The 54,460-nt window shown below is 63.3% G+C and carries 54 protein-coding genes and 8 pseudogenes; 30 read left to right on the top strand and 32 right to left on the bottom strand.

All coding sequences use genetic code 11. From position 1 onward, the window contains the following. Window positions 1–125 (top strand): annotated as a pseudogene (locus ACFSQT_RS32890) (MarR family transcriptional regulator); the annotation flags it as partial. Between the two features lie 54 nt (window positions 126–179). On the opposite strand, the pseudogene tdh reads toward ACFSQT_RS32890, so the two are convergent. The 5 genes and pseudogenes from tdh to ACFSQT_RS32865 form a co-directional block, all read right to left on the bottom strand. After that, window positions 180–1,213, bottom strand: a pseudogene (gene tdh, locus ACFSQT_RS32885) (L-threonine 3-dehydrogenase). A 95-nt stretch (window positions 1,214–1,308) separates the two neighbouring features. Then, window positions 1,309–2,004: pseudogene (locus tag ACFSQT_RS32880) on the bottom strand (hypothetical protein); the annotation flags it as partial. Window positions 2,005–2,035: 31 nt separating this feature from the next. Continuing rightward, entirely contained in the window at window positions 2,036–3,124 is a 1,089-nt protein-coding gene (locus tag ACFSQT_RS32875) for a hypothetical protein (RefSeq protein ID WP_379025909.1), read from the bottom strand. Between the two features lie 277 nt (window positions 3,125–3,401). Continuing rightward, window positions 3,402–3,788, bottom strand: a complete 387-nt coding sequence (locus tag ACFSQT_RS32870; RefSeq protein WP_379025907.1) for a c-type cytochrome — start codon at window positions 3,786–3,788, stop codon at window positions 3,402–3,404. 119 nt (window positions 3,789–3,907) lie between these two features. Then, window positions 3,908–4,519 carry a thymidine kinase gene (locus ACFSQT_RS32865; protein ID WP_379025905.1) on the bottom strand — a complete coding sequence of 204 codons (612 nt, stop codon included), beginning with the start codon at window positions 4,517–4,519 and terminating at the stop codon, window positions 3,908–3,910. Between the two features lie 240 nt (window positions 4,520–4,759). On the opposite strand from ACFSQT_RS32865, the gene ACFSQT_RS32860 reads away from it, so the two are divergent. The 4 genes from ACFSQT_RS32860 to ACFSQT_RS32845 all read left to right on the top strand — a co-directional run bounded on the left by ACFSQT_RS32860 (window position 4,760) and on the right by ACFSQT_RS32845 (window position 8,186). Continuing rightward, on the top strand, window positions 4,760–5,695 hold the full coding sequence (locus ACFSQT_RS32860; protein WP_379025903.1) for a choline ABC transporter substrate-binding protein: 936 nt from the start codon (window positions 4,760–4,762) through the stop codon (window positions 5,693–5,695). A 120-nt stretch (window positions 5,696–5,815) separates the two neighbouring features. After that, window positions 5,816–6,670: a choline ABC transporter permease subunit gene (choW, locus tag ACFSQT_RS32855; RefSeq protein WP_379025901.1), complete on the top strand. Its 855-nt coding sequence runs from the start codon at window positions 5,816–5,818 to the stop codon at window positions 6,668–6,670. Next, window positions 6,667–7,848, top strand: a complete 1,182-nt coding sequence (gene choV, locus ACFSQT_RS32850; protein ID WP_379025899.1) for a choline ABC transporter ATP-binding protein — start codon at window positions 6,667–6,669, stop codon at window positions 7,846–7,848. Before choW ends, choV begins: the two co-directional genes overlap by 4 nt. 47 nt (window positions 7,849–7,895) lie before the next feature. Next, entirely contained in the window at window positions 7,896–8,186 is a 291-nt protein-coding gene (locus ACFSQT_RS32845) for a hypothetical protein (protein ID WP_379025897.1), read from the top strand. 38 nt (window positions 8,187–8,224) lie between these two features. Here the strand turns inward: ACFSQT_RS32845 and ACFSQT_RS32840 are convergent, their stop codons facing one another. Next, on the bottom strand, window positions 8,225–9,631 hold the full coding sequence (locus tag ACFSQT_RS32840; RefSeq protein ID WP_379025895.1) for an ATP-binding protein: 1,407 nt from the start codon (window positions 9,629–9,631) through the stop codon (window positions 8,225–8,227). Then, entirely contained in the window at window positions 9,628–10,344 is a 717-nt protein-coding gene (locus ACFSQT_RS32835) for a response regulator (RefSeq protein ID WP_379025893.1), read from the bottom strand. The genes ACFSQT_RS32840 and ACFSQT_RS32835 overlap by 4 nt, the downstream gene beginning before the upstream one ends. A 233-nt stretch (window positions 10,345–10,577) precedes the next feature. On the opposite strand from ACFSQT_RS32835, the gene ACFSQT_RS32830 reads away from it, so the two are divergent. From ACFSQT_RS32830 to clpS, 4 genes are all read left to right on the top strand, one after another. Continuing rightward, a complete protein-coding gene (locus ACFSQT_RS32830; protein WP_379025915.1) occupies window positions 10,578–10,880 on the top strand; it encodes a hypothetical protein in 303 nt (100 codons plus the stop codon). 38 nt (window positions 10,881–10,918) lie between these two features. Further along, a complete protein-coding gene (locus ACFSQT_RS32825; RefSeq protein WP_379025891.1) occupies window positions 10,919–11,155 on the top strand; it encodes a hypothetical protein in 237 nt (78 codons plus the stop codon). Window positions 11,156–11,377: 222 nt separating this feature from the next. Further along, window positions 11,378–11,743 (top strand): hypothetical protein, encoded by a 366-nt coding sequence (locus ACFSQT_RS32820; RefSeq protein ID WP_379025889.1) that lies wholly within the window; start codon window positions 11,378–11,380, stop codon window positions 11,741–11,743. A 140-nt stretch (window positions 11,744–11,883) separates the two neighbouring features. After that, window positions 11,884–12,189, top strand: coding sequence for an ATP-dependent Clp protease adapter ClpS (clpS, locus tag ACFSQT_RS32815; RefSeq protein ID WP_379025887.1), 306 nt, complete (start codon window positions 11,884–11,886; stop codon window positions 12,187–12,189). Window positions 12,190–12,191: 2 nt separating this feature from the next. Here clpS and ACFSQT_RS32810 read toward each other — a convergent pair whose 3' ends face one another. The 4 genes from ACFSQT_RS32810 to ACFSQT_RS32795 all read right to left on the bottom strand — a co-directional run bounded on the left by ACFSQT_RS32810 (window position 12,192) and on the right by ACFSQT_RS32795 (window position 19,120). Next, on the bottom strand, window positions 12,192–14,270 hold the full coding sequence (locus ACFSQT_RS32810; protein WP_379025885.1) for a hypothetical protein: 2,079 nt from the start codon (window positions 14,268–14,270) through the stop codon (window positions 12,192–12,194). 64 nt (window positions 14,271–14,334) lie between these two features. Further along, entirely contained in the window at window positions 14,335–17,157 is a 2,823-nt protein-coding gene (locus ACFSQT_RS32805) for a DUF4159 domain-containing protein (protein ID WP_379025883.1), read from the bottom strand. After that, window positions 17,154–18,116 carry a DUF58 domain-containing protein gene (locus ACFSQT_RS32800; RefSeq protein ID WP_379025881.1) on the bottom strand — a complete coding sequence of 321 codons (963 nt, stop codon included), beginning with the start codon at window positions 18,114–18,116 and terminating at the stop codon, window positions 17,154–17,156. The genes ACFSQT_RS32805 and ACFSQT_RS32800 overlap by 4 nt, the downstream gene beginning before the upstream one ends. Continuing rightward, window positions 18,116–19,120, bottom strand: a complete 1,005-nt coding sequence (locus ACFSQT_RS32795) for an AAA family ATPase (protein ID WP_379025879.1) — start codon at window positions 19,118–19,120, stop codon at window positions 18,116–18,118. Before ACFSQT_RS32795 ends, ACFSQT_RS32800 begins: the two co-directional genes overlap by 1 nt. A gap of 142 nt (window positions 19,121–19,262) precedes the next feature. Between ACFSQT_RS32795 and ACFSQT_RS32790 the strand changes: the two genes are divergently transcribed. Genes ACFSQT_RS32790 through ACFSQT_RS32780 form a run of 3 tightly spaced genes read left to right on the top strand, consistent with a single transcriptional unit; the run spans window position 19,263 to window position 21,786 of the window. Further along, entirely contained in the window at window positions 19,263–19,892 is a 630-nt protein-coding gene (locus ACFSQT_RS32790; RefSeq protein ID WP_379025913.1) for a DUF1285 domain-containing protein, read from the top strand. Then, on the top strand, window positions 19,892–20,524 hold the full coding sequence (locus ACFSQT_RS32785) for a CoA pyrophosphatase (protein ID WP_379025877.1): 633 nt from the start codon (window positions 19,892–19,894) through the stop codon (window positions 20,522–20,524). The genes ACFSQT_RS32790 and ACFSQT_RS32785 overlap by 1 nt, the downstream gene beginning before the upstream one ends. Next, window positions 20,521–21,786, top strand: a complete 1,266-nt coding sequence (locus ACFSQT_RS32780) for a CCA tRNA nucleotidyltransferase (RefSeq protein ID WP_379025875.1) — start codon at window positions 20,521–20,523, stop codon at window positions 21,784–21,786. The genes ACFSQT_RS32785 and ACFSQT_RS32780 overlap by 4 nt, the downstream gene beginning before the upstream one ends. A 33-nt stretch (window positions 21,787–21,819) precedes the next feature. On the opposite strand, the gene ACFSQT_RS32775 is transcribed toward ACFSQT_RS32780, so the two are convergent. From ACFSQT_RS32775 to hemF, 3 genes are all read right to left on the bottom strand, one after another. Further along, complete coding sequence (locus ACFSQT_RS32775; RefSeq protein WP_136615930.1) at window positions 21,820–22,005, bottom strand: DUF1059 domain-containing protein; 186 nt, start codon at window positions 22,003–22,005, stop codon at window positions 21,820–21,822. A 231-nt stretch (window positions 22,006–22,236) separates the two neighbouring features. Continuing rightward, window positions 22,237–22,497 carry a DUF1344 domain-containing protein gene (locus tag ACFSQT_RS32770; RefSeq protein ID WP_379025873.1) on the bottom strand — a complete coding sequence of 87 codons (261 nt, stop codon included), beginning with the start codon at window positions 22,495–22,497 and terminating at the stop codon, window positions 22,237–22,239. A 268-nt stretch (window positions 22,498–22,765) separates the two neighbouring features. Further along, a complete protein-coding gene (gene hemF, locus ACFSQT_RS32765) occupies window positions 22,766–23,680 on the bottom strand; it encodes an oxygen-dependent coproporphyrinogen oxidase (protein WP_379025871.1) in 915 nt (304 codons plus the stop codon). Between the two features lie 123 nt (window positions 23,681–23,803). Here hemF and ACFSQT_RS32760 point away from each other — a divergent pair, with 123 nt between their 5' ends. Beyond that, window positions 23,804–24,061: a hypothetical protein gene (locus ACFSQT_RS32760; protein ID WP_379025869.1), complete on the top strand. Its 258-nt coding sequence runs from the start codon at window positions 23,804–23,806 to the stop codon at window positions 24,059–24,061. 95 nt (window positions 24,062–24,156) lie between these two features. On the opposite strand, the gene soxR is transcribed toward ACFSQT_RS32760, so the two are convergent. Together soxR and ACFSQT_RS32750 are read right to left on the bottom strand one after the other, a co-directional pair. Beyond that, complete coding sequence (soxR, locus tag ACFSQT_RS32755; protein ID WP_379025867.1) at window positions 24,157–24,630, bottom strand: redox-sensitive transcriptional activator SoxR; 474 nt, start codon at window positions 24,628–24,630, stop codon at window positions 24,157–24,159. A 161-nt stretch (window positions 24,631–24,791) separates the two neighbouring features. Further along, window positions 24,792–25,250 carry a tRNA (cytidine(34)-2'-O)-methyltransferase gene (locus ACFSQT_RS32750; protein WP_379025865.1) on the bottom strand — a complete coding sequence of 153 codons (459 nt, stop codon included), beginning with the start codon at window positions 25,248–25,250 and terminating at the stop codon, window positions 24,792–24,794. A gap of 284 nt (window positions 25,251–25,534) precedes the next feature. Between ACFSQT_RS32750 and ACFSQT_RS32745 the strand changes: the two genes are divergently transcribed. The 5 genes from ACFSQT_RS32745 to ACFSQT_RS32725 are packed head-to-tail and all read left to right on the top strand — an operon-like array spanning window position 25,535 to window position 30,698. Continuing rightward, window positions 25,535–26,113: a hypothetical protein gene (locus tag ACFSQT_RS32745; RefSeq protein WP_379025863.1), complete on the top strand. Its 579-nt coding sequence runs from the start codon at window positions 25,535–25,537 to the stop codon at window positions 26,111–26,113. A gap of 28 nt (window positions 26,114–26,141) precedes the next feature. Beyond that, the gene (locus ACFSQT_RS32740) at window positions 26,142–28,025 is read left to right on the top strand and encodes an ABC transporter ATP-binding protein (protein WP_379025861.1); all 1,884 of its coding nucleotides are present in this window, start codon (window positions 26,142–26,144) and stop codon (window positions 28,023–28,025) included. A gap of 10 nt (window positions 28,026–28,035) precedes the next feature. Then, complete coding sequence (locus ACFSQT_RS32735) at window positions 28,036–29,919, top strand: ABC transporter ATP-binding protein (RefSeq protein WP_379025859.1); 1,884 nt, start codon at window positions 28,036–28,038, stop codon at window positions 29,917–29,919. Window positions 29,920–29,923: 4 nt separating this feature from the next. Further along, entirely contained in the window at window positions 29,924–30,391 is a 468-nt protein-coding gene (locus tag ACFSQT_RS32730) for a GNAT family N-acetyltransferase (protein ID WP_379025857.1), read from the top strand. A gap of 1 nt (window position 30,392) precedes the next feature. After that, a complete protein-coding gene (locus ACFSQT_RS32725) occupies window positions 30,393–30,698 on the top strand; it encodes a DUF6665 family protein (protein WP_379025855.1) in 306 nt (101 codons plus the stop codon). A gap of 57 nt (window positions 30,699–30,755) precedes the next feature. Here the strand turns inward: ACFSQT_RS32725 and ACFSQT_RS32720 are convergent, their stop codons facing one another. Then, the gene (locus ACFSQT_RS32720) at window positions 30,756–31,100 is read right to left on the bottom strand and encodes a cupin domain-containing protein (RefSeq protein WP_379025853.1); all 345 of its coding nucleotides are present in this window, start codon (window positions 31,098–31,100) and stop codon (window positions 30,756–30,758) included. Window positions 31,101–31,414: 314 nt separating this feature from the next. On the opposite strand from ACFSQT_RS32720, the gene petA reads away from it, so the two are divergent. The 6 genes from petA (at window position 31,415) to ACFSQT_RS32690 (ending at window position 36,884) form a co-directional block, all read left to right on the top strand. Then, entirely contained in the window at window positions 31,415–31,975 is a 561-nt protein-coding gene (gene petA, locus ACFSQT_RS32715; protein ID WP_379025851.1) for a ubiquinol-cytochrome c reductase iron-sulfur subunit, read from the top strand. A gap of 16 nt (window positions 31,976–31,991) precedes the next feature. Then, window positions 31,992–33,293, top strand: coding sequence for a cytochrome b (locus ACFSQT_RS32710; protein ID WP_379025849.1), 1,302 nt, complete (start codon window positions 31,992–31,994; stop codon window positions 33,291–33,293). Window positions 33,294–33,320: 27 nt separating this feature from the next. Continuing rightward, window positions 33,321–34,178, top strand: a complete 858-nt coding sequence (locus tag ACFSQT_RS32705) for a cytochrome c1 (RefSeq protein WP_379025847.1) — start codon at window positions 33,321–33,323, stop codon at window positions 34,176–34,178. Between the two features lie 128 nt (window positions 34,179–34,306). Continuing rightward, window positions 34,307–35,002, top strand: coding sequence for an acid phosphatase (locus ACFSQT_RS32700; protein WP_379025845.1), 696 nt, complete (start codon window positions 34,307–34,309; stop codon window positions 35,000–35,002). A 181-nt stretch (window positions 35,003–35,183) separates the two neighbouring features. After that, window positions 35,184–36,329, top strand: coding sequence for an alpha-hydroxy acid oxidase (locus ACFSQT_RS32695; RefSeq protein ID WP_379025843.1), 1,146 nt, complete (start codon window positions 35,184–35,186; stop codon window positions 36,327–36,329). Between the two features lie 9 nt (window positions 36,330–36,338). Further along, complete coding sequence (locus ACFSQT_RS32690; protein WP_379025841.1) at window positions 36,339–36,884, top strand: adenine phosphoribosyltransferase; 546 nt, start codon at window positions 36,339–36,341, stop codon at window positions 36,882–36,884. Between the two features lie 48 nt (window positions 36,885–36,932). Here ACFSQT_RS32690 and ACFSQT_RS32685 read toward each other — a convergent pair whose 3' ends face one another. The 7 genes from ACFSQT_RS32685 to ACFSQT_RS32655 form a co-directional block, all read right to left on the bottom strand. Continuing rightward, the gene (locus ACFSQT_RS32685; protein ID WP_379025839.1) at window positions 36,933–37,403 is read right to left on the bottom strand and encodes a MaoC family dehydratase; all 471 of its coding nucleotides are present in this window, start codon (window positions 37,401–37,403) and stop codon (window positions 36,933–36,935) included. Beyond that, a complete protein-coding gene (locus ACFSQT_RS32680; RefSeq protein WP_379025837.1) occupies window positions 37,400–37,867 on the bottom strand; it encodes a MaoC family dehydratase in 468 nt (155 codons plus the stop codon). The genes ACFSQT_RS32685 and ACFSQT_RS32680 overlap by 4 nt, the downstream gene beginning before the upstream one ends. Before the next feature lie 127 nt (window positions 37,868–37,994). Then, window positions 37,995–38,969 carry a magnesium/cobalt transporter CorA gene (gene corA, locus ACFSQT_RS32675; protein ID WP_379025835.1) on the bottom strand — a complete coding sequence of 325 codons (975 nt, stop codon included), beginning with the start codon at window positions 38,967–38,969 and terminating at the stop codon, window positions 37,995–37,997. Between the two features lie 283 nt (window positions 38,970–39,252). Continuing rightward, window positions 39,253–40,356 (bottom strand): redox-regulated ATPase YchF, encoded by a 1,104-nt coding sequence (gene ychF / locus ACFSQT_RS32670; protein WP_379025833.1) that lies wholly within the window; start codon window positions 40,354–40,356, stop codon window positions 39,253–39,255. Window positions 40,357–40,553: 197 nt separating this feature from the next. Beyond that, window positions 40,554–41,279 (bottom strand): aminoacyl-tRNA hydrolase, encoded by a 726-nt coding sequence (pth, locus tag ACFSQT_RS32665; RefSeq protein WP_379025830.1) that lies wholly within the window; start codon window positions 41,277–41,279, stop codon window positions 40,554–40,556. A gap of 23 nt (window positions 41,280–41,302) precedes the next feature. After that, window positions 41,303–41,944, bottom strand: coding sequence for a 50S ribosomal protein L25/general stress protein Ctc (locus ACFSQT_RS32660; RefSeq protein ID WP_379025828.1), 642 nt, complete (start codon window positions 41,942–41,944; stop codon window positions 41,303–41,305). 258 nt (window positions 41,945–42,202) lie between these two features. Then, a complete protein-coding gene (locus ACFSQT_RS32655) occupies window positions 42,203–43,237 on the bottom strand; it encodes a class I SAM-dependent methyltransferase (protein WP_379025826.1) in 1,035 nt (344 codons plus the stop codon). A gap of 294 nt (window positions 43,238–43,531) precedes the next feature. Here ACFSQT_RS32655 and ACFSQT_RS32650 point away from each other — a divergent pair, with 294 nt between their 5' ends. After that, the gene (locus ACFSQT_RS32650; protein WP_379025824.1) at window positions 43,532–45,538 is read left to right on the top strand and encodes a putative bifunctional diguanylate cyclase/phosphodiesterase; all 2,007 of its coding nucleotides are present in this window, start codon (window positions 43,532–43,534) and stop codon (window positions 45,536–45,538) included. 115 nt (window positions 45,539–45,653) lie between these two features. Here ACFSQT_RS32650 and ACFSQT_RS32645 read toward each other — a convergent pair whose 3' ends face one another. Beyond that, window positions 45,654–46,082: a MarR family winged helix-turn-helix transcriptional regulator gene (locus ACFSQT_RS32645; RefSeq protein WP_379025822.1), complete on the bottom strand. Its 429-nt coding sequence runs from the start codon at window positions 46,080–46,082 to the stop codon at window positions 45,654–45,656. A 152-nt stretch (window positions 46,083–46,234) separates the two neighbouring features. On the opposite strand from ACFSQT_RS32645, the gene ACFSQT_RS32640 reads away from it, so the two are divergent. Then, a complete protein-coding gene (locus ACFSQT_RS32640; RefSeq protein WP_379025820.1) occupies window positions 46,235–47,098 on the top strand; it encodes an alpha/beta fold hydrolase in 864 nt (287 codons plus the stop codon). A gap of 69 nt (window positions 47,099–47,167) precedes the next feature. Here ACFSQT_RS32640 and ACFSQT_RS32635 read toward each other — a convergent pair whose 3' ends face one another. Together ACFSQT_RS32635 and ACFSQT_RS32630 are read right to left on the bottom strand one after the other, a co-directional pair. Next, complete coding sequence (locus ACFSQT_RS32635) at window positions 47,168–47,917, bottom strand: SDR family oxidoreductase (protein ID WP_379025818.1); 750 nt, start codon at window positions 47,915–47,917, stop codon at window positions 47,168–47,170. A gap of 227 nt (window positions 47,918–48,144) precedes the next feature. Then, window positions 48,145–49,389, bottom strand: coding sequence for an MFS transporter (locus ACFSQT_RS32630; RefSeq protein ID WP_379025816.1), 1,245 nt, complete (start codon window positions 49,387–49,389; stop codon window positions 48,145–48,147). A gap of 151 nt (window positions 49,390–49,540) precedes the next feature. Between ACFSQT_RS32630 and ACFSQT_RS32625 the strand changes: the two are divergent. Further along, window positions 49,541–49,744 (top strand): annotated as a pseudogene (locus ACFSQT_RS32625) (cupin domain-containing protein); the annotation flags it as partial. Between the two features lie 20 nt (window positions 49,745–49,764). Here ACFSQT_RS32625 and ACFSQT_RS32620 read toward each other — a convergent pair. The 4 genes and pseudogenes from ACFSQT_RS32620 to ACFSQT_RS32605 form a co-directional block, all read right to left on the bottom strand. Then, window positions 49,765–50,112 (bottom strand): hypothetical protein, encoded by a 348-nt coding sequence (locus ACFSQT_RS32620; protein WP_379025814.1) that lies wholly within the window; start codon window positions 50,110–50,112, stop codon window positions 49,765–49,767. Window positions 50,113–50,232: 120 nt separating this feature from the next. Beyond that, a pseudogene (locus tag ACFSQT_RS32615) lies at window positions 50,233–50,907 on the bottom strand (chloride channel protein). Further along, window positions 50,799–51,134 (bottom strand): chloride channel protein, encoded by a 336-nt coding sequence (locus tag ACFSQT_RS32610; protein ID WP_379025911.1) that lies wholly within the window; start codon window positions 51,132–51,134, stop codon window positions 50,799–50,801. Before ACFSQT_RS32610 ends, ACFSQT_RS32615 begins: the two are co-directional and overlap by 109 nt. A 10-nt stretch (window positions 51,135–51,144) precedes the next feature. Beyond that, window positions 51,145–51,576, bottom strand: a complete 432-nt coding sequence (locus ACFSQT_RS32605; protein ID WP_379025812.1) for a hypothetical protein — start codon at window positions 51,574–51,576, stop codon at window positions 51,145–51,147. A 147-nt stretch (window positions 51,577–51,723) separates the two neighbouring features. Between ACFSQT_RS32605 and ACFSQT_RS32600 the strand changes: the two are divergent. The 3 genes and pseudogenes from ACFSQT_RS32600 to ACFSQT_RS32590 all read left to right on the top strand — a co-directional run bounded on the left by ACFSQT_RS32600 (window position 51,724) and on the right by ACFSQT_RS32590 (window position 53,517). Beyond that, window positions 51,724–52,169, top strand: a pseudogene (locus tag ACFSQT_RS32600) (MarR family winged helix-turn-helix transcriptional regulator). A gap of 124 nt (window positions 52,170–52,293) precedes the next feature. Beyond that, window positions 52,294–52,416 carry a hypothetical protein gene (locus ACFSQT_RS32595; RefSeq protein ID WP_379025810.1) on the top strand — a complete coding sequence of 41 codons (123 nt, stop codon included), beginning with the start codon at window positions 52,294–52,296 and terminating at the stop codon, window positions 52,414–52,416. Window positions 52,417–52,628: 212 nt separating this feature from the next. Then, window positions 52,629–53,517: pseudogene (locus ACFSQT_RS32590) on the top strand (sigma-70 family RNA polymerase sigma factor). Window positions 53,518–53,593: 76 nt separating this feature from the next. Here the strand turns inward: ACFSQT_RS32590 and ACFSQT_RS32585 are convergent. Beyond that, a pseudogene (locus ACFSQT_RS32585) lies at window positions 53,594–54,376 on the bottom strand (AsmA protein); the annotation flags it as partial. Between the last annotated feature and the right edge of the window lie 84 nt (window positions 54,377–54,460).

Raw genomic sequence — 54,460 nt, 5'->3', positions numbered from 1 at the left:
ATCGCGAAATGGTGCCGCTGGCGAAGGCCTTCGAGCGGGAATTGCTGGCGAAGCTGAGCGCCCGCGAGTGCGCGGCGATTATCAATGGAGTGGCGGCGCTGGAGGTGGCGCTGGGCAAGGGCTAGGTCGGGAACAGAAGTACGGCTTTCAGTGCACCGCTGCGTTCTTCGACCAACCGCCTACCAGTCCATCACCACCTTGCCGGAGCTGCCGCTGCGCATTGCATCGAAGCCGGTCTGGAAGTCGTCGATGCCGATGCGGTGGGTGATCAGACCTGAAACATCGAGCGGACCCTGCACCAGCGCGATCATCTTGTACCAGGTCTCGAACATCTCGCGGCCGTAAATGCCTTTGAGATGTAGCAATCTTGAAGATGACCTTGTTCCAGTCGATCTCGAAGCCGGTGGGCGCGATGCCGAGAATGGCGATCTTGCCGCCATTGTTCATGGTATCGATCATGTCGCGGAAGGCGGGCGCCGCGCCCGACATTTCGAGACCGACGTCGAAACCCTCGGTCATGCCGAGCGCCGCATGACGTCGCGCAGCTTTTCCTTCGAGGCGTCGACGACATGCTGGACGCCGAGCTTTTTCGCCAGCGCCAACCGCACCGGATTGATGTCGGTGATGACCACTTTTCGCGCGCCGACGCATTGCGCCACCAGCGCTCCCATGATGCCGATCGGCCCGGCGCCGGTGACCAGCACGTCCTCGCCGACCAGATCGAAGGACAGAGCGGTGTGAACCGCATTGCCCAGCGGATCGAAGATCGCGGCGATCTCGTCCGGCACGTCGTCGGGGATCGGCACGACATTGTGCTGCGGGATTGCCAGATACTCGCCGAAGGCACCTGGCCGGTTGACCCCGACGCCGAGCGTGTTGCGGCAAAGGTGCCCTCGCCCGGCGCGGCAGTTGCGACAATGGCCGCAGACGATGTGGCCTTCGCCCGACACGCGCTGGCCAACCTTGTATTCGGTGACCGCCGCGCCGAAATCGGCGACGGTGCCGACGAATTCATGGCCGGTGACCATCGGAACCGGCACAGTCTTCTGCGCCCACTGGTCCAATTGTAGATATGGACATCGGTGCCGCAGATCGCGGTCTTCCTGACCTTGATCAGCACGTCGTTGGGGCCGATTTCCGGCACCGGCACCTCTTCCATCCAGATGCCCGGTTCGGCCTTGGCCTTCACCAGCGCCTTCATCATGTTCGACATGCATTTGTCCCTTGAATCTCTTGTTCCGGAATCGCTTTGCGACTTCGACCTTTCAGGAAATCACCCCGAGTTCCCTTCCGACGGCCGCAAACGCCATTCTTCTCGGTGAAGTCGTCGAAACGGTGGGCAAGCTCGGGATTGAGCAGGCCGTCGATCGGCAGTGGAATGTCGACCTTGTCATTGAGCTTGCCGTTGCTGTCGACGAGCTGGCGCACCATCGCTTCGGACGAATCCTCCACCGTCACCATGTAGACCAGCGGCAGGTTGGCGCTGCCGTCGAACGTCGCCCAGTGGACGAGGTAATAGGGCCGCGCCGTCTTTGGGTTGACCGAGACCTTGGCCGTCTGCGCCAGGGTGAACGGTCCGAACGTGTTCTCGCTTTTCACGTCCTCGAGATAGAGCCGTTCGGCCATCGACTTCTGCAGCGCCTCGGGGAATTCCTTGTGGCGCAGGATGAAGTCGGCCATTTCCTCGCGCAATTCGCCGGCCAGCGGAATGTTGGCAAGCCGCGCGTCGGCCTGGCGACGGTCGTTTTCCAGTTCGAGCAGGTTCTGGAAGACCGGAAAACCGCTTTCGGCGCGCGAAATGCGGAACGTGTCCATGAAGCCCAGCCGATTGCGCCAGCAGGCAAAGGATTTGTCGAGCCGGGCGATGTATTCGGCGACGATCCTGGCGACGATGCCATGCCGGTAGAGCGGCGAGCGATCGTCGCGCATGAACACTTCAAGGCCGCTCAGTGCTGCCGTGATGGCGGAGAAATACCGTGCCGCCGCTTCGTTTTCGGGGGTCATGCCTGTGCGCTCGCGGGCAGTCCGGTCACCCCTAAGACTGCACGTAGTTTGCCGCGTTGTGCTTCTTCAGCACTTCGTCGAAGCGGCGGGCAAAGGCATCGTCGGCCAGCTTCTTGCGGCGCTGGATGTCGGAGCTGGCGACCATGTTCTTCTCGTGCATTTCGAGCAGGTCGCCGATGTGCTTCTGCGAAGCGGCGCCGATGCCGGCCATGGTCTCCTCGGCGGTGTTGTCGACCTGGCTGCCCAGCGTGTTGATCTTGTGGGCGACGTCCTGCTGGGCGGCGGTCTTCAGCGAATCTTCCAGCGCCTTGTAGAGCACGATGCGCTGTTCGGTATCGATGGTCAGCTTGTTGATCAGCGTCGACTGCGCGGCGATCTGGTTGTTGAGCGAATCGACGAAGGTCTGGAACATCGAGGTGTAGCGCTCCAGCGTCTGGCTCTCGGCCAGCAGCTCCTGCTCCTTGGCCTGCTTTTCATTGTATTCCGTCGCCAGCTTGGAGCGCTCGCCTTCGAGCTGCGTGCGGTCCTTCTGGCTGGTGGAAGCGGCGATCTTGTTCTCGATGTCGAGCAGCATCGGGTTGAGCTCCTCAATGCGCTTCTGCACGGCTTCGAGGTTGGACATGGTGGTCTTGCGGCGCTCGATGACCTGCGACAGGCTGGCCTCAGAAGTCTTGTAGCGCTGGTCGAGGACCTCTTTCTGCGCTTTCAGGATGCCGACAATGGTGTCGGACTTGGCCAGCAATTCCTGCAGATTGCCGGCCAGCGACATGTTGCGGACGCGATCGGTGCGCATGCGCTGCTTGCTCTGGCTGGAGAAGACGCCGACGAAGTTTTCCCAGCCGGTGTAGTTCTTCATGCTCTCGAACTCGGCGCCGAACACGTTGGTGGCGTCCTCCAGCCCGATGATCAGGTCGGCGATATTGCCTTCCATCACCTTCTGCTGCTTCAGCACGTCCTCGATGCGGGCGTTCTCGATGTCGAAATTGGCGTCGCCAATCTTCTTGTCGGCGGTGGCGAGGGTATCAAGCACGGTGCCGGACTGCTCGATCTTGGTGCGCATGTCCTGCACGACCTGCTTGGTCTTGGCAATTTCGGCATCGAAATTCTGCAATGTCGCCATTGGGGCCTCCCGCTTCGGCATCAGGTCGCTGGTCGCGAACAGCGGCGAATATATGTGGGGCATCGGGGGATTGAAAGACGCAAGACAAAACCCGCCCCGAAAACAAAAGAGTCCGCGACAGTCTTGAAAGATAGTGAAGGCGGGGTCATGGCATGATTAGCTCGCAGGTCAAGCGTAGTTCAACTGTCATTGAACTTCTGTGCCGGCAGAGCAGTCAACATCAGCTGGCGCGGATGCCCTGGAAGCCGAGGTCGTCATGCAACGCACCGATGGTTGCTCAGGGCTTGGGATCGGCCTTCAGATAGGCGATGACATTGGCGATGTCGTCGTCATTGCTCAGGCCGGCAAACGCCATCTTGTTGCCGGGCACCTTGAGGCGGGGTGCCTTGAGATATTCGGCGAGGTTGGCTTCATCCCAGACTAGGCCGGCAGCGCCGGCGCCCTTCATCGCCGCGGAGTAGTGACCAAAGCTCTCGGCGCTGCCGGCGGCGCGGCCGACGACGCCCAGCAGATGCGGGCCGACCTTGTCGCGGTCGGTGGCCGCTTCATGGCAGGCCATGCACCGGTTGAAGACGTGCTTGCCCAGGGCCGGGTCACCGCCGGCATGAGCGGCAAGCGAGGTGGCAAGGAGAAGAATGCTGGCGCGCGAAACGGCTCGAAACATGGCTGACCCCGGAGAGCTCTGGCTGGCGGTCTTATAGGACCGAGGCCTTAACAAACGCTGCATCGCAGCAAGATTGGAAGGGATGCCCGATCCGTGTGCATCAGGCAGGGCCAGGGCCGTCAGGCCTGGGTGAAGCCGATGAAATCGTCGGGCGCGGCGCGGCCCATCTCTTCCTCCCAGTGGCGGCGGCAGAGAGACACGTAGACGTCCTTGCCGATCGCCACCTGTTCGCCCTGCCGTGCCACCTTGCCATCGGGGCCGAGGCGCACGACCATCGTCGCCTTGCGGCCGCAGCGGCAAATGGTGCGCACCTCGCGCAGGTCGTCGGCGATGGCCAGCAGCGCGCGCGAACCGGAAAACAGCTTGCCCTGGAAATCGGTGCGCAGGCCGTAGCACATGACCGGGATGTTCAGCCGGTCGGCTATGCGGGCGAGTTGCCAGACCTGCTCTTCCTCGAGGAACTGCGCCTCATCGACGAAGACGCAGTGCACTGTCGTATGTTCATGATGATCGGCGACGCGGGCGAACAAGTCGTCGCCGTCGCGGAACATCTCGGCCTCCGTCTCCAGGCCAATGCGCGACGAGATCAGGCCGCTGTCGCCCTTTTTGTAGTGGCCGGCGACGAACAGCATCGTGCGCATGCCGCGCTCGCGATAATTGTACGACGCCTGCAGCAGCATCGTCGTCTTGCCGGCATTCATCGTCGCATAGTGGAAATACAGTTTGGCCATGCCGCTCTTTTAAGCCGACTTGCTGCCGCGCGGGGAGAGGCCGCCGCCGCATTCCCCCAAAAAACGACGCCCACGCGGCACAAAGGCAGGAAGCGTGTCGCTGATTGGCCAGCCCGCGCCGTTGATCGTGATTGCCTTAATGCTTGAAACCACACCAGAATGGTGTTTGGCTGACGAAACAAGGCGGGCAGAGAAACCGTAACTTCGCTACCGCCAAAGAATCGCAATGGGAGAATATCTATGTCGCGTATGAATTCCTTCGTCGCCGGCCTCGGCCTGGCGGCTCTGCTGTCCACGAGCGCTGCCTTCGCCGGCGATCCGGCAAGCTGCAAGGCGGTGCGCCTCTCCGATGTCGGCTGGACCGATATCCAGGCGACGACCGGCGTCGCCTCCGTGCTGCTCACCGCGCTCGGCTACGAGCCACAGGTGATCCAGCTTTCGGTCCCGGTGACCTATGCGTCACTGAAAAACAAGGACCTCGACGTCTTCCTGGGCAACTGGATGCCGTCGATGACCAACGACATCAAGGACTACACAGCCGACGGCTCGGTGGAGACCATCAGCGAAAATCTCAGCGGCGCCGGCTACGGCATCGTGGTGCCGACCTATGTCGCGGACGCCGGCGTCAAGACGCTGACCGACCTTGGCAAGTTCAAGGACAAGTTCGACGGCAAGATCTATGGCATCGAGGCTGGCAATGACGGCAACCGCATCATCCTCGACATGATCAAGAACCCGAAGGACAATCTCGAAGGCTTCGAGCTGGTCGAATCCTCGGAGGCAGGCATGCTCACCCAAGCCGAGCAGTCGATCAAGAACAATGAGTGGATCGCCTTCCTCGGCTGGACGCCGCATCCGGTGATGGGCGCCATGAAGATCACCTATCTCGATGGCATGGGCGACAGCGGCTTCGGCGCCGCCACCGTGTCTACCAATGTCCGCAAGGGCTACACGACGGAGTGCCCGAATGTCGGCAAGTTCATCGCCAACCTGAAGTTCAATCTCGATATGGAAGGCGAGATGATGGACGCGATCCTCAAGGGTGGCGACGCCAACACGGCCGCGACCGACTGGCTGAAGAAGCATCCGGACGCGGTTGCTCCGTGGATTGCCGGTGTGACCACTTTCGATGGCGGCGACGCGGCTGCGGCCGTGAAGACTGCGCTCGGAAGCTGAGCCGGCCTTGCGTTCGGCGTGACCGATCAAGAGGGGGCAGTCACTGTAGAAAGGGCTGCCCTTTTCCATATCCTGTGACAAGATGACCGTCCGGCAAGGACGGCGACTGAGAGGGGCAAGATGGATCCGATTTCAAAATTCTTGGTCAGTTATAAGATCCCCATAGGCGCCTGGGGAAAGGCCTTTTTCACTTTCCTCACCGACAATTTCAACACCTTCTTCCGCGGCCTCTCCGGCGGCCTGAATTTCCTCCTCGACGGAGTGGTCGACACGCTGCTTCTGATACCGCCCGTCCTTCTCATCGCGTTGATTGCGCTGCTTGCCTATTACCTGCAGCGATCGAGAGGCCTGGCAGTGGCCGTCTTTCTCGGATTGCTGTTCATCCTCAACCAGAACCTCTGGAAGCAGACGGTGGAGACGCTGGTGCTGGTGGTTGCCGCTGCCGCCGCCTCGATGGCCATCGGTGTGCCACTCGGTATCTGGGCCGCTCACAAGCCGAAGGTCTACCGCATCATGCTGCCGGTGCTCGACCTGATGCAGACGCTGCCGACCTTCGTCTACCTGATACCGGTGCTGACGCTGTTCGGCCTTGGCAACGCGCCCGGCCTCATCGTCACCATCATCTTCGTCATCCCGACCTCGGTTCGTCTCACGCATCTCGGCGTCGTCTCGGTGCCGAAGTCGATCGTCGAGGCAGGCGAGGCCTTCGGCGCCACCAAGAGACAGCTACTCTGGAAAGTGGAGCTGCCCTCGGCGCTGCCGACCATCATGGCCGGTCTGACACAGTCGATCATGCTGTCGCTGTCGATGGTGGTGTTTGCCGCACTGATCGGCGCCGGCGGCCTTGGCACCGAAATCAACCGAGCGCTGGGCTCGCGCAAGATCGACCTCGGGCTTGAAGCCGGCCTCGCCATCGTCGTGCTGGCCATCGTGCTGGACCGGATGACGCGCATTGGCGTGGGAGGCAAGAAATGACCGTCGCCGTTGACTTCAGGAATGTCGACATCATGTTCGGCCAGGACCAGGCCGGCGCGCTGGCGATGGTCGACGCCGGCGCTACCCGTGCCGAGATTCTAGAAAAGACCGGCAATGTGCTGGGCTGCGCAGGCGCCAGCCTGACCGTGCACGAGGGGGAGATTTCCGTGCTGATGGGCCTGTCCGGCTCCGGCAAGTCGACGCTGCTCAGGGCCGTCAACCGGCTGAACGTCGTTTCGCGCGGCCAGGTTCTGGTCAAGGACGGCGACGGCACGGTCGACGTCGTCACCTGCGATGAGGTGACGCTGAGAAGGCTGCGGCAGAAGCAGGTCGCCATGGTGTTCCAGCAGTTTGGCCTGCTGCCTTGGCGCACGGTGGAGGAGAATGTCGGCCTCGGCCTCGAACTCGCCGGCGTGCCGGAGGCCGAGCGCAAGGAGCGCGTGCAGCGCCAGCTCAAGCTGGTCAATCTCGACCAGTGGTCGAAGAAATACGCGCACGAGCTGTCTGGCGGCATGCAGCAGCGTGTCGGCCTGGCCCGTGCCTTCGCCACCGAAGCGCCGATCCTATTGATGGACGAGCCGTTCTCGGCGCTCGACCCGCTGATCCGCACCAAGCTGCAGGATGAGCTGCTGCAGCTGCAGGCCGAATTGAAGAAGACCATCATCTTCGTCAGCCACGACCTCGAGGAGGCGCTCAAGATCGGCACCCATATCACCATCATGGAGGGTGGACGCATCGTGCAGACCGGCGCGCCGGAAGACATCGTGCTGCGGCCCGCCAACGACTATGTTCGCGACTTCATCGCCAATGTGAATCCGCTGTCGGTGCTGACCGCCTGGAACGTCATGCGCGACCGCCGCGACCTGGAGCACGGCAAGGACGGCTGGGTGTGGCTCGACCGACGCAAGACGACGCGCTTCCAGATCGACGAGCACGGGCTGGTGGCGGCGGCCGAACGCGATGGCAAGCCTGCGGTGTGGGTGTCGTGCGCCGATGTCGAGGGCCAGCCGGAGGAAGTGGCGCAAGTGTTCTGGGCCAATCCCGGCACCTCGCTGAAGACCGTGATGCTGGCCATGCATCGCTCGCAGACAGCACCCGTGGCACTGTTCGACGACCAGTCGCGCTTTGTCGGCGCCATCGGCATCCGCGACGTGCTGAGCGCGGTGCTGCGGCGCTAGCAATAGAGGAGCGGCGAGACCTCCCTCAACTATCAGGAAAAGGCGCTTTGGAGCGGATTTTGGGTTGGCTGTCTAAACCGCGGACCGCGCAAACTGCGCTCGGGGTACTGCTCGTAATTGCGATGCGATCGATCCTGGAGTTTTTCAGGATCGGCGGTGCGAGCGGCACGCAACTGAGTGCAAATCAGCTCTTTTATATCGAAGGGACGCTCGCAGCCATCATTGCCGCATTGGCAGTTCTTGTCCTGCATGCATTCGGGCGGCATGGTTGGGCGACCCTCTTCAGCGGCGCAGCGATAGTTGCTCTGCTGGCATGGAAGATCGCCGTCATTCGTTGAAAAACGGCAAAACGGGAACACATCCGAGGCGACCTGCGTCAGGCCGCCAGCGGCAGGCGCAGCTCGGTCAGCAGGCCGCCGCCCGCGTTGTTGGACAAGCGGACTTCGCCACCGGCAGCACGCGCGATGTTGCGGGCAATGGTCAGGCCGAGGCCGAGACCGCCGGTCTGGCGGTTGCGGGATTGTTCGAGGCGCACGAAAGAGCCGAACACTGCGTCGATCTGCGCCTGCGGTATGCCCGGGCCCTCGTCGCGGATGGTGAGCAGGATCATGTTTTCCGACCGGCGCAGGGAAAGATGCGCCTTCTTGCCGTAGGTGACGGCGTTCTGCACCAGATTGGTGACGCAGCGCCTGAGCGCGACCGGCCGCGCCATGCAGATCAGGCCGCGCGAGCGGGTGTCGTCGTCGAACGTGACCTCGTCATAGCTGTCGGCGATCGACTCCACGAGCGACCAGAAATCGATGCGTTCGCTCTTTTCCTCGGTCACCTCGAAGGTGGCGAAGTCGATCACCGAGCTGGCGATGCTCTCGACATCGGCGAGATCGTGCGCCAGCGCCTCGCGAACCGCCGATTTGCGCAACAGCTCCAGGCGCAGGCGCATCCTGGTCATCGGGGTGCGCAGATCATGCGCCAATGCCGCCGCAAGATGTTCGCGGTCCTCGACATATTCGCGCAACCTTGCCTGCATTGCGTTGATCGCCTTGGCGGCGGCACGCACCTCGCGGCTGCCGCCCTCGGCGATCGGCGGGCTCTTCAAATCCTTGCCGATCCGGTTCACGGCGGTTTCCATCATCCGGTAGGGTGCGGTCAGCCGGCGCAGCGACCAGATCGACATGATCACAACCAGCCCGGCGATCAGCGAATAAAGCGGCAGGCTGTCGAAGCTCAGGATCGGGCCGACGGGCGTGATCGGCTCGGTGAAGTTCAGCCATTGGCCGTCGGCGAAGCGCAGCGACGCCGTCAACTTGTCGCTCTGGGCAAAGTTGGCGGCCAGCACCAGGAGGTCGCGCTCCACCTGGCCGATATCGGGTCCTGGCGCCATGCCGGTGGCGTCGTCGGCCTCGCGCGTCGCCGGATCGCGGCGCACGCGCGCGTCGGTGATGCCGAATTTCGACAGCCGGCCAACGAGGATGTCTTCGAGCTCCGCCAGTTCGTCGTCGCCGGCGATCGACGAGGTGACCGCGGGCGTGTCCGTGACGGTGAGCGCGTAGGTGGAATTGAACAGGCCGGTCGCCGTCGCCTTGCGCTGCTCCGGACTGGCGTCATGCATGAGTTGCACCAACGCGAAGGCACGGTCGTTGAGGCGATAAAGGTCGACGACGTCGTTGGCGGCGGCGCGGTCGCGCGACACGATGTAGAGGGTCGCGACCTGGCTGATCAGCAGGCCGGCGATGACGATCAGCAGCACCCAGACAGGCAGGGTCTGCGGCAGGAAACGTCTCATTCGGAGGTCGTCTCGGGCAGGAACTGGTAGCCGCCGCTGCGCACGGTCAGGATCAGCTTGGGTGTTTTCGGGTCGTCTTCCATCTTGCGCCGCAACCGGCTGACCAGGATGTCGATGCTGCGGTCGAAGGAGTAGTCGCTGTCGCCGCCGGACAGTTCGATGAGCTGATCGCGGGTCAGCACACGCTGCGCGCTCTTGACGAAGGTCTGCAGTAAATTGAATTCCGCCATGGTCAGCTCGACCCTGACATCGTCGGGGGCGATCAGCCGGCGCCGCGAACAGTCCATCGTCCAGCCGGCGAAGCGGTAGATCTGCTTGGTGGTGGCGCGCTTGGGCTCCGTGGCGCCATTGCGCCGCAGCACGGCGCGGATGCGCGCCAGAAGCTCGCGCGGGTCGAACGGTTTGGGCACATAGTCGTCGGCACCCATCTCCAGGCCGACGACGCGGTCGGTGGTCTCGGTGACGGCGGTCAGCATGATGATCGGTGTCGAGTACTGGGCGCGAAGGTCGCGGCACAGCTCCAGCCCGCTCTTGCCGGGCAGCATCACGTCGAGGACGATGAGATCCACCTGCGCGCGGCGCAGGATGGCCTCCATCTCGGTGCCGTCGGCGGCAACCGAGGTGTGCAGGCCCCGCTTCTGGAAGAACTCCTGCAGCAGGTCGCGGATGCCCTTGTCGTCATCGACGATCAGTATGTGTGCGTCGGATTTCACAGCAGCCCTGTCATTGTTGATCGCCAAGCCGTTCTGTCGCAACCCACACGATAGAATTCAGGCCATATGTTGGCCAGTGGTGATGATGCGATCACATCGGCTTTCTCAGACACAATCCAGAAACAAAATTCTACAGTTCAGAAAAACTCCTGAAAAAATACAAAGGCATAACTGGTCTCGTGGCGGTCAGGTCATCGGCTGCGACGCTAGTCTCCGGGTTTACGGATAAACCGATGCCAAGGTTGTCGATCAGTTTGTTGGGTGCGTTGCTGGGCATTTGCCTGGTCACTGCCGCTGTCGGACAATCGGACGCAAAGGCGACGCTCACCACCCGGAGCGAACGGTGCGCCAATCTCAGCCACCAATTCGATGAAGCCCTCGAAACCCATGCCGCGGCAACGCAGGTCACCGCGGCAAAGGCACTTCAGAGAAAGGGCAACCGGTACTGCGCCGCCAAGAAACAGGCACAGGGCATCCGGATGCTCGCCAACGCTTTGAAGCTGCTTGGAGTGACACCGAACGATCCGGTTCAATGACACTCGAAACTCGACCTGCATAAAAGGGAAATGAAGCCATGAAAAAGTCCATTCTCTCCGCCACCGGTCTCGCCGTTGCTCTCGCCTTCGCGATGCCGGCTCTCGGCAATGCCGCTGCCACCACGACCGCTGCTCCGGCCGCTACCACCACCACCACTGCTCCGGCGGCGACGACGCCTGCCAAGCCGGCCGTGAAGAAGGTCGTCGCCAAGAAGCCGGTCAAGAAGCACAAGAAGCACAAGAAGGTTGCCCCGAAGGCGACTCCGAAGGCCTAATCCAGGTCCTGCTTCGCAAGCTTGTCTTGCAACAAGGCCGCTTCAGCTGGAATTCGGCTGGAGCGGCCTTCTGCCAATCCGCTTGACGATGCCGTGTACCGGCAAATCGAAGCGATCTGATGCAACTGACCCTTGGCCGAAGCCTGAAAACCGGCAGCTTCCAGCCAGGCACCTCGATCAAGCTCAACCCGATCGCAATGCCGGCCGTGTAGGACATTCCGCATGAAGAAGCGGCTTTCGTCCATTCTGCGCTCGATGGTGCTCGGCGGCCTGGTTACCACCGGCGTCGCCAGGGTGGTGATCCTGTTCACTGCCAGCCCGGTGCCGGATCCGGCCAGCGGACGCACCGAGCCTTCGCTGTTCGCACCGGCGATTTCCACCGACTGGGACTACATCACGCCGGCACAGACCTGGCTGCTGATCATGTTCACCGGCGCAACGCTGATCTGCGTCGTCGCGTGGCCGATGGCGGCATGGCTGGAACGCCGCGCGGATCCGGGCGCAAACCGCGTTCGGCCCGATATGCCGTCCGTCACGGCGGCGCGGCAGATTCCGGGGCGCCGCATGTTCGGCCGTCACGGCCGTTGAACGGCAACCGGCACTTTCCCACATAGTTTGTGAATGGCCGCGCTCGCCGGACGGCGGTTTTGCGCGTCAATCAAAATAGACGGGCGCTTTCGGCGATGCCAGAATGCGAGCCGGATGGCTTACGAAAACTGTCGGTTCCGATGCCTGAAATCACCACAAAACCGCGTACCCAGGTCAAGCCGCAGACCGAGCGGCCAAAGCTCTACAAGGTCATCCTCATCAATGATGATTTCACGCCGCGCGACTTCGTGGTGACGGTGCTGAAGGGTGAGTTCAAGCTGAGCGAAGACCAGGCGCACAGGATCATGATCACCGCGCACCGGCGCGGCGTCTGCGTCGTTGCCGTCTTCACCAAGGATGTCGCCGAGACCAAGGCGACACGGGCCACCGATGCCGGCAAGGCCAAGGGCTACCCGCTGCTGTTCACGACCGAGCCTGAAGAGTAGTCCTACCGCCCCTCGCGGTACCACATCGAACCCATTGCCAGAAGCAGCAGGCCGAGGCCTAGGAAGCCGCCGAACAGCGGCACGCGCGAGACGGCCTTGAGCACGCTGTCGTCCGTCGTGCGCAGGCCGATCCAGTCGCTGCCGGATGCATCGCCGGCCGAGCGCACCGGCACGACGGAAGGCAGCGTCACGGCGCTGCCGAGGGCCGAGGATGACGCCAGCCGCCGCACGCTGCCGCCGGTGGCTTCCGCCGGAGCCCTCAGCCGGTTTTCGGTGGAGATGACATCGGCGAATTCCGGTGCGTTGACCGGTCCGACATGGGCGAGCGCGGTGAGGTCGCCATTGGCGACCTGGTAGAGGCCGATCTCGCTGGTCTCGACGCTGCCAAGGAAGACACCGGGCTCGGATTTCTCGAGCTTGACGGTCAGGGTCTTGCCGGAGGGGGTGATGATCTGCGCGGGGCCGGGATCGTCGGCCATCGTCTGGCGGCGGATTTCCAGCACCATGCCGCGGCCATCGGCGGTCAGCCGCTCCTCCTCGAGCTCGGGCTCCTTCATCAGCCAATGTGCAATGCGCCGGTAGAGCTGGACATGCGGGCCGCCGCCCTCGAAGCCGCGCGCCCACAGCCAGCCCTGGTCGGACAGAAGCATGCCGACGCGGCCTTCTCCCTTGCGGTCGAGCAGCAGCAGCGGCCGGTTGTCGGCGCCCTTCATCACCACTTCGCCTTCGGGATTCTGCACGCCGATGGTGCGGAACCAGCGGCTCCAGTGCGGCGGCTCGGTGGCCGAACCGTCGAGCCCGCGCGTCACCGGATGGCGCTGGCCAAGATCGGTGAGGCGCGGATAGAAGGCCTTGTCGACCACCTCGCCGGTCGGCATAGCCGGCAGGGCCGACATCAGCGGCGTGCGCGCGATTGAGCTTTCGCCGGCATATTCAGGACCGGCCGCGATCAGCAGCGCACCGCCCTTTTCAACATATTCGGAGATGTAGTCGTAATAGAGGATCGGCAGCACGTCGCGGTGCTGGTAGCGGTCGAAGATGATGAGGTCGAAATCCTTGATCTTCTCGACGAACAGCTCGCGGGTCGGGAAGGCGATCAGCGACAATTCGTTGATCGGCGTGCCGTCCTGCTTTTCCGGCGGCCGCAGAATGGTGAAATGGACGAGATCGACCGAGGCGTCGGATTTCAACAGGTTGCGCCAGGTGCGCTCGCCCGCGTGCGGCTCGCCGGAGACGAGCAGCACACGCAGGTTTTCGCGGATGCCGTCGATGAGCGCGATGGCGCGGTTGTTGGTGTCGGTCAGTTCGCCCGGCTCACGGTCGATGGCAAGCTCGACGATGTTGCGGCCGGCGCCCGGAATGGTCACCTGCAGCGGCATGGCTTGGCCGACGGTGGCATGTTCGACCGCGACCTGCTCACCATTGACGGAGACGCGCACATCGACCGGGCCGGTCTGGTTTTCCGTCGAGATGACCCGGTATGTCATGTCGAGCGGCTTGCCGACAAGGCCGAAGCGCGGCGCGTTCTCGAAGCGGATGCGGCGGTCCTTCTCATGGTCGTTGCCGGTGATCAGGGCATGCAGCGGGGCGTTGAAATCGGGGCTGCCTGCGGGCGCGTCATGCACCTCGCCATCGGTGATCATGATGGCGCCGCCGATGCGCGACGGCGGCACGTCGCGGAAGGCGCCTTCGAGCGCGCCGAACAGCCGTGTCTCGGTGCGCTCCTCGGCGGCTTGCGACTTGCCGGCCTCGACGACGCGCACGTCGAACTGCTTGAAGCGCCCGAGCCGCTGCTGCAGCCCGGCCAGCGCCTCGTCGGTCTGCCTGGTGCGGTCGCCGATATCCTGGCTCTGGCTGCGGTCGACGATGAGGGCAACGACGCTTTTCAGCGGCTCGCGTTCCTCGTTGAGGAACACCGGGTTGAACAGCGCGGCGGCGAGCGCCAGCAGGGCGACGAAGCGGAAGACGGCGCCACGCTGGCGAAACCACAGGCCGACGAGTGCCAGCAGCGCCAACGGCACCAGCACCAAGGCCAGCAATGGCCACGAGATCAGCGGTTCGAGGGAGATCGACCAGTTCATGCCTTACGCTCCCCCTTGTGGGGAGGGGCGATCCGCGTGGGGTGCGCAACGAAGAATGTCATCCTTACTGCCCCAGCCGTTCGAGCAGTATGGGCACGTGCACCTGATCGGATTTGTAGTTGCCGGTCAGCATGTACATCATGATGTTGACGCCGGCGCGCAGCGCGTAGATGCGCTGCATCGGGTCCGCCGGCACGGTCGGCAGCAACGGATCGCCATTCTCGTCGACCGCCCAGGCGCCGGCGAAATCATTGGCGGTGATCATGATCGGCGAGACGCCGTCGCCGGTGCGGACCGGCCGGTTCTCGGCGTTGCTGGCGTCGAGCGAGGCCTCGACCCAGAGCGGGCTGCCACTGAAGCGGCCGGGAAACTCGGGCAGGATGAAGAAGGATTTGGTCAGCACGTGGTCGGACGGCACCGGCTCCAGCGGCGGCACGTTGAGGTTGCCGAGGATGTCGCGCAGCCGCTCCGTCGCCGGGCTGGTCGAATCGGCGCCGATGCCGTTGGCGAACTGGTCGCGGGTGTCGAACAGCACCGTGCCGCCTTGCTGCATATAGGCGTCGATGCGGGCGATCGCGGCCGGGCTCGGCATCGGTGCGGCCGGATCGATCGGCCAGTAGATTAGGGGATAGAACGACAGTTCGTCCTTCGCGATATCGACGCCGGCCGGCGCGCCGGGTTCAAGTGCCGTCTTTTCCACCAGGAAACGGGTCAGGCCCTCGAGCCCGGCACGGCTGATCGAATCGTCGCCTGGCACCCCGGTCAGCACGTAGGCGATGCGGGTCTTGGAAATGGCCTCTATTGCCGCCTCGTCGCCTGGCTTGGCATCGTCGGCGCGGGCAGGATCGGAATGGCCAAACAGCGCGCCCAGCGCAATCAGGATCGCGGCGGTGGTTGTCACGGCACCGGCACGGCGGGGCTGGCGCGCAAACAGGCCGCCCATCCAGAACACCGCCAGCGTGTCGAGCAGCATCAGCCCCAGAGCGGCCGCGACCAGCGCGCCCTTCAGGTTGCGCGATTCATCAAAGGCATACTGGATCGACGTGACGGGAACAGCGATTTGCGGACGCGCCAGCGGTGCAAGCGTGCTTGCGGCATCGAGCAAATTGTGGGCGAAGACGCCAGCCTCGGTACCGTAAAGGCCGGGCGGGTTCTCGAAAGTCACCGGCAGCGCGCCGGCGCCCGGCACCAGCGGCCGTGCGTCCGGTGTCGGCGGCACCAGCGACCCATCGGCAGCGATCATACGGTAGGGCGCCAGCGAGGTGGCGGCGGCTTCGGCATTGGCGATCGCCGCGCCCTGGTTGCGTGACAGCTGCACGATGCGGCGCAGCATCTCGACGAAGCTGCCCGAGATCGGCAGGTTCGACCAGGTCGCCTCGGGCGTGACATGGAACAGCACCAGCGTGCCCTTGCCTTTCTTCAGCCCGGTGACCAGCGGCGTGCCATCGGCGAGTGCGGCCCAGGTGCGCTCGACGATGTCGGGCGTCGGTTCGGCCAGCACCTGCCTGCTGACGGTGACTTCGGTGGGCGGGGCAAGATCGGCGAACGGGCCGGCCTTGGGGAATTCGGTGACCGGCTGCGGCGACGTCCATGACAGCGCGCCGCCGAGCGAACGCTCGCCGGTGCGCAGGCGCACCGGCAGCAGGTCGTCGTCATTGCCGGCGGCAGCCAGCCGCGAGCCGGCGAAACGCACCAGCGTGCCGCCATTGTCGACCCAGTCGACCAGCCTTTGCCGGACCTGTTCGGGAATGGTGCCGATGTCGGCCATGACGATCATCGCCGGCTTCTGGTCGAGGATTTGCGGGATGGCGTCGGCGAGATCGGCGCTGGAGGGTTCGACCAGATCGGCGAAAGGCTGCAGCGCGCGCCTGATGTAGTAGAGCGGCGACAAAAGCGGCTGCGCCTGGTCGGCCTCGGCCTGCGACAGCAGCCCGACGCGGCGGCGCTTGGAGCTTTCGTCGAGCACCCGCACGGCACCGGCCTGACGCTCGCCGTCGAGCGCGATCGAGGCGAAGTCGTTGCGCAGCTCGAACGGCACCGCCATGGTGCCGGTGGCGGTGGTTTCGCCAGGGGAAAAGGTCAGCGTCGCATCGGCGATGCGGCGACCCTTGTCGTCGAAGGCGCCGGCGGTGACCTGTGCCGGGGCCGGGTCGCCCGGCGCACGGATGGCGGTGAGCGCAAAGCCGTCGACCTGGTTGTCGGCGGCGGTCAGGCCGGTCAGCGACAGCCGGTCGGAACTCGCCCAGACGACGCGGGCGGCATTTTTCGACAAAAGCGTGTTGAAGGCGGCCTCGTCGCCCTTCGCCGCCAGTCCGTCGGCGAGCACGGCGACGCTGGCGCCGGGCAAGGCGTCCAGCACACCGGCGACGCGGGCATAGACGGCGGGCCGGTCGGTCGGGATCGGCCGCGGCTTGGCGGCACGCAGCCGGTCGAGGGCAGCGGCGGCATCGAAGGGGCCGATCTCCGAATTGGGCTTTTCGGCGGTGAAGGCGATGATGACCGGCACGCCGTTCGAGCGGGCGTCGTTGATCAGCCGCTCGGCGGTGGCGACGCGCTTGTTCCAGTCGGCGGCACTTGCCCAGTCATTGTCGATGACCAGGGCCAGGGCGGCGCCCTCGGCCGGCAGTTTTTCGCGCGGGTTGAACACCGGCTCGGCAAGTGCCGCGACGATCAGGGCCGCCATCAGGAGCCTGAGCAGCGTCAGCCACCACGGGCTCTGCTGCGGCGTCTCCTCGCGCTTCAGCACGCGCGCCAGGATCTTCAGCGGCGGGAAGATTTCCATGTGCGGCTTGGGCGGCGTCAGCCGCAACAACCACCAGATCACCGGCAGTGCCAGCAGGCCCCACAGCACCATGGGGGCGCCAAAGGAGAGCGGCAGCCAGCTCATGCGACGGCCTTTCCGGGCTGAGCGCTGCCACCGGTCAGCCCGGCATGACCTTTGGTCAGCCCGGCATGACCGCCATCGGCGGTCATCGCCATATGCAGGCGCACCAGCGCGTCGGACGCCAACCGATCGGTGTGGTTGACGGTAAAGCTCCAGCCGAGCCGCCTGCACCAGGCGGCCAGTTCGTGGCGGCGGGCGGTGTAGAGCAGGCGGTAGTCATCGCCGAGCATTTCGGCGCGGCCGGCGGTCAGCTTGTCGCCGGTCTCAGGATCGGTGAATTCGGTGCGGCCGGCATAGGGGAAGGTTTCCTCGGCCGGATCGGCGACCTCGATCAGATGCGCGCGCACGCCGTGGCGGGCAAGCACGTCGAGCCAGGCCATCGTCTCCTCGACCGGGTCGAGGAAATCGCTGGCGATGACGATGTCGCAGAAGCGGCGGATGTCGGACAGGTCGGGCTTGGCCGGCAACTCGCCGGCATGCATGAGCTGCGCGGCGATGCGCTCGGCGCCGTTGCGGGCGGTGAACGGATCGGTGAGGCCCGGCCAGGCGATGCGTTCGCCGCTGCGCGACAACAATTCGGCCATGGCCAGCGCCAGCACCAGCGCGCGCGATTGCTTGGACACACTGGCGCCGGTTGATTTGTAGAGCATCGACGGCGAGGGGTCGGCCCACAGCCAGACCGTATGGGCGGCTTCCCATTCGCGGTCGCGCACATAGGTATGATCGTCACGGGCCGAGCGGCGCCAGTCGATGCGCGAGGAATCGCCTTCGACATAGGGCCGGAACTGCCAGAAATTCTCGCCGATGCCGCGCTTGCGGCGGCCATGCCAGCCGGCGATCACGGTGTTGACGACGCGGCGCGCCTCGACCAGCAGGTCTGGCACAAGCGAGGCCCGCAACCGGCCACGCGCGAGCGCGTCGCGCGTCGCTGCCGGAGCCTGGACCTCGCCGATGCGCGCCATCAAATCCCTTTCACGAGCTTCGCCACCACGTCGCGCACGCTGGTGCCTTCGGCGCGGGCGGCGAAGGTCAGCGCCATGCGATGCTGCAGCACCGGCTCGGCCAGCGCGCGGACATCGTCGATGGAGGGCGCCAGCCGTCCGTCGTAAAGCGCGCGCGCCCTTGTGCACAGCATCAGCGCCTGGCTGGCGCGCGGGCCGGGGCCCCAGGCGACATGCTTGTCGGTCTCGGCGTTGCCCTGGCCGGGACGCGCCGAGCGCACCAGCGTCAGGATCGCCTCGACGACGCTTTCTGGCACCGGCATGCGGCGGATCAGCGTCTGGATTTCCTTTAGCCGCACCGGCTGCAGCACGTTCTGCGCCTTCGCGTCCTCGATGCCGGTGGTTTCCAAAAGGATGCGGCGCTCGGCCTCGATCTCGGGATAGAGGATGTCGACCTGCATCAGGAAGCGGTCGAGCTGGGCCTCCGGCAGCGGATAGGTGCCCTCCTGCTCCAGCGGGTTCTGCGTCGCCAGCACATGGAAGGGCGCCGGCAGGTCGTGGCGGGCGCCGGCGATGGTGACGTGGTATTCCTGCATCGCCTGCAGCAGCGCCGACTGGGTGCGCGGCGAGGCGCGGTTGATCTCGTCGGCCATCAAAAGCTGAGCGAAGATCGGCCCGGAGATGAAACGGAAGGAGCGCTTGCCGAACTCGTCCTGCTCCATCACCTCGGAGCCGAGGATATCCGACGGCATCAGGTCGGGCGTGAACTGGATGCGGCGCGAATCGAGGCCGAGCACGACGCCCAGCGTCTCGACCAGCTTGGTCTTGGCGAGGCCCGGCACGCCGACCAGCAGCGCGTGGCCGCCGGCCAGCAGCGCCACCAGCGTGCGCTCGACGACGCTCTCCTGGCCGAAGATGACCCGGCCGACCCCGTCGCGAACCCTGGAGATGTCGGCCAGCGCCTTCTCGGCCTCGGCGATCATGTCGGTTTCGCTGATCGGGCTTTCCTTGACCATCACGCTCATGCAGCTTCGATCCCTTTGGTTGGAAATACCGGCACGCACCATAGCATAGGTTGCCGCGATTCGGCCTCGCGTGGCGCCTATGTCAAAACTTAAATCACAGACTTAGGCTGACAAGCGGAACAACAGTGACTATTTCGTGACCATGACGGAACACTCCGAACATCGCGAACAAAGCCTTACGACCGCCACCGAGGCGCGCGCTCTCGAGGCGCTGATCGCGCGCGCGGCCCGTGCCGGCAAGGGCGCGGCGCCGGTCGAGCGCTGGAATCCCGATTTCTGCGGCGATCTCGATATGGAGATCAAGGCCGACGGCACCTGGTTCTACCTGGGTACGCCGATCGGCCGCATGCCGCTGGTGCAGCTTTTCTCCTCGGTGCTGCGCAAGGACGCGGACGGCAGGACTTATCTGGTGACGCCAGTGGAGCGGGTCGGCATCCGCGTTGCCGATGCGCCGTTCGTCGCCGTCGAGATGGATGTTTCGGGCAGCGGCGGCGAACAGATCATCACCTTCCGCACCAATGTCGGCGATGTTGTCGAAGCCGGGCCTGAGCGGCCGCTGCGCTTCGTCGACGAGAGCGACACCGGCGGCCTGAAGCCCTATGTGCTGGTGCGCGGGCGGCTGGAGGCGCTGGTGGCGCGGCCAGTGATGTACGAACTGGTCGGGCATGGCGAGGAGGTCGAGATCGGCGGCAAGACCATGTTCGCCGTGCGCTCCAAGGGCGCGGTCTTTCCGATCATGCCGGCGGACCAGTTGAAGCGGCTGAGCGCGTGATGGACCAGGTGTCGCCGGCGCCGTTTTCGTCCGCGGATTTTCGCGGGCGCTTTGCCGCGCAGCCGGATGCGCATGCCGGCGACGACTATGGCGATCATCGCTTCAATCCCGGCCACCCGCGCCTCAACCAGGGGAAGGTGCTGCGCAATGCCGCGGTGCTGATCCCGGTGGTCGATCATGACGGCGATGCGACGGTTCTTTTGACCAAACGGGCCGAAAAGCTGCGCAACCATTCGGGGCAGGTGGCCTTTCCCGGCGGCACCATCGATCCGACCGATGCCAGTCCGGAAGCGGCGGCGCTGCGCGAGACCTTCGAGGAGATCGGCCTTGGCCGCGATCGCGTCGAGATCATCGGCCGCATGCCTGACTATGTCGCCGGCAGCGGTTATCGCATCGCGCCGGTGCTGGGCATCGTACGGCCGGGTTTCCAGTTGCGGCTCAATGCCGACGAGGTCGACGCTGCCTTCGAAGTGCCGTTGCGCTTCCTGATGGACCCGGCCAACCACAAGCGCGACAGCCGTATGTGGAACGATCTCGAATGGTTCTTCTACGACATGCCTTATGGCGACCGACGCATCTGGGGCGTCACCGCGGGCATCATCCGTACGCTCTATGAAAGGCTCTATGCGTGAGTGTCTCGATCGCGGGCAGGGCCGACTGGCTCGGCGACAAGCATCTGCAGCGCCTGCTGGCCGCACTGGCGAAAGGCGGTGAAGAGGCGCGTGTCGCAGGCGGCGCCGTGCGCAACACGCTGATGGGGCAGCCGGTCGCCGACGTCGACATCGCCACCACGTGTCTGCCGCAGGAAACCATCCGCCGCGCCGAGGCGCAAGGCTTCAAGGCGGTGCCGACCGGCATCGAGCATGGCACGGTCACCGTTGTCGCCGGCGGCAAGCCCTATGAGATCACCACCTTGCGCGCCGATATCGAGACCGACGGCCGTCGCGCCAAGGTGTCGTTCGGGCGCGACTGGAAGCTTGACGCCGAGCGGCGCGACTTCACCATCAACGCGCTCTATGCCGAGGCCGACGGCGCTGTCATCGATCTGGTCGGCGGCATCGCCGACATCGAGGCGCGCCGGCTGCGCTTCATCGGTGACCCGGAAGCGCGCATCCGTGAGGATTATCTGCGCATCCTGCGCTTCTTCCGTTTCTTCGCCTGGTATGGCGACGGCCGGCCGGACGCCGAGGGACTGAAAGCCTGCGCCCGGCTGAAGGAAGGGCTGGCCCAGCTTTCGGCCGAGCGCATCTGGTCGGAACTGAAGAAGCTTTTGTCGGCGCCGGATCCCTCGCGGGCGCTGCTCTGGATGCGGCAGGCCGGCGTCTTGACCGCCGCGCTGCCGGAAAGCGAGAAATGGGGCATTGATGCGATCCATGGGCTGACCAAAGCCGAGAAGGACCTGGGCTGGGCACCCGACCCGCTGCTCAGGCTGCAAGCGATCGTTCCGCCGGATGCCGCCCGCATGAAGACGCTCGCCGAGCGGCTCAAATTTTCGACCGCTGAAGCGGATCGCCTGCGCCATTGGGCGCTGGCCACTGCCGTCGAGCCGAAGACGACCGAGGCTGAGCTGGCAAAGCGGCTCTACCGCGGCGACCGGCAAGCGTTTGTCGATCGTCTGCGGCTGTCGCTTGCGGCAGCGCGGGTGCGCGCTGTCGACGACAATGACGCGCTGCTTGAAGCCGGTGGTTTTTCGCGCCTGCTGGCGTTCGCCCTGAAATGGAAAAAGCCGTCGTTTCCGCTAAAGGGCGCCGATCTGACGGCGCTCGGCGCAACTCCAGGGCCGAAGCTCGGCGAAATCCTCAAGAACCTTGAGGCGGAATGGGTCGAAGCGGGATTTGCGTCCGATCGCGGCGCGCTGCTTGAACGCGCCGCGGAAGCCCTGAAAGCCGGGTAGGATATCTGTCAATTCAATTCCGGCAATTCCGTATCACGCCGCGTCGCGGGTCTTCTCGATGCGCGAACGGATCGCCTCGATCATCGTCTCGCGGATGACCGCCTCGCCATGCGTCTCGCGCATGTGCTCGACGGCACGACGCATGACCTCGGCCTCTTCATCGGCACGCGTATGCCAGTCACAGCCGGGAACAAGCGACCCGCAGTGAAATTCCTTCATCGGATTTCTCCTTTTCCTCCGTGGAGCCCGAGGCCCCGATACTTTTTGGCTCGTGGTCGAATTTCCGGGGTTGAATCTTCGGACCGGGAGCGGGGGTAAAAACCATAACACAGATGGGGTGGTATTGGTTGCGGTCAACGACAAAAAGGCGGAGCAGCGCTGCTCCGCCCTCTTGGCACTACCCCGAAGCAGGACCAGACATCGTCTCGTCCTGCCCTGGCAGGCAAGCCGTCACTTTGCGATCTTGACGGCCTCGGCAACCTTGTTCTTGCCGCTCATCTCCCATGAGACGCGGACCTTTTCACCGACCTGCAGGCCAGGATCCTTGAAGGTCTTGGAAAGCGTAAAAGACGATCCGTCGTCGAGGACCAGGCTCATGGCCGTTGCGTCAAAGGTCTTGATCGTTCCGGTGGTGTGCTTGACGGCGGCGAATGCCACCGAACCGGAAGCGAGAAGGGCAGCGGCGGCCGCCGAAACAATGATCTTGCGCATTGCGAAGTACTCCTGGAAAGGGCGGGCATCCTTTTTTGACGAAGATGTCCCGCATCGTCTTGGGCCGTCCGGTCGCGTCGGGTCGCGGTTCGCTCTGTTTTGACCAGGCAAACCGCCGGCGCTTCCCGACCCGGCGCAACAAATAGGCCAGCCTTTTCAATCGCCTATTAGACGAAAAAGAAATCTTTCGAGGTGTTGCGTGCCACATTCCATGCCCATTTCGAGCAAATGGGACAGCAATGCGGTTCACATCGCGCTCACCATTTTGTTACGGCCAGCGGACCTCGGGCGGCAGGCTGGAGAGGATCGACGCGACATTGCCGCCGGTCTTCAGTCCGAAGATGGTGCCGCGATCGTGAAGCAGGTTGAATTCGACATAGCGGCCACGGCGGATGAGCTGTTCGTCGCGGTCGCCATCGGTCCAGTTCTCGTTGAAGTTGGCGCGCACGAGGTGGCCGTAGACGACGAGAAAGGATCGGCCGACATCCTGGACGAAGTTGAAATCGGCATTCCAGCCGCCCTTGTCCTCGCCCGAATGCAGCCAGTCGAAAAAGATGCCGCCGGTGCCGCGCGGCTCGTTGCGGTGCGGCAGATAGAAGTATTCGTCGCACCAGGCCTTGAATTTCGGATAGTCGGCGACCGCGTCGTTCTTCTCGCAGGCGAACTGCATGGCCCGATGGAAGGCGATGGTATCAGGATCGTCCTGGGTGCGGCGGCGGTCGAGCACCGGCGTCAGATCGGCGCCGCCGCCGAACCATTGACGCGAGGTGACGACCATGCGGGTGTTCATGTGCACGGCCGGAACGTTGGGATTCCAGGGATGCGCGATCAGCGAAATGCCGCTGGCCCAGAAGCGCGGGTCTTCCTCGGCGCCGGGCATCTGCTTCCTGAATTCGGGTGAGAACTCGCCATAGACCGTCGAGGTGTGGACGCCGACCTTCTCGAAGACGCGGCCATGCATCATCGACATGGTGCCGCCGCCGCCGCGGCCCTCGTCGCGCTCCCATGGCGTCTTTTCGAAACGGCCCGGCGACCACGAGGCCAGCGGGCCGCCAAGATCCTGCTCGATCTGCTCGAAGGCGCCACAGATGCGTTCACGCAGCGCCTCGAACCACATGCGTGCCTTCATCTTCTTCTGTTCGATGTCGGCGGGCAGGCCTGCCGGTATTTCAGGTCGTTCCAAGTGCCGTCTCCGGTTGCGGGCCGCTGGCCCTACAAATGACTCGTCTTTTGCCGGCGCGATCCCTAATCTCTTAAGGGCAAGGGTCAAGTGTCCAAGCGTCATTAAGGTGCAAGGAGTTGTTTCGTGCGCACCCCGGCAAGACCACCGCTTGATGGCCTGAAGAAAAGGCTCGACCAAAGCCGGGCCGATCGCGCGCGCATGCCGCGCGACGGTTTCCTGCGCGAGACCTTCGTGCTGCCGCGCTCCGACGCGCGCCTCAAGGCCAAGGAATGGTTCGAGCGCTTTCCCAAGCAGGCCTACTGGACCGAGATCGAAAGCTGGTTCGAGCGACCGGGGGATTTGATCGAGTTCACCATCAGGCGGCTGCCGGCGGCGGATTAGGATTTCCTCGCCCCGTTTACGGGGAGAGGATGGCGGCAGGCAGGTGGGGGCGGCGCAAACCTTTGAATGCTGGCGCTCATCCGCCTTCACTGCGTTCAGGCACCTTTTCCCGGTGAACGGGGAGAAGGGAGAGCCACCAGCCGTCTCGCGCCGGTGCCTTCCCTGGCCAGCCGGTCGCCCTTGTTCCGCAGCGGGCATTTGTCGATCGACATGCAGCCGCAGCCGATGCAGTCGGTCAGCCCGTCGCGCAGTTTCTTCAGCTGGGCGATCTTGTGATCGAGCCCGTCACGCCAGGCGGTGGACAAAAGGTTCCAGTCGTCGCGGGTCGGCGTGCGGCCCTCGGGCAGGGATGCCAATGCCGCGCCGATTTCGGCCAGCGAGATGCCGACCTCCTGCGCGACCTTGATGATCGCCACCCGCCGCAGCACGTCGCGGCCGTAGCGGCGCTGGTTGCCCGATGTGCGGTGGCTGCGGATCAGGCCGCGCGCCTCGTAGAAATGCAGCGCCGACACCGCCACCCCGCTGCGCATGGCCACCTGGCCGACCGTCAATTCCGTTACCGGTGCCATTTCTCACTTTCCGCTTGACCTCAAGTTAAGTTGAGCTTGTAGCGAAGAAATGTTGATTTGGGCAAATGCAGGAGAAGGCGATGTGCGCCTGGGTGAGAATGACCGGAGAAATCGCCGCCGTCAGCGATGGCAAGGGCGGCATCGCCGATGGGCTGCGGATCCTATCCGAGCTGCCGGATGGCTTCGCCCGCCACCATGGCGACGGAAAGCGCGACGTTGATGCTGCGCGCCGCACCCTGCATGGGGATGGTCAGCCGTGCGTCCGCCGCCTGATGGACCGCATCCGGCACGCCTGCGGATTCGCGGCCGAACAGCAGTATGTCACCATGGGCGAAGGCGAAATTGGTGTAAGGGGTGGTGGCCTTGGTCGACAGAAGCACCAGCCGGCCCGCGCGGGCCTTGCGCCAATCCTCGAAGGCGCGCCAGTCGACATGCCGGGTCAGATCAGCCATTTCGAGGTAGTCCATGCCGGCTCGCTTCAGCGCCCTGTCGGAGAGTGGAAAGCCGGCCGGTTCGATGATGTCGACGCCAAGTTCGAGGCAAGCGGCGAAGCGCAGGATTGTTCCGGTGTTGCCGGCGATATCAGGCTGGTAGAGCGCGATGCGGAGACGGTCGTTCATTTCCGCGTCCTTCTAATAAGTGGCAGATCGGCCACAGCGGGCTCGCGGTTTTGGAAATTCCTGGACCTGCGGGTGGCCATTTTCTGCGAAGTCGGGTATGTCAGGTCCATTGTCAACCCGAACCGATGGAGGGGTAATTCATGATGACCATGCACATCCAGCGCCCCTCTTGTGGGCTTGTACGCCCTACGGCGGTTTCGGTACGACGATTCTCCTGATCCTTTAAGACTTGATCGCACCGATTCCCGCCGAAACACCTTTTCGGCTCTCGAAGGAATCCTGCGATGTTTTTCAAACTGTCAAAGGGGCTGAACGCCCCGCCTGAACATGTCCAGACCGACACTTGTCGTGTCCAGACCGACGACTTCCGTCGTGTCCAGACCGACGCAATCGGTGCTTCCGGCCGAATGCCGGCGGACGATATGGCTTCGCCTCTTTATCTCCATTTTCACACGGAGGACGGACCGATGTTCGATCCCTACAGAATACCTGGCTCAAGGAGCCTGCATATCCACCGGATACCGACCTGGGCGCTGCTGATCGGCGAAACCTATTCGTCGGCCGTTCACGCCGAAGTCCGCCGCCGGCCGCATCGCGGCATGCTGCCGGATGTCGATTTCTCGCGCGCGGTTCCCGACCCGAGCCGGCCGTCGCTGGTGCGCCGGATCATCCGGCTGATCCGGCCGGGGCCGAAGGTCCGGGTTGTCGACACCGCACCGTCGGGATCGACAAGCGCGGCTGTCGGCGAAAAGCCCGCCAGTCCCTATATTGCGCGAAGCAGGACCGATGGCCCGGACGATTCCGAGCCATCGGTCCTTGACGCCATGCGGTCCGGGGGCTCCGTACGTTCCCATGCCGCGTAAGCGGAAAACAGATTTGTGAGCATGGTCTATGTTATTTGGCTGGTTTGAAAAAAGGCTCGATCCGTTCCCGGCAGCGGAACCGGTCGAGCCGCCCAAAACGCTGGTGGCCTTCTGCGTGCATTACACACGCGGCGCCTGGCCCTATATCCTTCTCGACGCGGTGCTGGTGACGGCCATCGCCATCGCGGAGGTGTGGATGTTCGGCTTCCTCGGCCGCATCGTCGACTGGCTGTCTGCGCAGAATCGCGAAACCTTCCTGCAGACCGAAGCCTGGAAGCTCGCCGGCATGGCTTTCATCGTGCTGTTCGCTCTGCCGGGCACGGTGTGGCTCCATTCGCTGCTCAACCAGCAAACGCTGATGGGCAACTACCCCATGCGCATCCGCTGGCAGGTGCATCGCTACCTGCTCAAGCAGTCGATGAGCTTCTACCAGGACGAGTTCGCCGGCCGCATCGCCACCAAGCTGATGCAGACGGCGCTCGCCGTGCGCGAATGCGTCATCAAGCTGATCGATGTGCTGAACTACGTCATCGTCTATTTCCTCGGCATGCTGTTCATCGTCGGCTCGGCCGACTGGCGGCTGGCGACGCCGCTTGTCGTCTGGCTGGTCGGCTACATCCTGTTGCTGCGCTATTTCATCCCGCGGCTGGGCAAGGTTGGCGAACAGCAGGCCAATGCGCGCTCGACCATGACCGGGCGCGTCGTCGACAGCTACAGCAACATCCAGACGGTCAAGCTGTTCAGCCATGCCCGCCGCGAAGCAGCCTTCGCCAAGGAGGGCATGGCCGGGTTCCTCGATACGGTCTACCGGTCGATGCGATTGGTGACGGTGCTGTATGGCGTCCTCTATATCCTGAACGCGCTGCTGCTGTTTTCCGTCACCGCGCTGTCGCTGTGGCTGTGGCTGGGGCAGGCCGTGACGATCGGCGCGGTTGCCGTGGTCATCGGCCTGGTCCTCCGGATGTGGGGCATGTCGCAGTGGATCATGTGGGAGATGTCGGGTCTGTTCGAGAACATCGGAACGGTGCAGGACGGCATTGCCTCGATCTCGCTGCCGCGCCTGGTCGAGGACCGGCCGGGGGCGAAGGACATTGCCGTTTCCAAGGGCGAGATCCGCTTCGAGGACATCCGTTTCCACTATGGCAAGCAGAAGGGTGTGATCGAGAGCCTGTCGCTGACGGTGAAGCCGGGCGAGAAGGTCGGCATTGTCGGCCGCTCGGGCGCCGGCAAGTCGACGCTGGTCAACCTCCTGCTGCGCTTCTACGACCTGGAAGCTGGCCGGATCCTGATCGACGGCCAGGAGATCGCCGGCGTGACGCAGGATTCGCTGCGCGCCCAGATCGGCATGGTGACGCAGGACACTTCGCTGCTGCATCGTTCGGTGCGCGAGAACATCCTCTATGGCCGGCCCGACGCCAGCGATGAGCTGCTTGTCGAGGCGGCGCGGCGCGCCGAGGCGCTGGACTTCATCGCTGGGCTTGCGGATGCCAAGGACCGCAAGGGATTCGACGCCCATGTCGGCGACCGCGGCGTCAAATTGTCCGGCGGCCAGCGCCAGCGCATCGCCATTGCTCGCGTTATGTTGAAGGACGCACCCATACTTATCCTTGACGAGGCGACGTCGGCGCTCGATTCCGAGGCTGAGGCAGCCATCCAGGAGAATCTCTACAAGCTCATGCAAGGCAAGACCGTCATCGCCATCGCGCACCGGCTGTCGACCATCGCGGCGATGGACAGGCTCGTGGTGATGGACAAGGGCCGTGTCATCGAGGAAGGTTCGCACGAGGAACTGGTCGCCCAGGGCGGGCTTTACGCGCAGCTCTGGCAGCGTCAGTCGGGCGGGTTCCTGCTTGCGGACGGCCCGGCCGACGCCGCAAATGACGCACTTGCAAAGGGGCAAGCCGCAGAATGATGGCTGCCGCATGATGACTGCCGTCTATCGCTGGTTCGAGAACTGGGTCTATCCGTTCAGGGAGCCGGCGAATCTACGGCCACCGTCCGGTGTCGGCGGCTTTCTCTGGCACTATGTCGGCCAGGCGAAGTTCGCCTTTTTCGCCATGCTGGTCATCGGCGGCATCGCGCCGCTGGTCGAGGCCGGCCTGTTCTACTTCGTCGGGCGGCTGGTCGACATTCTCGACCAGCTTCCCGGCGAGCGCAGCTGGCACGCGCTGTGGAACGCCGCCGGTCCCGAACTGGTGTTCATGATCGCGGTGGTGCTGGTCATCCGCACCATCGTCGTAGGCCTGTCGGCTCTGGTCGATGAACAGACGATCACGCCCGGCTTCTACAATCTGGTGCGCTGGCAGGCGCATCGTTACGTGTCGCGCCAGTCCTATACGTTCTTCCAGAACGATTTCGCCGGTCGCATCGCCACCAAGGTCTGGCAGGCGGGCCAAGCCACTGGCGACCTGATGGAAAGCTTCATCGAGGTCATCTGGTTCATGATCGTCTATACGGTGACGACGCTGGCGCTGGTCGCCGGGCTGGACCTCAGGTTGGCGGTGCTTGTGGTGATCTGGATTTCCGCCTTCGGCTGGCTGGCCAAGCTCTATCTGCCGGCAATCCGCAAGCACGCCGAGGAAACCGCCGAAGCCGGCTCGATGATCACCGGCCGCATCGTCGATTCCTATTCCAACGTGCAGACGCTGAAACTGTTCTCGGCCGACGGCGACGACCGCTATATCAAGAACGGCTTCGACATCTATCTCGACGCGCTGCGCCCCTTCACCCGCCGGTTGACCGGCGTGCGCATGGCGCTGACGACACTGTCGGGCATCATGATTACGACGATCGGTTGCTTTGCCGTCTATCTCTGGGTCGAAGGCTCGATCACCGTCGGCGCGGTCGCCTTCACGCTGTCGCTGGTGCTGCGGCTCAACATGCTGCTCGGCCGGGTGATGATGCAGCTCAACGGCATATTGCGGAATCTCGGTGTGCTGGAAAACTCCAAGGCGCTGGTCTCGCAGCCGCTCGGCCTCACCGATGCGCCCGGCGCAAAAGAACTCGTGGTGGCCGGTGGGCGCATCGAGGTGAAGAAGGTCGAGTTCCACTACGGTAAGGGGTTCGGCGTGCTCAACGGCATCGACCTTGTCGTGCGGCCGGGTGAGAAGGTCGGGCTGGTTGGACCCTCCGGTGCCGGCAAGACGACGCTCGCCAATCTGATCCTGCGACTCTACGATCTGGAAAGTGGGTCCATCACCATCGATGGCCAGGACGTTTCCCTGGTGACGCAGAATTCGCTGCGCGCCAATATCGGTGTCGTCAGCCAGGACACGGCACTGTTCCACCGTTCGCTGCGCGACAACATCAAGCTCGGCATGCCTGATGCGACCGACGCCGAAGTGATCGCGGCGGCCAGGAAAGCCGAGGCGCACGAATTCATCGTGGGCCTTCGCGACAACCGGGACCGCGCCGGCTACGAGGCCTATGTCGGCGAGCGCGGCGTCAAACTGTCGGGCGGCCAGCGCCAGCGCGTGGCGATTGCCCGCGTCTTCCTCAAGGACGCGCCGATCCTGATCCTCGACGAGGCGACCTCGGCGCTGGACTCGGACATCGAGGCGGCGATCCAGGAGAATCTGACGCGGCTGATGGAGAACAAGACGGTCATCGCCATCGCCCACCGGCTGTCGACCATCGCCGCGCTCGACCGGCTGGTGGTGCTCGACGGCGGCCGCATCGTCGAGCAAGGCACGCATGATGAACTGGTGGCGCTCGACGGGCTCTATGCGCGGCTGTGGAGGCGGCAGTCCGGCGGCTTCCTCTCTCACGAGGACAGCGTGCTCGAAGAGACGCGGCCGGCGGAGTGAGGGCATGGGTGGGTCCGTGGAGGTCAGCTACGTGCTCAAGCGTTTGCGGCCGACAATGCCGGCTTTCGATGCCCTGAAGGATGATAGCCGGCTGGAGGGCTACTGGATGCTGGTGCGCCTGGCGGATGGGTGGGCAAGCGGCCGCAACAAGTTCCTGAAGCGCGGCGAGGCGCTGTACGGGACATGGCATGGCCGGGAACTCGTCGGCGTGTGCGGGCTGAACATCGATCCCTATTTCGAGGGCAGGGACCAGGGCCGGGTCCGGCACCTGTTCGTCAGCGCGCGTCACCGCCGCACCGGCCTTGGCCGCATGCTGGTCGAAACCGTCATCGACAGGGCACGTCACTATTTCGCCGTGCTGAACACCCGCGCGCCGCAAGAGGCCTTCGGTTTCTATGAGCAGCTTGGCTTTCAGCGAGTCGTGGGCGAAGAATTCGTCACGCACCGCATGATTTTTGGGAAAGGAGGCTGAAATGTCGCTGCGTCCGCCATCCGCCAGCGCCTCGGCTGCCGAAGCCGCGTTCGACGCGCTCGGCCATGAAATCCTGGCCGAGAAAGCCGCCGCACTCGGCCGCGCCGGCCAGCGGGTCGAGGAAACGCTGGCCAGGCTGCGCGACAATGGCGACGAGCAGGCGCGTCCCCGCCTTCTCAAGGAGGCCGCCGAGGCGGTGCACGGCTATTTCATCCAGCGCGAACTGTGCGGCTTGCGAAAGCACGACGCCGTCATCCGCGAATACAACATCCCGAAGGCGGTGCTGGTCAGGCTCGGCGCGAAATAGCTCTTTTGTTTGACCATGATCTCCAGCGAAACCGGTTCCCACATTTCGGGATCATGGTCACTCGAGCCATTTGGTGATGAACGTGCCGTTCTCGTGGATATCGGTCGTTTCCAGCGGACCCGGGCCGAGATTGGTGAATTTGTGCGGCGTGTTGGGCGGAACGATCAGGATCTGGCCGGCGGATGCCTCGACCTCCTTGTCGCCGACCGTGAACAGGCCGGTGCCCTGACGGATGATGAAGATCTCTGCGTAGGGATGCGTGTGCAGCCGGGGACCGCCGCCGACGTCAGGCAGATAGTTGAAGATCAGGCAGGAGTTGGAGCCGTAGGCGCCGCATTGCAGCTCGCCCTTCCAGCGGTCGGAGCGAACAGCCCATGTGTCGCGGTCTATGACGTGTGCCATGATGGCGAGGATAGACCGGGCCGGTGTCCGGTGTCGAGGTGGCGGCGAACCCCGGAATTGCGGTTGTTTCCCTGTTGTTTAGCGATCTTGCGCGGCCATTCGGCGTTGCGCTGACCGGGGACGGATTTTGTCCCCGCGACAATCTGCCCTTGTGCCTTCACCCGTCTGGACAAAAACAGGCTTCACGCATAAACCGAAGTCCAAATGCCGGAGGAATTCGCAAGCCTGTTCGCCATGCGCTGTCGGGTTGGCGTAGTTGAGCGGGGAACAAGGCTCAGCCACCGGCGCGGAAGAGGCGAAAGGATCAGGCACCCGTGAGCGAAACCGACATCCAGGATCCAAACCGTCGTGATTTTCTCTACGTCGCCACCGGCATGGCCGCGGTGGTCGGCGCGGGTGCCGTCGCGTGGCCGTTCATCGACCAGATGCGCCCTGACGCCTCGACGCTGGCGCTGGCTTCCGTCGAGGTCGACGTCGCTTCGCTGACGCCGGGCATGTCGCTGATCGTCAAATGGCGCGGCAAGCCTGTCGTGGTGCGCAACCGCACCGAGCAGGAGATGAAGGACGGCGAGGCAGTCAAGCTGGAAGACCTCAAGGATCCGATCGCCCGCAACGCGAACCTTCCGTCCGACGCGCCGGCGACCGACGCCAACCGCACCACGCCTGGCAAGGAAGCCTGGATGGTAATGGTCCAGGTCTGCACCCATCTCGGCTGCATTCCGCTCGGCCAGGAAGGCGATTTCGGTGGCTGGTTCTGCCCGTGCCACGGTTCGCAATACGACACGGCCGGCCGCATCCGCAAAGGCCCGGCGCCCGAGAACATGGCGGTGCCGGTATTCAAATTCATTTCCGATACCAAGATCCTTATCGGTTGAGGCAGGGGATATTTCGATGAGCGAGGGACACTCGACCTATACGCCCAAGACCGGTATCGAGCGCTGGTTCGACGCCCGCATGCCGCTGCCGCGGCTGGTTTATGACAGCTTCATCGCCTATCCGGTGCCGCGCAACCTGAACTATGCGTGGACCTTCGGCGGCATCCTGTCGATCATGCTGGTGGCGCAGATCCTGACCGGCATCGTGCTGGCCATGCATTACACGGCCGACACCAATCTCGCCTTCGGCTCGGTCGAAAAGATCATGCGCGACGTGAATTCGGGCTGGCTGCTGCGCTACATGCATTCGAACGGCGCCTCGTTCTTCTTCGTCGCCGTCTACATCCACATCTTCCGCGGCCTCTACTACGGCTCCTACAAGGCGCCGCGCGAGCTGCTGTGGATCCTCGGCTGCATCATCTATCTTCTGATGATGGCGACCGGCTTCATGGGCTACGTGCTGCCTTGGGGCCAGATGAGCTTCTGGGGCGCCACCGTCATCACGGGCTTCTTCAGCGCCATCCCGCTGGTCGGCGAATGGATCCAGCAGCTGCTGCTAGGCGGCTTCGCCGTCGACAATCCGACGCTGAACCGCTTCTTTGCGTTGCACTACCTGCTGCCGTTCATGATCGCCGGTGTCGTCGTGCTGCACGTCTGGGCGCTGCATGTCGTCGGTCAGTCGAACCCGACCGGCATCGAGGTCAAGTCGAAGACCGACACCGTTGCCTTCACCCCTTACGCGACCATCAAGGACGCGTTCGGCATGATCGTGTTCCTGTTCATCTTCGCCTATTTCGTCTTCTACCTGCCGAACTTTCTCGGCCACCCGGACAACTACACGGTCGCCAACCCGCTGAAGACGCCGGCCCATATCGTGCCGGAATGGTACTTCCTGCCGTTCTACGCGATCCTGCGCGCCATCACCTTCAATATCGGGCCGATCAATTCCAAGCTCGGCGGCGTGCTGTGCATGTTCGGCGCTATCGCCATGCTGTTCCTGGTGCCGTGGCTCGACACCTCGAAGGTGCGCTCGGCGGTCTACCGGCCCTGGTACAAGCTGTTCTTCTGGCTGTTCGTGGCCGATGCCATCCTGCTCGGCTGGCTGGGCTCGCAGCCCGCCGAAGGAAGCTATGTGTTCATGGCGCAGATGGCGACGCTGTTCTACTTCGCCTTCTTCCTGGTCGCGCTGCCGGTGCTCGGCCTGATCGAGACGCCGCGAAGGCTGCCGAACTCGATCACCGAGGCCGTGCTCGAGAAGAACAAGGGCGGCAGCGGACATCCGGCGGGTGCTGCGGGCGCACCAGAGACCAAGGGCTGAGCGGTAGAGAATCTAAGGGGATTTGGCATGAAGAAGATTCTCACCTCGCTGACGTTGCTTGGCCTCGTGGTTGTTGGCACCGGGGCGATCGCCGCCGAGGAGGCACACAACGCGGCCGCGCCGACGCATTTCCCGATCAACGAGCCGAAGGAGATGGACTGGAGCTTCGCCGGGCCGTTCGGTACCTACGACAAGGCGCAGCTGCAGCGCGGCCTGAAGGTCTACAAGGAAGTCTGTTCGGCCTGTCATTCGATGAATTTGGTGACGTTCCGCACGCTGTCGGACCTCGGCTATTCGGACGCGCAGATCAAGACACTGGCGGCCGAGTATACGGTCCATGACGGCCCGAACGACGCCGGCGACATGTTCGACCGTCCCGGCAAGCCGTCCGACCACTTCCCGGCGCCATTCGCCAACGAGGAAGCCGCCGCTGCCTCCAATGGTGGCGCTGCCCCGCCCGATATGTCGCTGCTGGCCAAGGCGCGCGGCGTCGAGCGCGGCTTCCCGCGCTTCGTCTTCGATATCTTCACGCAGTATGCCCAGGGCGGCCCCGACTACATCCATTCCCTGCTGACGGGCTACGACCAGACGCCGCCGGCCGGAATGGTCATTCCGGAAGGCACCCATTACAACCCGTACTTCATGTCCGGCGTGTCGCTGAAGATGCCCAAGCCGCTTTCCGACGGCCAGGTGACCTATGATGATGGCGCGCCGCAGACGGTCGATCAGTATTCCCGCGACGTCGCTGCCTTCCTGATGTGGGCGGCCGAGCCGCATATGGAAGCCCGCAAGAAGACCGGCTTCCGCGTGCTGGTGTTCCTGCTTCTGTTCGGCGCGCTGGTCTACCTCACCAAGCGCAAGGTGTGGGAAGGCGTGGCGCACTAACCGCGCACGGCCATGTGATCACAAAAGGGCGCCACGAGGGGCCCTTTTGCATTTGGGAGGCCGGTCGTGTCACATGGCCGTCACCGCATCTGGCGATCCTGTGCCGCTCTCATCAAAGGATCGCACCCATGAAAAGATACGCATCGCTCGCGGCAGGCCTGCTGCTGCTCATCGTCGGCTCGGCCGCGCAAGCCGAGGACGCCCAGCCCTTCGTCACCAACAAGGATGTCGACTTGACGATGATCCTGCCGCGGCCGCCGGCAAACGATTCGGCGCAGACCAAGGCTGAACTTGGCGAAGTGCTGACGCTGCAGGTGACGCGCACGCCCGAGATGGTGGCCGCCGCTGTCGCCGACGCCGAGGAGAATGTCTGGCGCTTTGCCGATGTCATGGGGCCGAAGTTCAACAAGGAAACGCTGCCGAAATTCAGTGCCTTCTTCGACCGCGTCGTGGCCACCGAAGGCGCCGTCGTCGATCCGGCCAAGGATGTCTGGAAGCGCCCGCGTCCGCACCAGCTCAGCGACCTCGTCAAGCCCGTGGTCAAGCTGTCCAGCTCCGGTTCGTGGCCGTCCGGCCACGCCACCGTCGGCACCATGATGGGCATCATCCTGTCCGACATGGTTCCGGAAAAGCGCGCCGAGATCATGGCGCGCGCGGCTGAATACGCCCACAATCGGGAGGTCGGCGGCATCCACTACGCGTCCGATATCGAGATGGGCAAGATTTCCGGCAGCGTCATCGCCGCGGTCCTGCTCAACCGGGACGACTTCAAGGCCGAATACGACGTGGCCAAGGCCGAGCTTCGTTCCGATCTCGGCATGTAATCTCTCGTCAGCAGTCGATTTTCGATGAAAGGGGCGCTTCGGGCGCCCCTTTTTTATGCTCGCGGTTGTGGCTCGGGGGACTGCCCGGCAATTAGGCCGTTGGCACGGAGACAACAGATTGATATTCGACGCACCAAACGGCGGCGAAAGACTTGCCCCGACATGGCATTTGGAATTGATGATGCGGCTCAGCGACTGTCACAATTTTTCCGATTTCCGCCGCATGGCGCAGCGGCGGCTGCCGGGGCCGATCTTCAACTACATCGACGGCGCGGCGGACGACGAGGTCACCTATCGCCGCAACACCGAAAGCTTCGAGACCTGCGACCTGGTTCCCAACGTCCTGCGCGGCGTCAGCGAGATCGACATGTCGGTGACGGTGATGGGCCAGAAGCTGGCGATGCCGGTCTATTGCTCGCCGACTGCCCTGCAGCGGCTGTTCCACCATCAGGGCGAGCGCGCGGTCGCCAAGGCCGCGGCCAAATACGGCACGATGTTCGGCGTGTCCTCGCTTGGCACCGTCAGCCTCGAGGAGGCGCGCCGGATCAGCAGCGGCCCGCAGGTCTATCAGTTCTATTTCCATCGGGATCGCGGCCTCAACCGGGCGATGATGCAGCGGGCGAAGGAGGTTGGCGTCGAAGTGATGATGCTGACCGTCGACAGCATCACCGGCGGCAACCGCGAGCGTGACAAACGCACCGGCTTTGCCATTCCCTTCAAGCTCAACCTGGCCGGAATGCTGCAGTTCGCGCTCAAGCCGGCCTGGGCGATCAACTATTTCACCCATGAGGGCTTCAAGCTGCCGCAGCTCGACGAGCATGTCGACATGGGCGGCGGCACGATGTCGATCAGCCGCTACTTCACCGAGATGCTCGATCCGTCGATGACCTGGGACGACGTCGCCGAGATGGTCAGGCTGTGGTCGGGCCCGTTCTGCCTCAAGGGCATCATGTCGGTGGAGGACGCCAAACGCGCCGTCGAGATCGGCTGCAGCGGCATCGTGCTGTCGAACCATGGCGGGCGGCAACTGGATGGCTCGCGGGCGGCGTTCGACCAGCTTGCCGAGATCGTCGATGCGGTCGGCGACCGGATCGACGTCATCATGGATGGCGGCGTGCAGCGCGGCACGCATGTGCTGAAGGCGCTGTCGCTCGGCGCCAAGGCTGTCGGCGTCGGCCGCTACTATCTGTTTCCACTGGCGGCGGCCGGCCAGCCGGGCGTCGAACGGGCGCTCGAGCAGATGCGGGTCGAGATCGAACGCGGCATGAAGCTGATGGGCTGCAGTTCGATCGAACAATTGTCGCGCAAGAATCTCCGTTTCAGGTAATCTCGAACCATGAAATCCTCCCTCGAAGTCTCACTTCTTGCCGCGATCCGCACCATTCCGGACTATCCCAAGCCTGGCATCCTGTTTCGCGATATCACCACGCTGCTCGGCAATGCGCGCGCCTTCCGCCGCGCCATCGACGAGCTGGTGCATCCTTATGCGGGCCAGAAGATCGACAAGATCGCCGGCATCGAGGCGCGCGGCTTCATCCTTGGCGGCGCCGTCGCTCATCAGCTCTCGGCCGGTTTCGTGCCGATCCGCAAGAAGGGCAAGCTGCCTTTCGAGACCGTGCGCGTCGCCTACAGCCTGGAATACGGGCTGGACGAGATGGAGATGCACAAGGATGGCGTCTCACCCGGCGAGAAGGTGATCCTGGTCGACGATCTGATCGCCACCGGCGGCACCGCGGAGGCGGCGGTCAAGCTCTTGCGCCAGATCGGCGCCGACATCCTTGCCGCCTGCTTCGTCATCGATCTGCCGGACCTCGGCGGCCGCGCCAAGATCGAAGCGCTCGGCGTGCCGGTGAGGACGCTGATCGGGTTTGAGGGGCATTGATCGGCGCTTCTTACCTTCTCCCACACAGGGGGAGAAGGTAAGGGCTTGCTACTCAACCTTCACCAGCACCGCGCTTTCAAACTCCAGCACCTTGTCGCCGGTCGAATCGAACGCCTCCGAACGCAGCGCCAGCAGCCGCCAGCCGGGGCGCGAGGCGATCGGGCGATGGGAAAGTGCCGTACGCATGAAGGTGACGGTTTGCCCGGCATAGACCGGCTTCAGCCATTTCAGGTTCTTGAAACCAGGCGAGGGTCCGAATTCGGGCACCGGGCCAGGGCCGCTCCATGCAGCGACCTCGGCGTCCATGCGGTTTTCGAGATTGAGTTTCATCCAGGTGGCGGCGGTATGCCAGCCGGAGGCGCAGAGGCTGCCGAGCACGCTCCTGCTGGCTGCCTCCTCATCGACGTGGAAGACCTGCGGATCGTATTTGCGGGCGAACGCCTTGATTTCTTCCGGCTCGAACTTGTGCGAGCCGAGCGTGACGACGGTGCCGATGCGGAAGAATTCGTCGAGGGTCACGCGATGGCCTCGCGGGTGAGAAACATACAGGTGTTTTCGAATTCGAACACGCTTTCGCCGCGCTGATTGAACAGCTCGCTGCGCATGGTGATCAGTCCGATCTGCGGCCTCGACCTGGACACGCGCTTGGCAAGCACGGTGGTGCTGCCGGAGAGCGTGTCGCCGGCCAGCACCGGCTTCTTCCACTTGACGTAGTCGACGCCGGGCGCGCCTTGGGCGGTCGAGTCCAGCAGGAAGGCGTCGCACAGCATGCGCATGAACATGGCGCAGGTGTGCCAGCCCGAGGCCGCCAGCCCGCCAAGAATGCTGGCCTTCCCCGCCTCTTCATCAAGATGCATCGGCTGCGGGTCGAATTCCCCGGCAAACTCGACGATCTCGGCGGCGCTCACCAGTCTGCTGCCGAGATCGAGCGATGCGCCCTCGACAAAATCCTCATAGGCCCAGGTTTTTGTTTTTGCAGTCATGGTCTGAAATCCGGCTCAGGAACCTGCGATCCTTAGGGATCGAGGGTTCCCGGATGCAGGCCGCCGCGCATTTGGTCAAGAGATTTCTATAGCGCCACATCGTGGCTGCATGGCTTTTGGCGGACCGTCAAAGCCAGCCGCGGCGGCGGAAATACCAGAAGGGCAGGACCGCCGACAGCACCATCATGGCAATGGCGAAGGGATAGCCCAGCTCCCATTTCAGCTCGGGGATGACACTGAAATTCATGCCGTAGATCGAGGCGACCAGCGTCGGCGGCAGGAAGATGACGGCGGCGACCGAGAAGATCTTGATGATGGCGTTCTGTTCGATCGAGATCATGCCGAGCGTGGCGTCGAGCAGGAAGCTGATCTTCTGCGACAGGAAGGTGGCGTGGTCGGCGAGCGACAGCACGTCGCGCGACAGCGTCTTGATGCGCGCCTTGGTGTCCTTGCTCATCTTGGTCCGGGTCGAGGCATGGGTGAAAAAGCCGGCGAGGCGCTGCAGCGAGATCAGGCTGTCGCGGATCGAGGAGGCGATGTCCTCCTTGCGGCCGATGGCTTTCAGGAGCTCCTGGAAGTCGCGATTGCGCTTGGAAACCTTGGTCGACCGCGCCTCGAATATATCGCGCGAAATCGCCTCGATATCGCGGCCGGCGCGCTCCAGAATATCGGCGAGGCGATCGACGATCGCCTCCAGCAAGCCGATCAGGATGGTGTCGCCGCTGGTGCAGCCGGTCGCCACCTTTTCGGCGCGCTGCGGGAAGGTCTTGAAGGCCTTCGGTTCGTGGTAGCGCACGGTGATCAGCCTGGTGCCGGCGAGCACGAAGGTGACCGGCGACATCAGGGGATCGTCGACCTCGGTCTGGGAGGGCAGTGTGGCGGTCATGAAGTAAGCGCCGTCCTCGACATAGAGGCGGCTCGAAATCTCGATCTCCTCCATCTCCTCGCGCGTCGGAATGGCGACGCCGAGCCAGCTCTCGATGGTCGCTTCCTCTTCCTTGGTCGGATTGAGCAGGTCGGCCCAGACGACGGCGTCGCTGTTTGCCAGGAGATCGTCGACGGCGCGCAGGCGGTCATTGTCCACGACGAAGGCCTTGATCATCGCCGGGTCTCCCTTGCTGGGGCCAAAGGGTGCGTTCTGAACGGACGCGTCATTTCGGATTGCGCGAGACGGGCACTTTCGCCGAAAGCGCCGACCGCGTGCCCCAGCCGATTAGACCCGCGATGTGACAAGGTCAAGGCACGCCAAAAGCAGCGGGGGGCGAAGGTTTCCTCTTCTGCGAAGGGGTTGGGGACGGCAACCTTTGTCGGTATGCCAGCGTTGCCACGGGCTCCGTGTGCGAAACTGCGATCGACCACGAGGCCGATCCCAGGCTGTTGGCTCTTCAGGTGTTGAACTTGAACAGCATGATGTCACCGTCCTGGACGACATATTCCTTGCCTTCGTCGCGGGCCTTGCCGGCTTCCTTGGCCGCCACTTCGCCGCCCAGCGTTATGAAGTCGTTGTAGGCGATGGTCTGGGCGCGGATGAAGCCGCGCTCGAAATCGGTGTGGATGACGCCGGCCGCCTGAGGCGCCTTGTCGCCCTTGTGCACGGTCCAGGCGCGCGTCTCCTTCGGCCCAACGGTGAAATAGGTGATCAGGTGCAACAGCTCGTAGCCGGCGCGGATCACCTTGTTCAGGCCGGGCTCGTCGAGGCCGAGCGAGGACAGGAATTCCATCTCTTCCTCGTCCGAGAGCTGGGCGACTTCGGCCTCGATCGCGGCCGAGATGACGACGGTGCGGGCGCCTTGTGCTGCGGCCATCTTTTCCACGGCCCTGGTGTGCTCGTTGCCGGTGGCGGCATCGGCCTCGGAGACGTTGCAGACGTAGAGCACGGGATGCGAGGTCAGAAGGTTCAGCCCCTGCAGGATGCGCAGGTCTTCCGCCGAGATGCCGTTGAGCAGCACGCGGGTCGGCTTGCCGGCTTGCAGAAGTTCGAGCGCTGCCTCCATCATCGGCAGCACGGTGGTCGCTTCCTTGTCCTTGCTGCCGGCGCGCTTGCGGAATTGCACGATGCGGCGTTCGAGGCTGTCGAGGTCGGCGAGCATCAGCTCGGTCTCGACCGTTTCGGCGTCGGCGACGGGGTCGATGCGGCCCTCGACATGGGTGATGTCGTCATCCTCGAAGCAGCGCAGCACATGCACGATGGCGTCGACCTCGCGGATGTTGGCGAGGAACTGGTTGCCCAGGCCTTCGCCCTTCGAGGCGCCGCGCACCAGGCCGGCAATGTCGACGAAGGAGATGCGGGTCGGGATGATCTCCTTCGATTTGCCGATCGCGGCGATCTTCTGCAGGCGCGGATCGGGCACCGCCACCTCGCCGGTGTTCGGTTCGATGGTGCAGAACGGATAGTTGGCGGCCTGCGCCGCCGCCGTCCTGGTCAGCGCGTTGAAAAGCGTCGACTTGCCGACATTGGGCAAGCCAACGATGCCGCATTTGAAACCCATTTTTGTCCGGTCCTATCGGGAAATCGAAATTTGATCAGGGCTATGGGCGATAGGGCCGATGATCGTCAAGCCCTGTAACGCCGCATGCTCCTAAAGCGCGTCGTGTTTGAGTGGTTCAGGCAAAGCGCTTCCGGTCTTTGCTTTCCTGCATGTCGCCGCCCCAAGCCGGGGTCACTTTTGGGCGAGATGCATTGGGCTCAGTCCTTGTTGCCGAAGAGTTTCTTCAGCATCGCGGCCATCGGGCCGCTTTCCGGCAGCTTGACCGCCGGCTGCTGCGCGCGAGCCTGGCGGACGTGACTTTGCTGCTTTGGGGCCGGCTGCTTCGGCGCCGGCTTTTCCGGGTCCGCGCCGGCCTTGCCCTGGACGGCGAGGCTGGCCTTGTTCATGAAGCCGGAGTCGTCGCCCTTGACGATCATGGCGGCGTTGTCGGCGATCGCGTCGAGCAGTGGTTCGAGCCATTCGCGGTCGGCCTTGTCGAAATCACCGAGCACATGGTGCTGGACCATTTCCTTGACGCCGGGATGGCCGACGCCGATGCGCACGCGGCGGTAGGCGTTGCCGACATGGCCGTCGATCGAGCGGATGCCGTTGTGGCCGCCGGCGCCGCCGCCGGTCTTGATGCGCAGCTTGCCGTCGGCAAGGTCGATCTCGTCATAGAAGACGGTGAGCGCGGAAAGCTCGAGCTTGTAGAAGCGCAGTGCTTCGCCGACCGACTGGCCGGACAGGTTCATGAAGGTCTGCGGCTTGATCAGGACGATCTTTTCGCCGCCAAGCGTGCCTTCGCAAATCAGGCCCTGGAATTTCTTCGACCAGGGCGAAAAGGAATGGCGGCGGGCGATTGCGTCCGCCGCCATGAAGCCGACATTGTGCCGGTTGTTGGCGTATTTCGCGCCCGGATTGCCGAGACCTGCAAACAGCAGCATCGCCTGCTCCGGGCGTGAAAGAGTTACTTCTCTTCGGCGGCAGGGGCCGCTTCAGGGGCCGCCACTTCAGCCGTGACTTCCGTCTCCGGCTTCATCGCCGACGAACCGGCAACGGTCGCGATGGTGAAGTCGCGGTCGGAGATGACAGGCTTCACACCGGCCGGCAGCTTGACCGCCGAGATGTGGATCGAATCGCCGATGTCGGTGCCGGTAAGATCGACGGTGATGAATTCCGGGATCGCATTGGCCGGGCAGTGGAACTCGACTTCGTGACGCACGATGTTGAGCACGCCGCCGCGCTTGATGCCGGGCGACTTGTCCTCGTTGATGAAGTGGACAGGCACGTCGACATTGACTACGGTGTCCTTGCCGATGCGCAGGAAGTCGACATGGACAGGGAAATCCTTGACCGGGTCGAGCTGGAAGTCCTTCGGCAGGACCTGGATCTTCTTGCCGTCGACATCGATCGTGGCGATCGTGGTCAGAAACCCGCCGCCATGGATCTTGTAGTAGATGTCCTTGTAGGTGAGCGCGATAGCCAGGGGAGGCTGCTTGTCACCATAAATTACTGCAGGCACTTTACCGTTGCGGCGAACTGCACGGGCGGACCCCTTACCGACCTGTTCGCGTGCTTCGGCCTTGAGCTCGTAAGTATCGTGGCTCATGGCATTTCCTTTCGGTTTGTTCTGGAGCGTTCGCGGCAGGCAAGGTGCTTGGCCGTAAACGTCGAAAGCCGACATACCCATGCATGATCTGGTCCGAAAACCGGAATCCACTTTTCGGGATCATGCGGGAAGGCGGCCTTCCGCCGCGTTGCCTCCAAGGGTGTCTACGCGGGTGGCGGCTCTATAGCGGAAGGCGGCCGGAGGTGCAAGTCAAAGGCTATGGGCAGCATTGCACTTTGAAATTCCGGCTTCGTGCCGCTATCCGCGCTTTTCGATGACGGCGTACAGAACGTTGCGGTTCTCGCCGAAGAACACCTGCGCATCGACGGCGTTGCGGTCGACGCTGGCATTGACGATGTTCCACATATCGACTTCCGACCGCAGCAGCAACACCCAGTCCATGAACGTTTCCCGGTAGCCGGCGTCGGGGGTGCCATCGGCGTAGTTCGCAAACAGGAATGTGCCGTTTGGCTTCAGCATCTGCAGGCAGGTCTTCGTGAGTTTCACGGCGACGTTGTGCGCAAGGTAGTCGTAAAGGCCGGAGGCATAGATGAAGTCGAACTTACCCAGCTTGTGGCCCCTCGTGAGCACGGTTCGCACCGAGCCGTCGATGGCCTCGACCGCGGTGCCCTGGAAGTCGCGCGCGATCAATCCAACGCTCTGAGGATCCTGATCGAGCGCGACCCAACGCTTGAGACGGCCTTCCGCCAGTGCGGTCGAACGATTGGCCTCCCGCAGATGGCCGGCCGCGATCGCGAGGACCTCGGCTTGCGGCCCGTTCCTAGTCGCAATCTCATCGACATATCGGGTCAAGAGATCGCGTCGTTCGCGTGCCGCGACGCATGACGGGACGTTCTGGGTATGGCTGTAGAGCGCCTTGCCGATCTCCGAGGCGTTTGCCACGCTCTCCGCCACGTGCGGGTCACAATAGATGTAGTCGAGCAACTGCGCGTCGCCGGAGTAACCCCTGGGCTTGGTGAAGGACCAGTGCGTCAGCGGATCCTCAAGAAAATACTCCAGGATCGGGTGGTTCTGCGCCACCGGTATCAAGGCTTGCCAAACGTCGGGATGAACCCTGGCACGCAGCGCGTTGAGGTACGACAGCAGGCGACCGACGATCTCCGCGGGATCCTTTCGTTGTTCGACCTGCTGCTGTGTCGCGTGGAGGATGAGCGCAAGCTCCGCGCGGGCGGTCTCGAACGCTTCGCCATGCTGCTCGAGCTTTCCTCGCCGGAGACTGCCGGCGATCATTTCGGCAGTAATCAGGCTTTTACCATCAAACACGGTTTGCACACCAGGACTCCATAGTTAACAGTCAGTTAACTTATTGCGTAGAATGCTCCATTTGCCAATGTCGGTTCGGGCGCATTTTAGAGTTATGATTAATTTCCCGCCAACCATGTTTGGTCGTTAGACAGCTTCTGGGTCGGATTCCGGGTTCGAGTTAACGGAAACTTGTCTTGCGCGATTGCATTTGTTTGTCCGGCATCGCAATCGCTGTCGCGTCCCAAGGAGCCGGCCCGCGTGGGGGCAGAAGCTGGAAATGAGTTCGGAAAACAAAATCCCTTTCGAACGGGGTCTATTGTGATGGACGAACGCGTGGCGTCGGTATTGGCCGATACGGCCGATGAGGAACCGTACGAGCTGCGTTACGAACTGGCCGCGGACGAGCTTCGCAGCCTTTACCGGACGGAAGCCCAGGCGACGCGGAGAGGGGAAGCCAGGCCCGGGCTTTGGATGGCCGTTGCCATCTATCTGCTGTTTTCGGCAACGGATCTGCTGCTGATTCCAGATGTGGCCGTCTACACGATCACGGCGCGCTTCGCGGTCGGACTGACCGCGCTTTTGATCCTGGAAATTCAGCTTCGCCGGGGCGTCGGGACGGAGTGGCTCGACTTGACTTGCGCCGGGGCCATTATCTTTGGCTATGTCGGCTGGTTGCTCCCGGCGATCATGAGTGCGGACAAGGAAAGCGTCTCTTATTATATGGTCTTCGGCACCATCTTCATGATGAGTGCCAATCTATTCTTTACGTTTAGATTTAAAGTTTCCATTATAACGTCAGCTATAATATTATGTATATTATATGTCGTTAACTATTTTGTGCCTTCCACCTTAACATACAAGCTGGTGTTTGGAACTTTCTACATTTCTTGCTTCACATTCACCTCATATGTGAACTGGAAACTGAATGAGGAGCGCTACAACGTCTTCCTGAACGCCCTGGAAGCCAAGATCCAGCACAACGAGGCGACCGAACGAGGCAAGGCGCTGCTGAGGCTGTCGCGGACCGATCCGCTTACAGGTCTGGAGAATCGGCGGGCGATCGACGAGAAGCTGCGCGATTACTGGAGTGACTGGCAACGGGTCGGCACCAGTTTTGGGGCGATCCTCATCGACGTGGACTTCTTCAAAAAGTTCAATGACTGCTACGGCCATCAGGAAGGCGACCGTTGCCTGATCCATGTCGCCAATGCCCTTAGCGATATGATCAAGCAATATAATGGCTCGATCGGCCGCTACGGCGGTGAAGAATTCATTGTCCTGGCTCGCGTGGAGAAAAAAGAGCAGATCATGGATCTCGCGGAAGCCATTTGCAGCACTGTGGAGAACCTGGCGCTTACCCATGAGCTGCGGCGAGACGGCGTCTCGATTGTGACCGTGAGTGTCGGCGCTGCATTCACCAGGACGCAGACCGGCGCCAAGCTGGAGAAGATCATCCACGAGGCCGATCGCGCGCTCTATCTGGCAAAAGCCGGTGGTCGAAATTGTGCTCGGCTGTTCGATCCGACCGATCCCCAGAGCAGCGACGAGAGTGAGAATATCGCGGCTTTGCTGAAGATCGCGATCGGCCAGAACCTCGTTTCGCTCGTTTATCAACCGATCCAGGATGTCAAATCGGACCGAGTTGAAGCCGTAGAGGCCCTGATGCGCCTCAAAATGCTGGACGGCACATCGGTTCCGCCGAGCCTGTTCATTCCCGTCGCGGAACGAACCGGCGCGATCCTGGAACTCGGGCGCTGGGCGATAAGGACAGTGTGCGCCGAGCTTTTGGCGGACGATCACGTCCGTGTCGTCAGTGTCAACGTTTCTCCGATTCAGCTCAAGACACCTGGCTTCGCAACGTCTGTCGCGACCATTTTGGGCGAGACTGGCGTAGCCGGCAGCAGGTTGGCCTTCGAAATCACCGAAGGACTGGAGATGGAGATGCACTCGGACATTCTTCGCTGCATCAGCGACCTGAAGCTGCTTGGGATCAAGATATGGCTTGATGACTTTGGGACCGGCTTCGCGGGCCTTTCGTGGCTCCGTCTGATCGATTTCGATACGGTGAAGATCGACCGCTCGTTTCTTCACGACTGCAGCGCCCCGAACGGCAAGGCAATGCTCCAAGACATTATTACGCTCGTTCGAAATCGTGGCCACAAAATCCTGGTCGAAGGGGTGGAAACCGACGAGCAGATGGCCCTTATGCGTGAATTCGGTATAGACAAGGTCCAGGGCTTCCATGTCGGCCGTCCTGCTCCCGCCGTCAGTTTCCAGACAAAGCGGGCCATCCGCAAACGCCCATTTACGGTCCTCAAGTCCGCATGACAGCGGTGGCGTTGGGCCTTTTTGGCTTGGACCGCCAACCATCGGTCAAAAGCCAAAGTCCAGCCGACTTCACCTGATCGCCGCGCCCGCTTCCAGCTTTCCAGCAACCCGGGGCTTATCGATCGCCGGTCAACGCGTCGCGCAGGGCCTGGATCTGCCGGTTCAGGGCATCAAGCTGCGCCAGCGTCATGCCCGAGCGCTCGATCAAGGTCTCATTCAGGCAGTTGCACTGGACCAGCAGCGCGCGACCAGCGTTGGTCAGGTCAACCTGCACCTGGCGCTCGTCGACCCGGCTGCGCTGGCGGGTCACGAGTCCAGCCTTCTCCATTCGCTGCACCAGCGGCGTGACGGTGCTCGATTCCAAAGCGAGCCTGTGGGCGATCGTGCCGACCGACATGCCGTCAGCCTCGGCCAGCGCGTTGAGCACGAGATATTGCGGATAGGTGATCCCCATCTCGTCCAGCATCGGCTTGTAGGTGCGGTTGATCGCCATGCTGGTGGCGTAGAGCGTAAAACAGAGTTGATTGTCCAACGGGAGAGGCACGGCGTATTCCTTCTGGCCAATACAGGCGTCAAGTGTATACCACGAAAAATGATATCGCGATACATATTGTCCGTGGACAAGGGGTTCGAGCTGCGCTAGGCCTGTCGATATTGCGATATTAATTATCGTGACAACAAGAGAAGGAGATTGAGATGAACCAAGCCTCGCAATCCAAGCCCGGCTCCGGCAGCGGCACGATCACCACCAAGGACGGAACGCAGATCTACTACAAGGACTGGGGGACCGGTCAGCCGATCGTCTTCCATCACGGCTGGCCATTGAGCAGCGACGACTGGGACGCCCAGATGCTGTTCTTCCTGTCCAAGGGCTACCGCGTCATTGCCCATGATCGCCGCGGTCACGGCCGCTCGACCCAGACGGATATCGGCAACGAGATGGACACCTATGCCGCCGATGTCGCGGCACTGGCGGCGCATCTGGACCTCAAGGACGCCATCCATGTCGGCCATTCGACCGGTGGCGGCGAAGTGGCGCGCTATGTCGCCCAGTATGGCGCCGGCGGCCGTGTCGCCAAGGCGGTGCTGATCGGCGCGGTGCCGCCAATCATGCTCAAGACCGCGGCCAATCCCGGCGGCCTGCCGCTCGAGGTTTTCGACGGCTTCCGCTCGGCGCAGGCGGCCAACCGCGCCCAGTTCTTCCGCGACGTTCCGGCCGGTCCGTTCTACGGCTTCAACCGCCCGGGCGCGGAAGTCTCGCAAGGTGTCATCGACAATTGGTGGCGCCAGGGCATGATGGGCGGCACCAAGGCGCATTACGATTGCATCAAGGCGTTCTCGGAGACCGACTTCACCGAAGACCTGAAGGCAATCGACGTGCCGGTGCTGGTCATGCACGGCGACGACGACCAGATCGTCCCCATCGCCGACTCCGCACTGCTGGCGATCAAGCTGCTCAAGAAGGGCGAGCTCAAGGTCTACAAGGGCTTCCCGCACGGCATGGCCACGACCCATGCCGATATCATCAACGCCGACCTGCTGGCCTTCTTCAAGGCGTAGGATATTTCGACGTCACAGACGAAAGCACCCGCCATCAGGCGGGTGCTTTTGTCTAAGCCCCCGCCGATTTCAGGCGATGCTCAAGCCGCCGTCGATCAGCATTTCCGCACCGACCATGAACGGGCATTCGTCCGAGGCCAGAAACACCACGGCATTGGCAATTTCCTCGGCGGTTCCGAAACGGCCGGCAGGCACCAGGCCGACCACCGCTTTCGCACGGGCTTTCGCCGCTGCCGGATCCAGCCCAAGTTTGTCATTGAGCGGTGTGTCGATCGGGCCAGGGCTGATTACATTGGCGCGAATGCCGCGCCCGATCAGTTCGCCCGACAGCGTTCGCGCCAGCGAAATCATGCCAGCTTTTGCCAGCGAATAGACATGCGTTCCTGCCATTCCCATATGCGCGTTGACCGAGCCGCTGAGGATGATCGATGACGGGTTCGAAAACAGGGGAACGAGCGCCTTGACCAGGAAGTACGGCCCCTTGAGGTCGACATCGATGCTCCTGTCGAACGCTGCCTCGGTCCAGTCGCCAAGCGGACGAAGATCGGCGATGCCGGCGTTGAGGAAGAGAGCGTCGAGCTTGCCGAAGGTTTCCCCGATCCGCCCTGCAATGTCGCTTTGGGCGGCGGCATCTCCGGCGTCGGAGGCGATGACAAGCACATCGCCGCCCAAGATGTTGCGCGCCTCCTCGAGACGGCCCGCATTGGTGCCGGTGATGGCGACACGCGCGCCTTCCTCGATGAAACGTCGCGCCGTCACCAGGCCGATGCCGCTGGTGCCACCCGTAATCAGCGCGGCCTTGCCTTTAAGTCTGGACATAACAGATTGCCTTTCCTGACTCGGAGCGCTGCGCATCGATCAGTCGCGCCGAGCCCGGTACCTTATGTTCAACTTGAAGGCGTTCACTGACTCAGCCCTGCCGTCAGCGCCATTTGTTGCACGTGTTTCGAACAATAACAGGCTTATACTTGGCGCATGACGAAAGAATTGTTGAGGGCGTGGCCGCTGCCACGCCCTCACGTCGAAATCCTGAAGACTGGCTGATATCAGGCGATCGCAGCCTCCGGCTTCCTCGCTTCCTTCATGTTCGGCAGGAACACCGTCAGCAGGCCGAGCAGCGGCAGATACGAGCAGATCTGAAAGACGAACTCGATGCCCTTCATGTCGGCGACGACGCCAAGCACGGCGGCGGCGATGCCGCCCATGCCGAAAGCGAAGCCGAAGAAGATACCGGCAATCATGCCGACACGTCCCGGCACCAACTCCTGCGCAAACACGACGATGTTGGAGAAGGCCGACGACAGGATCAGGCCGATCAGCACCGTCAGCACCATCGTCCATTCGAGGTTGGCGTAGGGCAGGGCCAGGGTGAAGGGCAGCACGCCGACGATCGAGAACCAGATCATCGCCTTCTGCCCATAGCGGTCGCCGAAAGGGCCGCCAATCAGGATGCCTAGTGCCGAGGCGCCGAGGAACAGGAACAGCATGACCTGCGACATCTGCACCGAAACGCCGAACTTATGGATCGAATAAAAGGTGTAGTAGCTGGCAAGGCTGGCGATGTAGGCGTTCTTGCTCAGCACCAGCAGCGTCAGCACCGCCAATGCCCACATCACCTTGCGGCGCGGGAAGGGTGAGACGAAGCTTGCCGCCTTGCGGTTGCCCTGTGCGGCGCGCAGGCGACTGTACCAGCCGCCGACTTGCCACAGCACGATGATGCCGATCAGCGAGCCGACGGCGAACCATGAGATGCTCGCCTGGCCGAACGGCACGACGATGAAGGCAGCCAGCAGCGGCCCCATGGACTGGCCGAAATTGCCGCCGACCTGGAACAGCGACTGCGCCAGGCCGAAGCGGCCGCCGGAGGCGAAGCGGGCGATGCGCGAGGATTCCGGATGGAAGATCGCCGAGCCGATACCGATCAGCGAGGCGCCGATCAGAAGCAGCGAATAGTGCCCGGCATAGGCCAGCACGATCAGGCCGATCAGCGACGACGCCATGCCATAGGGCAGCGAATAGGGCATCGGCCGCTTGTCGGTGATCATGCCGATCACCGGCTGCAGCAGCGACGCGGTCACCTGGAAGGTGAAGGTCAGGAGGCCGATCTGCCAGAAATCGAGGCCGTAATTCTCTTTCAGCAAGGGATAGATGGCCGATAGTAGCGACTGCATGATGTCGTTGATGGAATGGCAGAAGCTCACCGCCAGGATGACGGTGAAGGCCGTCGCCTGGGCTGAAGCGTGACTGACGGTCGCTGGTGGCGCGACGCTGGCGGCTGTCGTATCGGTCAAGGCAGGCTCCGTGGTCTTTTTGGCGGGCACGCCCGCGGGTAGCTTGGCGGGCGCTGCTGCGGGCCGCCTTAGGGACGGTTGCCTTATAAGCTGCTTGCGGGGCGACTTCTTTCGTGGTTTGGTCCAATAGTTTCGCAAGTGGGCCATACCAATGCCGCACGGCAAGGAAATCTTTCACGCCGGCAATGCCGATCTCGGGCGGTTGCACGAGAGCCGGTGGCAGTGGCTGGAACAAGCGTCCGGACCGGCGGTGGCGTTGCCGACGGAATATCCCGATGGCTACCATGTGCCGCAACACCGCCACAGTCGCAGCCAGCTGCTGCATGCGCTGGTCGGCGTCGTGCTGGTGACGACGCGGCAGCGCGGGGTAAGTTCCTAGACGCTCTCGGCCGCGTCCGCCTTTTTCCTGCGTCTGGTGCCGAAGCCAAGCAAGGTCGAGCGCTCGCGCTCCTCGGCCTGTTTGCGCGACCGCACGCGCATCAGATCCTTCCAGCCGACATAGCCGGCCAGTTGCAGGCCTTCGCGGGTGACGACGGGCAGATGCGACACGTTGGCCATCAACAGCTTGTCGGAGAGGCCTTCCAGATATTCGTCGGGATAGGCCAGCGTCACCTTGCTTCCGGCCAGCAATTCGCCGAGCGTCGTCGTGCGGTGCTTGCCGGCACGGCGCCAGCGCAGGATCGCCGGCGGATCGATGAGGCCGAGCACGCTGCCTGCTCTCATCGATCACCGGAAAGCTCGGATGCCTGGTCTCCGGCGCGGTCAGGAAGGCTGCCGCGCCGTGGAGCGTCATCGTCGCCGGCACGCTCTCGACCTGCGAGGTCATCACTTCGCGCACCCTGGTCAGCGCAAACGGATCGACGCGATATTCGCGCACGAGGGTGGTGCCCTCGCCTGGCGATCTTTCTCGGTCAGGATCGAGCGCTTCATCAACAGCACGGTGACGGCATTCGCGGCGGCACAGGCCGCGATCAGCGGCACCAGCACATGCGTGTTGCCGGTCAATTCCACGGCGAAGAACGTCGCCGTCAGCGGCGCGCGCATCGTGCCGCCCATGGTGGCGGCCATTGCCAGCAGCGCCCAGAAGCCCGGGTCCGCCGCGGGCAGAATTCCGGCCAGCACCGCCCCCATCGCGCCGCCCATGATCAACAGCGGCGCCAGCAACGCCTCCTGATGTTCCCGAGCCCAGTGCCACCGACCAGATGATGGCCTTGACCACGAGCAGCATCAGCGCGGCGGCGGCGATCGTGCGGCCGTCCAGCATTCGGCGATGTTGTCATAGCCGACACCGAGCGCCTGCGGTTCGATCAGCCCGCCAATGCCGACCAACAGGCCGCCGAGCATCGGCCACCACATCCAGTGGATGGGCAGTTTCTGGAAGCCGTCCTCACAGGCATAGACCATCTGCGTCAGCAGTCCTGACAACAGACCGGCACAGATACCGACCAGGACCCAGCCGCAAAGGCCGACGAAGGAAATCGCCATGGTGCCCTGGAACGGAAAGATCGGCCCCGGCAATGAGCAGCATGGTGCGTTCGACGCTCGGCAATGATCGCCGCGACCGCAACGGGAATGAAGCTGCGCGGCGTCCATTCGAAAGAGTCTAGCAGTTCGACCGCCAGCATGATCGCGGCGATCGGCGTTCCGAACACGGTGGTCATGCCGGCCGCCGCCCCCGCAACCAGCAGCGTCTTGCGTTCGTTGTCGCTGACCCGGCAGCAATCTGCGCGATTAGCGAGCCCGATGGCGCGCCCGTCATGATGATCGGGCCCCTCGGCGCCGAACGGTCCGCCGGAGCCGATCGAAGATCGCCGACGACAGCGGCTTCAGGATCGCAACCTTGGCGTCGAGCCTGAAACGCCCGAGCAGGATCGCCTCGATCGCCTCGGGAATGCCATGGCCGCGAATCTTCTCGCTGCCGTAGCGCGCCATCAGGCCGATGATCAGCGCACCGATGACCGGAACGACGACGGCGGCAAGCCCAAGCGGCGTGTCCTGCAGCTTCATGTCGGCAAGCGAGAACTGGCCGAAATAGGCGATGTTGGTGGCAAGCCGGATCAGCTTCAAAAGCGCGATGCCGGCAAACAGCCCCGCCGTCGCCACCACCACCGCTATCGCGGCGACAAGCAGCACTCTGGCGTCCGTGGTGAAATCCCTGAGACGGCCGGGATCGGAATGGGTCTTCATGGTGGTTTTGCTTCCTGGCGTCGGGCCACATCGCGGATCCGCGGCAAGGTCGAAGCGACGGCCGGGGATTGTCGGCTGGCTATGTATCGTAACACGATATAAAATTCAAGCCGGTTTTGCTTGAAAATCGATTGAGCTTTCGCCGGAATGGAACAAATGTCCGATATGACGCAGCCGCAGAAAACCCGTCCCGCCATCAGCCAGGCCGACTACCAGCGGCTGTCCGAGTTCCGCTACCTGATCCGCCGCTTCCTCGAATTCAGCCAGTTGCAGGCCGAAGACGCCGGGTGACGCCGCGCCAGCACCAGGCGCTGCTGGCGAATCAAGGGATATCCGGATGGCGGGCCGGTGACGGTCGGCGATCTGGCGGAGCGCCTGCGCATCCGCCACCATAGCGCCGTCGAGCTGGTCAACCGCCTCGGCGAGGCGGGACTGGTCGCGCGGGATCAGGACAAGGACGACCACCGCCGCGTGCTGCTGCGCTGACCGAGCGCGCCGACGATTGTCTGGCCGAGCTGTCGGCCGCGCATCTCGACGAGCTCTCGCGCATCGAACCCATGCTGCGGCGCCTGCTCGATCGGGGCCGTGAGTGACACCTCCGGGGGTTGCGCGTGATGACGCCGATATTTTCACAGCGCCCCGCATCCTTTGGCCTCTTCGCAACGTCTCGGTGATGAGAGGCTCAAGAGGCGCAGGGCAACGAGAGGAAGAGCAGAGATGAAACGTCATCTGATACGCTACAAGACGAAACCGGAGCGGGCCGACGAGAACGAGCGGCTGATCAAGGCCGTTTTCGAGGAGTTGCGCGCGACAAATCGCCGGAGGGCGTACGCTATATGACATTGCGGTCCGGCGACGGGACATTCGTCCATTTGGTCGAGACGGCGACCGATGCCCATGCGGACATCATTACCGGGCTGGCCGCATTCGAGGCATTTCAAAACGGCGTCAGGGATCGTTGCATTGAACGTCCACAACGCGAGGAAATGAGCGTGGTGGGCAGCTATCGCATGCTGGACCGGGTAAGTGCGGACGACATCACGGGAAGGAGCATGAACATTCCCATTCCTGGTGAGGCCCGCGAGCCTTTCGATCGCCTGTTCGGGGAATTGCGCCCCAAGCTGCACCGCTATTGCGCCCGTATGACGGGCTCGGTCATCGACGGCGAAGACGTGCTGCAGGAAGCCCTGGCCAAGGCGTTCGAAGCTCTGCCCAACACCGGCCCGATAGCGAATCCGGAGGGTTGGCTGTTTCGCATCGCCCACAATGCGGCGCTCGACTTTCTGCGCCGGCGAACCCGCGAAAGAGCCTTTTCCGATGAGGATCCGGATATGATCGTCGACCCGGCCAACCCCACCGTCGACCGCCAGGCCGCGGCCGCCGGCCTGCACACCTTCATGCGCCTTCCGGTGGCGCAGCGAAGCAGCGTCATCATGATGGACGTCCTGGGCTATTCGCTGCAGGAGATCAGCACCATGCTCGACACCAGCATCCCGGCTATCAAGGCGGCGCTGCATCGCGGCCGCGGCCGGCTGCGCCAGCTCGCCGATGAACCCGAGGAGCGCCCTTCCCCCAGGCTGAGTGCGTCAGAAACGCCTGCTCCTCGACGCCTACATCGATCGCTTCAACGCCCGCGATTTCGACGCGGTGCGCGACATGCTGGCGGACGAGGTGCGGCTGGAGCTGGTGGCCAGGGCGCGGCTGAATGTCGCAGGCAAGTGGGCACCTACTTCCACAATTATTCGAGTGTCCAGGATTGGCGTTTCGTGCCGGGCTTCGTCGAAGACAGGCCGGCAGTCCTTGTCTGCGATCCCAACAACCCGGCGGCGCGGCCTTCCTACTTCGTGCTGCTGGGATGGCAGGAAGGCAGGCTCGCCGCCATTCGCGATTTTCCGTCACGCTCGCTACGTCGCCGACAGCGCCGAGATATCCCTTCTTTGAAACGAATGCCCCTTCGGATTGAGCAACGGGAAGGTCTCCCCCTACTGCCTACTGCCTACTGCCTACTGCCTACTGCCTACTGCAGCGACTTCAGCAGATTGTCGATGGTGAAACGGATTGGACTTAGGCCTGGCCGGCGGCGGATTGTCGTTGGCCTCCGGCAGCGGCGCACGCTCCACCCTCGGGGCCTGCTGCGCGGCCTTGCGTTCGGCCTCGAGGCCTTGCCTTTTCCTGCGAGGCGATGCGCATTGCCTCTTCCGCCTTCTGCCGCTCCTGCTCTTCGGCTTGCGCCTTGGCCGCCTCGTCGGCGGCCTGCTGCTCGGCCGCGGCCTGCGCATCCGCCTTGGCCTTTGCGTCGGCATCGGCTTTCGCCTGTGCTTCCGCTTCAGCCTGGGCCTGCGCCTCCGCTTCGGCCCTTGCCCTGGCGTCGGCCTCGGCTTTCAGCCGCGCCCGCTTCCTCCTGTTGGCGCAGTTCCTCGGCGGCCTTGTCGCGCGCCTCCTGCAGCGCCGCGTAGTAGCGCACCTCGCGCCGCAGCCGCTGCTTTTCGAGCAGCGTCGCCCTGCATCGCCTCGACGCGCTGCTGTTCCCCTTTCCAGCGCTCGCTGGGTCAGGAACTGCGCCAGCGGCTCGCTGTCGAACTGCCGTTGCACGGCGCCGAACGGTCCCTCGGCGGTGAAATTCATGACCGGCTCGGAGCCGACCAGCGCCTCGTCGCCGGGCCGATAGGTGATCGCTCCCTTGGCGGGAAACCATGGTTGTGCTGAGTCCTGCCGTGATGTCGGCGGACAAGGTCGCCGCCGGAGTCTCGAGGCTGATCGGCGGTGCCCGCACCGTGCCGCCGGCAACCGTGAAGGCGATGACAAACGTGTCATTGCTATCTCTCTCTTTTCATCCCCACCCCCCTATTTTGTCCCCTTTTTCTTTTTTTTTTTTCTCTTTTTT

The sequence above is a fragment of the Mesorhizobium calcicola genome, assembly GCF_042682105.1.
Classification (GTDB): Bacteria; Pseudomonadota; Alphaproteobacteria; order Rhizobiales; family Rhizobiaceae; genus Mesorhizobium; species Mesorhizobium calcicola.
Note: the sequence above shows the minus strand (reverse complement) of the source record. Positions and strands in the feature narration are given on the sequence as shown.

What these genes read in the sequence shown, in the direction of transcription:
- ACFSQT_RS32875 (WP_379025909.1), bottom strand. Translation starts at nt 3,124, where the DNA reads ATGGCGACATTGCAGAATTTCGATGCCGAAATTGCCAAGACCAAGCAG.
- ACFSQT_RS32870 (WP_379025907.1), bottom strand. Translation starts at nt 3,788, where the DNA reads ATGTTTCGAGCCGTTTCGCGCGCCAGCATTCTTCTCCTTGCCACCTCG.
- ACFSQT_RS32865 (WP_379025905.1), bottom strand. Translation starts at nt 4,519, where the DNA reads ATGGCCAAACTGTATTTCCACTATGCGACGATGAATGCCGGCAAGACG.
- ACFSQT_RS32860 (WP_379025903.1), top strand. Translation starts at nt 4,760, where the DNA reads ATGTCGCGTATGAATTCCTTCGTCGCCGGCCTCGGCCTGGCGGCTCTG.
- choW (WP_379025901.1), top strand. Translation starts at nt 5,816, where the DNA reads ATGGATCCGATTTCAAAATTCTTGGTCAGTTATAAGATCCCCATAGGC.
- choV (WP_379025899.1), top strand. Translation starts at nt 6,667, where the DNA reads ATGACCGTCGCCGTTGACTTCAGGAATGTCGACATCATGTTCGGCCAG.
- ACFSQT_RS32840 (WP_379025895.1), bottom strand. Translation starts at nt 9,631, where the DNA reads ATGAGACGTTTCCTGCCGCAGACCCTGCCTGTCTGGGTGCTGCTGATC.
- ACFSQT_RS32830 (WP_379025915.1), top strand. Translation starts at nt 10,578, where the DNA reads ATGCCAAGGTTGTCGATCAGTTTGTTGGGTGCGTTGCTGGGCATTTGC.
- ACFSQT_RS32825 (WP_379025891.1), top strand. Translation starts at nt 10,919, where the DNA reads ATGAAAAAGTCCATTCTCTCCGCCACCGGTCTCGCCGTTGCTCTCGCC.
- ACFSQT_RS32820 (WP_379025889.1), top strand. Translation starts at nt 11,378, where the DNA reads ATGAAGAAGCGGCTTTCGTCCATTCTGCGCTCGATGGTGCTCGGCGGC.
- clpS (WP_379025887.1), top strand. Translation starts at nt 11,884, where the DNA reads ATGCCTGAAATCACCACAAAACCGCGTACCCAGGTCAAGCCGCAGACC.
- ACFSQT_RS32810 (WP_379025885.1), bottom strand. Translation starts at nt 14,270, where the DNA reads ATGAACTGGTCGATCTCCCTCGAACCGCTGATCTCGTGGCCATTGCTG.
- ACFSQT_RS32805 (WP_379025883.1), bottom strand. Translation starts at nt 17,157, where the DNA reads ATGAGCTGGCTGCCGCTCTCCTTTGGCGCCCCCATGGTGCTGTGGGGC.
- ACFSQT_RS32800 (WP_379025881.1), bottom strand. Translation starts at nt 18,116, where the DNA reads ATGGCGCGCATCGGCGAGGTCCAGGCTCCGGCAGCGACGCGCGACGCG.
- ACFSQT_RS32795 (WP_379025879.1), bottom strand. Translation starts at nt 19,120, where the DNA reads ATGAGCGTGATGGTCAAGGAAAGCCCGATCAGCGAAACCGACATGATC.
- ACFSQT_RS32790 (WP_379025913.1), top strand. Translation starts at nt 19,263, where the DNA reads ATGACGGAACACTCCGAACATCGCGAACAAAGCCTTACGACCGCCACC.
- ACFSQT_RS32785 (WP_379025877.1), top strand. Translation starts at nt 19,892, where the DNA reads ATGGACCAGGTGTCGCCGGCGCCGTTTTCGTCCGCGGATTTTCGCGGG.
- ACFSQT_RS32775 (WP_136615930.1), bottom strand. Translation starts at nt 22,005, where the DNA reads ATGAAGGAATTTCACTGCGGGTCGCTTGTTCCCGGCTGTGACTGGCAT.
- ACFSQT_RS32770 (WP_379025873.1), bottom strand. Translation starts at nt 22,497, where the DNA reads ATGCGCAAGATCATTGTTTCGGCGGCCGCCGCTGCCCTTCTCGCTTCC.
- soxR (WP_379025867.1), bottom strand. Translation starts at nt 24,630, where the DNA reads ATGGCACCGGTAACGGAATTGACGGTCGGCCAGGTGGCCATGCGCAGC.
- ACFSQT_RS32750 (WP_379025865.1), bottom strand. Translation starts at nt 25,250, where the DNA reads ATGAACGACCGTCTCCGCATCGCGCTCTACCAGCCTGATATCGCCGGC.
- ACFSQT_RS32745 (WP_379025863.1), top strand. Translation starts at nt 25,535, where the DNA reads ATGTTTTTCAAACTGTCAAAGGGGCTGAACGCCCCGCCTGAACATGTC.
- ACFSQT_RS32740 (WP_379025861.1), top strand. Translation starts at nt 26,142, where the DNA reads ATGTTATTTGGCTGGTTTGAAAAAAGGCTCGATCCGTTCCCGGCAGCG.
- ACFSQT_RS32735 (WP_379025859.1), top strand. Translation starts at nt 28,036, where the DNA reads ATGATGACTGCCGTCTATCGCTGGTTCGAGAACTGGGTCTATCCGTTC.
- ACFSQT_RS32730 (WP_379025857.1), top strand. Translation starts at nt 29,924, where the DNA reads ATGGGTGGGTCCGTGGAGGTCAGCTACGTGCTCAAGCGTTTGCGGCCG.
- ACFSQT_RS32725 (WP_379025855.1), top strand. Translation starts at nt 30,393, where the DNA reads ATGTCGCTGCGTCCGCCATCCGCCAGCGCCTCGGCTGCCGAAGCCGCG.
- ACFSQT_RS32720 (WP_379025853.1), bottom strand. Translation starts at nt 31,100, where the DNA reads ATGGCACACGTCATAGACCGCGACACATGGGCTGTTCGCTCCGACCGC.
- ACFSQT_RS32710 (WP_379025849.1), top strand. Translation starts at nt 31,992, where the DNA reads ATGAGCGAGGGACACTCGACCTATACGCCCAAGACCGGTATCGAGCGC.
- ACFSQT_RS32705 (WP_379025847.1), top strand. Translation starts at nt 33,321, where the DNA reads ATGAAGAAGATTCTCACCTCGCTGACGTTGCTTGGCCTCGTGGTTGTT.
- ACFSQT_RS32700 (WP_379025845.1), top strand. Translation starts at nt 34,307, where the DNA reads ATGAAAAGATACGCATCGCTCGCGGCAGGCCTGCTGCTGCTCATCGTC.
- ACFSQT_RS32695 (WP_379025843.1), top strand. Translation starts at nt 35,184, where the DNA reads ATGCGGCTCAGCGACTGTCACAATTTTTCCGATTTCCGCCGCATGGCG.
- ACFSQT_RS32690 (WP_379025841.1), top strand. Translation starts at nt 36,339, where the DNA reads ATGAAATCCTCCCTCGAAGTCTCACTTCTTGCCGCGATCCGCACCATT.
- ACFSQT_RS32680 (WP_379025837.1), bottom strand. Translation starts at nt 37,867, where the DNA reads ATGACTGCAAAAACAAAAACCTGGGCCTATGAGGATTTTGTCGAGGGC.
- corA (WP_379025835.1), bottom strand. Translation starts at nt 38,969, where the DNA reads ATGATCAAGGCCTTCGTCGTGGACAATGACCGCCTGCGCGCCGTCGAC.
- ychF (WP_379025833.1), bottom strand. Translation starts at nt 40,356, where the DNA reads ATGGGTTTCAAATGCGGCATCGTTGGCTTGCCCAATGTCGGCAAGTCG.
- pth (WP_379025830.1), bottom strand. Translation starts at nt 41,279, where the DNA reads ATGCTGCTGTTTGCAGGTCTCGGCAATCCGGGCGCGAAATACGCCAAC.
- ACFSQT_RS32660 (WP_379025828.1), bottom strand. Translation starts at nt 41,944, where the DNA reads ATGAGCCACGATACTTACGAGCTCAAGGCCGAAGCACGCGAACAGGTC.
- ACFSQT_RS32650 (WP_379025824.1), top strand. Translation starts at nt 43,532, where the DNA reads ATGGACGAACGCGTGGCGTCGGTATTGGCCGATACGGCCGATGAGGAA.
- ACFSQT_RS32640 (WP_379025820.1), top strand. Translation starts at nt 46,235, where the DNA reads ATGAACCAAGCCTCGCAATCCAAGCCCGGCTCCGGCAGCGGCACGATC.
- ACFSQT_RS32635 (WP_379025818.1), bottom strand. Translation starts at nt 47,917, where the DNA reads ATGTCCAGACTTAAAGGCAAGGCCGCGCTGATTACGGGTGGCACCAGC.
- ACFSQT_RS32620 (WP_379025814.1), bottom strand. Translation starts at nt 50,112, where the DNA reads ATGAGAGCAGGCAGCGTGCTCGGCCTCATCGATCCGCCGGCGATCCTG.
- ACFSQT_RS32605 (WP_379025812.1), bottom strand. Translation starts at nt 51,576, where the DNA reads ATGAAGACCCATTCCGATCCCGGCCGTCTCAGGGATTTCACCACGGAC.
- ACFSQT_RS32595 (WP_379025810.1), top strand. Translation starts at nt 52,294, where the DNA reads ATGAAACGTCATCTGATACGCTACAAGACGAAACCGGAGCGGGCCGAC.